At 65.2% G+C, this 56,362-nt stretch carries 50 protein-coding genes and 4 tRNA genes (1 of these 54 cut by a window edge); 21 read left to right on the forward strand and 33 right to left on the reverse strand.

Annotated features, from left to right (window positions below):
* The first annotated feature begins 5 nt into the window (after positions 1-5).
* From A4F85_RS01245 to A4F85_RS01255, 3 genes are all read left to right on the forward strand, one after another.
* Positions 6-503: a C40 family peptidase gene (locus tag A4F85_RS01245; RefSeq protein ID WP_082848115.1), complete on the forward strand. Its 498-nt coding sequence runs from the start codon at positions 6-8 to the stop codon at positions 501-503.
* A 162-nt stretch (positions 504-665) separates the two neighbouring features.
* Positions 666-923 carry a GlsB/YeaQ/YmgE family stress response membrane protein gene (locus A4F85_RS01250; protein WP_063325921.1) on the forward strand — a complete coding sequence of 86 codons (258 nt, stop codon included), beginning with the start codon at positions 666-668 and terminating at the stop codon, positions 921-923.
* A gap of 76 nt (positions 924-999) precedes the next feature.
* Positions 1,000-1,695: a hypothetical protein gene (locus tag A4F85_RS01255; protein WP_063325410.1), complete on the forward strand. Its 696-nt coding sequence runs from the start codon at positions 1,000-1,002 to the stop codon at positions 1,693-1,695.
* 7 nt (positions 1,696-1,702) lie between these two features.
* On the opposite strand, the gene yghU is transcribed toward A4F85_RS01255, so the two are convergent.
* Positions 1,703-2,542 carry a glutathione-dependent disulfide-bond oxidoreductase gene (yghU, locus tag A4F85_RS01260; protein ID WP_063325411.1) on the reverse strand — a complete coding sequence of 280 codons (840 nt, stop codon included), beginning with the start codon at positions 2,540-2,542 and terminating at the stop codon, positions 1,703-1,705.
* Between the two features lie 129 nt (positions 2,543-2,671).
* Here yghU and A4F85_RS01265 point away from each other — a divergent pair, with 129 nt between their 5' ends.
* Together A4F85_RS01265 and A4F85_RS01270 are read left to right on the forward strand one after the other, a co-directional pair.
* Complete coding sequence (locus tag A4F85_RS01265; protein WP_063325412.1) at positions 2,672-3,160, forward strand: EVE domain-containing protein; 489 nt, start codon at positions 2,672-2,674, stop codon at positions 3,158-3,160.
* Positions 3,161-3,353: 193 nt separating this feature from the next.
* Complete coding sequence (locus A4F85_RS01270; protein WP_013802229.1) at positions 3,354-4,379, forward strand: FUSC family protein; 1,026 nt, start codon at positions 3,354-3,356, stop codon at positions 4,377-4,379.
* Position 4,380: 1 nt separating this feature from the next.
* Here A4F85_RS01270 and A4F85_RS01275 read toward each other — a convergent pair whose 3' ends face one another.
* Positions 4,381-5,646, reverse strand: a complete 1,266-nt coding sequence (locus A4F85_RS01275; protein ID WP_197485435.1) for an MFS transporter — start codon at positions 5,644-5,646, stop codon at positions 4,381-4,383.
* Between the two features lie 133 nt (positions 5,647-5,779).
* Here A4F85_RS01275 and A4F85_RS01280 point away from each other — a divergent pair, with 133 nt between their 5' ends.
* On the forward strand, positions 5,780-6,466 hold the full coding sequence (locus tag A4F85_RS01280) for a hypothetical protein (protein ID WP_063325414.1): 687 nt from the start codon (positions 5,780-5,782) through the stop codon (positions 6,464-6,466).
* A gap of 188 nt (positions 6,467-6,654) precedes the next feature.
* On the opposite strand, the gene A4F85_RS01285 is transcribed toward A4F85_RS01280, so the two are convergent.
* Positions 6,655-7,272, reverse strand: coding sequence for a LysE family translocator (locus A4F85_RS01285; RefSeq protein ID WP_013802226.1), 618 nt, complete (start codon positions 7,270-7,272; stop codon positions 6,655-6,657).
* 65 nt (positions 7,273-7,337) lie between these two features.
* Between A4F85_RS01285 and A4F85_RS01290 the strand changes: the two genes are divergently transcribed.
* On the forward strand, positions 7,338-8,267 hold the full coding sequence (locus tag A4F85_RS01290) for a LysR family transcriptional regulator (RefSeq protein ID WP_063325415.1): 930 nt from the start codon (positions 7,338-7,340) through the stop codon (positions 8,265-8,267).
* A 141-nt stretch (positions 8,268-8,408) separates the two neighbouring features.
* On the opposite strand, the gene lpdA is transcribed toward A4F85_RS01290, so the two are convergent.
* The 3 genes from lpdA to aceE are packed head-to-tail and all read right to left on the reverse strand — an operon-like array spanning position 8,409 to position 14,682.
* Complete coding sequence (gene lpdA / locus A4F85_RS01295; RefSeq protein ID WP_034394189.1) at positions 8,409-10,253, reverse strand: dihydrolipoyl dehydrogenase; 1,845 nt, start codon at positions 10,251-10,253, stop codon at positions 8,409-8,411.
* A gap of 15 nt (positions 10,254-10,268) precedes the next feature.
* Complete coding sequence (gene aceF / locus A4F85_RS01300) at positions 10,269-11,945, reverse strand: dihydrolipoyllysine-residue acetyltransferase (RefSeq protein ID WP_063325416.1); 1,677 nt, start codon at positions 11,943-11,945, stop codon at positions 10,269-10,271.
* Between the two features lie 19 nt (positions 11,946-11,964).
* On the reverse strand, positions 11,965-14,682 hold the full coding sequence (gene aceE, locus A4F85_RS01305; protein ID WP_043820506.1) for a pyruvate dehydrogenase (acetyl-transferring), homodimeric type: 2,718 nt from the start codon (positions 14,680-14,682) through the stop codon (positions 11,965-11,967).
* A 320-nt stretch (positions 14,683-15,002) separates the two neighbouring features.
* Here aceE and A4F85_RS01310 point away from each other — a divergent pair, with 320 nt between their 5' ends.
* From A4F85_RS01310 to A4F85_RS01335, 6 genes are all read left to right on the forward strand, one after another.
* Positions 15,003-17,576, forward strand: a complete 2,574-nt coding sequence (locus A4F85_RS01310) for a PAS domain-containing sensor histidine kinase (RefSeq protein ID WP_012205806.1) — start codon at positions 15,003-15,005, stop codon at positions 17,574-17,576.
* Positions 17,573-18,223: a response regulator transcription factor gene (locus tag A4F85_RS01315; RefSeq protein WP_063325417.1), complete on the forward strand. Its 651-nt coding sequence runs from the start codon at positions 17,573-17,575 to the stop codon at positions 18,221-18,223. Before A4F85_RS01310 ends, A4F85_RS01315 begins: the two co-directional genes overlap by 4 nt.
* An 84-nt stretch (positions 18,224-18,307) precedes the next feature.
* On the forward strand, positions 18,308-19,162 hold the full coding sequence (gene folD, locus A4F85_RS01320) for a bifunctional methylenetetrahydrofolate dehydrogenase/methenyltetrahydrofolate cyclohydrolase FolD (protein ID WP_012205808.1): 855 nt from the start codon (positions 18,308-18,310) through the stop codon (positions 19,160-19,162).
* A gap of 74 nt (positions 19,163-19,236) precedes the next feature.
* Positions 19,237-21,285 carry a M3 family metallopeptidase gene (locus A4F85_RS01325; RefSeq protein WP_063325418.1) on the forward strand — a complete coding sequence of 683 codons (2,049 nt, stop codon included), beginning with the start codon at positions 19,237-19,239 and terminating at the stop codon, positions 21,283-21,285.
* Between the two features lie 207 nt (positions 21,286-21,492).
* Positions 21,493-22,182 (forward strand): glutaredoxin family protein, encoded by a 690-nt coding sequence (locus A4F85_RS01330; RefSeq protein ID WP_063325419.1) that lies wholly within the window; start codon positions 21,493-21,495, stop codon positions 22,180-22,182.
* Between the two features lie 39 nt (positions 22,183-22,221).
* A complete protein-coding gene (locus A4F85_RS01335; protein ID WP_231890415.1) occupies positions 22,222-22,596 on the forward strand; it encodes a hypothetical protein in 375 nt (124 codons plus the stop codon).
* A 21-nt stretch (positions 22,597-22,617) separates the two neighbouring features.
* On the opposite strand, the gene rpiA is transcribed toward A4F85_RS01335, so the two are convergent.
* Entirely contained in the window at positions 22,618-23,310 is a 693-nt protein-coding gene (rpiA, locus tag A4F85_RS01340; protein WP_063325421.1) for a ribose-5-phosphate isomerase RpiA, read from the reverse strand.
* A gap of 34 nt (positions 23,311-23,344) precedes the next feature.
* Here rpiA and A4F85_RS01345 point away from each other — a divergent pair, with 34 nt between their 5' ends.
* Positions 23,345-24,391 carry a quinone-dependent dihydroorotate dehydrogenase gene (locus tag A4F85_RS01345; RefSeq protein WP_013802216.1) on the forward strand — a complete coding sequence of 349 codons (1,047 nt, stop codon included), beginning with the start codon at positions 23,345-23,347 and terminating at the stop codon, positions 24,389-24,391.
* Positions 24,392-24,548: 157 nt separating this feature from the next.
* Here the strand turns inward: A4F85_RS01345 and A4F85_RS01350 are convergent, their stop codons facing one another.
* The 17 genes from A4F85_RS01350 to uvrB form a co-directional block, all read right to left on the reverse strand.
* Positions 24,549-24,920, reverse strand: coding sequence for a hypothetical protein (locus tag A4F85_RS01350; RefSeq protein WP_012205814.1), 372 nt, complete (start codon positions 24,918-24,920; stop codon positions 24,549-24,551).
* A gap of 2 nt (positions 24,921-24,922) precedes the next feature.
* The gene (locus A4F85_RS01355; protein ID WP_012205815.1) at positions 24,923-25,342 is read right to left on the reverse strand and encodes a phage holin family protein; all 420 of its coding nucleotides are present in this window, start codon (positions 25,340-25,342) and stop codon (positions 24,923-24,925) included.
* An 8-nt stretch (positions 25,343-25,350) separates the two neighbouring features.
* Complete coding sequence (locus A4F85_RS01360; protein WP_012205816.1) at positions 25,351-25,662, reverse strand: DUF883 domain-containing protein; 312 nt, start codon at positions 25,660-25,662, stop codon at positions 25,351-25,353.
* Between the two features lie 202 nt (positions 25,663-25,864).
* On the reverse strand, positions 25,865-26,965 hold the full coding sequence (locus A4F85_RS01365; protein ID WP_063325422.1) for an NAD(P)/FAD-dependent oxidoreductase: 1,101 nt from the start codon (positions 26,963-26,965) through the stop codon (positions 25,865-25,867).
* A 158-nt stretch (positions 26,966-27,123) separates the two neighbouring features.
* A tRNA-Val gene (locus A4F85_RS01370) sits at positions 27,124-27,198 on the reverse strand.
* A 37-nt stretch (positions 27,199-27,235) separates the two neighbouring features.
* Positions 27,236-27,310 (reverse strand) — tRNA-Val (locus A4F85_RS01375).
* 38 nt (positions 27,311-27,348) lie between these two features.
* A tRNA-Val gene (locus A4F85_RS01380) sits at positions 27,349-27,423 on the reverse strand.
* 37 nt (positions 27,424-27,460) lie between these two features.
* Positions 27,461-27,535: transfer RNA gene (locus A4F85_RS01385), tRNA-Val, on the reverse strand.
* Positions 27,536-27,577: 42 nt separating this feature from the next.
* A complete protein-coding gene (gene dnaQ / locus A4F85_RS01390; protein WP_034394212.1) occupies positions 27,578-28,294 on the reverse strand; it encodes a DNA polymerase III subunit epsilon in 717 nt (238 codons plus the stop codon).
* Between the two features lie 10 nt (positions 28,295-28,304).
* Positions 28,305-28,643, reverse strand: a complete 339-nt coding sequence (fdx, locus tag A4F85_RS01395) for an ISC system 2Fe-2S type ferredoxin (RefSeq protein WP_013802212.1) — start codon at positions 28,641-28,643, stop codon at positions 28,305-28,307.
* A 25-nt stretch (positions 28,644-28,668) separates the two neighbouring features.
* On the reverse strand, positions 28,669-30,537 hold the full coding sequence (gene hscA / locus A4F85_RS01400; RefSeq protein ID WP_063325423.1) for a Fe-S protein assembly chaperone HscA: 1,869 nt from the start codon (positions 30,535-30,537) through the stop codon (positions 28,669-28,671).
* Between the two features lie 84 nt (positions 30,538-30,621).
* Positions 30,622-31,140: a Fe-S protein assembly co-chaperone HscB gene (gene hscB, locus A4F85_RS01405; protein WP_063325424.1), complete on the reverse strand. Its 519-nt coding sequence runs from the start codon at positions 31,138-31,140 to the stop codon at positions 30,622-30,624.
* A 117-nt stretch (positions 31,141-31,257) separates the two neighbouring features.
* Complete coding sequence (gene iscA / locus A4F85_RS01410) at positions 31,258-31,581, reverse strand: iron-sulfur cluster assembly protein IscA (protein WP_012205822.1); 324 nt, start codon at positions 31,579-31,581, stop codon at positions 31,258-31,260.
* Between the two features lies 1 nt (position 31,582).
* Positions 31,583-31,981: a Fe-S cluster assembly scaffold IscU gene (iscU, locus tag A4F85_RS01415; RefSeq protein WP_012205823.1), complete on the reverse strand. Its 399-nt coding sequence runs from the start codon at positions 31,979-31,981 to the stop codon at positions 31,583-31,585.
* Positions 31,982-32,024: 43 nt separating this feature from the next.
* Positions 32,025-33,245, reverse strand: coding sequence for an IscS subfamily cysteine desulfurase (locus A4F85_RS01420; protein ID WP_012205824.1), 1,221 nt, complete (start codon positions 33,243-33,245; stop codon positions 32,025-32,027).
* Between the two features lie 135 nt (positions 33,246-33,380).
* Positions 33,381-33,917 (reverse strand): Fe-S cluster assembly transcriptional regulator IscR, encoded by a 537-nt coding sequence (iscR, locus tag A4F85_RS01425; RefSeq protein WP_012205825.1) that lies wholly within the window; start codon positions 33,915-33,917, stop codon positions 33,381-33,383.
* A gap of 225 nt (positions 33,918-34,142) precedes the next feature.
* Positions 34,143-36,230, reverse strand: coding sequence for an excinuclease ABC subunit UvrB (uvrB, locus tag A4F85_RS01430; RefSeq protein WP_043782068.1), 2,088 nt, complete (start codon positions 36,228-36,230; stop codon positions 34,143-34,145).
* A gap of 128 nt (positions 36,231-36,358) precedes the next feature.
* Between uvrB and A4F85_RS01435 the strand changes: the two genes are divergently transcribed.
* The 3 genes from A4F85_RS01435 (at position 36,359) to A4F85_RS01445 (ending at position 41,541) form a co-directional block, all read left to right on the forward strand.
* Positions 36,359-37,555 (forward strand): amino acid aminotransferase, encoded by a 1,197-nt coding sequence (locus A4F85_RS01435; RefSeq protein ID WP_012205827.1) that lies wholly within the window; start codon positions 36,359-36,361, stop codon positions 37,553-37,555.
* A 192-nt stretch (positions 37,556-37,747) separates the two neighbouring features.
* Positions 37,748-38,746 carry a CoA transferase gene (locus tag A4F85_RS01440; RefSeq protein WP_063325425.1) on the forward strand — a complete coding sequence of 333 codons (999 nt, stop codon included), beginning with the start codon at positions 37,748-37,750 and terminating at the stop codon, positions 38,744-38,746.
* Between the two features lie 332 nt (positions 38,747-39,078).
* Positions 39,079-41,541: an EAL domain-containing protein gene (locus A4F85_RS01445; RefSeq protein ID WP_063325426.1), complete on the forward strand. Its 2,463-nt coding sequence runs from the start codon at positions 39,079-39,081 to the stop codon at positions 41,539-41,541.
* Between the two features lie 13 nt (positions 41,542-41,554).
* Here the strand turns inward: A4F85_RS01445 and A4F85_RS01450 are convergent, their stop codons facing one another.
* The 6 genes from A4F85_RS01450 to A4F85_RS30800 all read right to left on the reverse strand — a co-directional run bounded on the left by A4F85_RS01450 (position 41,555) and on the right by A4F85_RS30800 (position 48,533).
* Positions 41,555-44,050, reverse strand: coding sequence for a YgiQ family radical SAM protein (locus A4F85_RS01450; protein ID WP_034394236.1), 2,496 nt, complete (start codon positions 44,048-44,050; stop codon positions 41,555-41,557).
* Between the two features lie 75 nt (positions 44,051-44,125).
* A complete protein-coding gene (locus A4F85_RS01455) occupies positions 44,126-45,118 on the reverse strand; it encodes an AraC family transcriptional regulator (protein WP_043822934.1) in 993 nt (330 codons plus the stop codon).
* Between the two features lie 67 nt (positions 45,119-45,185).
* Positions 45,186-45,425: a hypothetical protein gene (locus A4F85_RS01460; RefSeq protein WP_013802204.1), complete on the reverse strand. Its 240-nt coding sequence runs from the start codon at positions 45,423-45,425 to the stop codon at positions 45,186-45,188.
* Entirely contained in the window at positions 45,422-47,158 is a 1,737-nt protein-coding gene (locus A4F85_RS01465) for an FAD-dependent monooxygenase (RefSeq protein ID WP_063325427.1), read from the reverse strand. The genes A4F85_RS01460 and A4F85_RS01465 overlap by 4 nt, the downstream gene beginning before the upstream one ends.
* A 101-nt stretch (positions 47,159-47,259) precedes the next feature.
* Positions 47,260-48,126 (reverse strand): helix-turn-helix transcriptional regulator, encoded by an 867-nt coding sequence (locus A4F85_RS01470; protein ID WP_063325428.1) that lies wholly within the window; start codon positions 48,124-48,126, stop codon positions 47,260-47,262.
* A gap of 236 nt (positions 48,127-48,362) precedes the next feature.
* Complete coding sequence (locus tag A4F85_RS30800; RefSeq protein WP_012205835.1) at positions 48,363-48,533, reverse strand: hypothetical protein; 171 nt, start codon at positions 48,531-48,533, stop codon at positions 48,363-48,365.
* Between the two features lie 196 nt (positions 48,534-48,729).
* Between A4F85_RS30800 and A4F85_RS01475 the strand changes: the two genes are divergently transcribed.
* Complete coding sequence (locus tag A4F85_RS01475; protein ID WP_063325429.1) at positions 48,730-49,329, forward strand: IMPACT family protein; 600 nt, start codon at positions 48,730-48,732, stop codon at positions 49,327-49,329.
* A gap of 21 nt (positions 49,330-49,350) precedes the next feature.
* Here A4F85_RS01475 and A4F85_RS01480 read toward each other — a convergent pair whose 3' ends face one another.
* Both A4F85_RS01480 and A4F85_RS01485 read right to left on the reverse strand, forming a co-directional pair.
* The gene (locus tag A4F85_RS01480; RefSeq protein WP_063325922.1) at positions 49,351-50,529 is read right to left on the reverse strand and encodes a M20 aminoacylase family protein; all 1,179 of its coding nucleotides are present in this window, start codon (positions 50,527-50,529) and stop codon (positions 49,351-49,353) included.
* Positions 50,530-50,539: 10 nt separating this feature from the next.
* On the reverse strand, positions 50,540-51,523 hold the full coding sequence (locus A4F85_RS01485) for a tripartite tricarboxylate transporter substrate binding protein (protein ID WP_063325430.1): 984 nt from the start codon (positions 51,521-51,523) through the stop codon (positions 50,540-50,542).
* A 134-nt stretch (positions 51,524-51,657) separates the two neighbouring features.
* Here A4F85_RS01485 and A4F85_RS01490 point away from each other — a divergent pair, with 134 nt between their 5' ends.
* Positions 51,658-52,608: a LysR family transcriptional regulator gene (locus A4F85_RS01490; RefSeq protein WP_063325431.1), complete on the forward strand. Its 951-nt coding sequence runs from the start codon at positions 51,658-51,660 to the stop codon at positions 52,606-52,608.
* A gap of 856 nt (positions 52,609-53,464) precedes the next feature.
* Here A4F85_RS01490 and A4F85_RS01495 read toward each other — a convergent pair.
* Complete coding sequence (locus tag A4F85_RS01495; RefSeq protein ID WP_063325923.1) at positions 53,465-54,679, reverse strand: hypothetical protein; 1,215 nt, start codon at positions 54,677-54,679, stop codon at positions 53,465-53,467.
* A gap of 293 nt (positions 54,680-54,972) precedes the next feature.
* On the opposite strand from A4F85_RS01495, the gene A4F85_RS01500 reads away from it, so the two are divergent.
* Both A4F85_RS01500 and A4F85_RS01505 read left to right on the forward strand, forming a co-directional pair.
* A complete protein-coding gene (locus tag A4F85_RS01500; protein WP_063325432.1) occupies positions 54,973-55,467 on the forward strand; it encodes a hypothetical protein in 495 nt (164 codons plus the stop codon).
* A gap of 237 nt (positions 55,468-55,704) precedes the next feature.
* Positions 55,705-56,362: the start of a dihydrolipoyl dehydrogenase gene (locus A4F85_RS01505; protein ID WP_063325433.1), read on the forward strand. It continues 767 nt past the right edge of the window; only the first 658 of its 1,425 coding nucleotides appear in the window; it begins with the start codon at positions 55,705-55,707; the stop codon falls past the right edge of the window.

The following is a 56,362-nucleotide window of genomic DNA, read 5'->3' on the forward strand; positions in this document are numbered from 1 at the left end:
ACCACATGGCGGAACGCACTTCCGACTTCGTCAAGGAAGCACGACAAAGCGTCGCCGAAAAGACCTCCGATCTGGTCGTGACCGCCATGGGCTTCATCGGCGTTCCCTACCGCCGCGGCGGCAACAGTGCCGAGACCGGCTTCGACTGCAGCGGCTTCGTCCGCGCCATCTACTCCGAAACCCTGGGCAAGGTCCTGCCGCGCCGCGCTGACCAGCAGGCACAGGCCACGGAAAAAATCGACAAGAACGAACTCAAGCCCGGTGATCTGGTGTTCTTCAACACCATGCGCCGCACCTTCAGCCATGTCGGCATCTATGTCGGCGACGGCAACTTCATCCATGCACCGCGCACCGGTGCGCAGGTTCGCGTGGAAAGCATGCAAAGCGCGTACTGGGCTCGCCGCTTCGATGGAGCCCGCCGCGTGCAGGACGCCGACGGCCTGGGCCTTGACGCCAGCAAGGCCGCTCTGGCCCTGCAGATGCAGGCAAGCCAGCTGCAGTGATCGCAGCGTCTTTTGCGCCAATCCACAAACGCCTGCACATGCAGGCGTTTTGTTTTTCAGGGCCCTGCTCTGGCTTCGTCCCAGGTTGAGATGCTGTCCGACAGGGCCACCCGGTGCCGGGCCCTAGAGTCGCGGCATGGAAGCTTCAGTTCGGAGAAAAGCATGATGTCCTTGATTGGTACCCTCATCGTTGGCCTGGTCGTTGGCTTGCTGGCGCGGGCACTCAAACCCGGCGATGACAGCCTTGGCTGGATCATGACCATCCTGCTCGGCGTGGCAGGATCGTTTCTTGCCAGCTACGTCGGTGTCGCCATGGGCTGGTACGAGGCCGGGCAACCCGCCGGCTGGATCGCCTCCATCGTGGGCGCCGTCGTCATCCTCTTCATCTACAGTCTGGTGCGCAGCAAGAGCGCACGCTGACCACCCTGCGCGCCAGCCGCATCCGCCGGCTGGCGCATTTTCCTGATCGACATCTGCCCCGTCTTCACTGGCACGCATGATCTTTCGCACATCGGACAAAACCCCTCCCCCTCCACCACCGCGCCAAGATGTGGCGCAAGCGGCCGAGAGCGCGCGCAAGTTGCTGCACCGGCGTGCACTGGTCGGCGCAGCAGCCAGCAGCCTGCCCATTCCGGGCCTGGACTGGCTGGTGGATGCGGCCCTGCTGGCGCGGCTGCTGCCACGCATCAACCGCGAATTCGGCCTCACGCCCGAACAGTTGGACAAGCTGGAACCCGGCAAGCGCGAGCAGGTGCAAAAGGCCGTGGCCATGGTGGGCTCGGTGCTGATCGGCAAGCTGATCACGCGCGACATGGTGGTGCGCCTGGCGCGCGCGGCCGGCATGCGCATGACGGCCACGCAGGCCGCCAAGTACGTGCCGCTGGCAGGCCAGGCCGCAGCGGCAGCGCTGGGCTATGCCACGCTGCGCTATCTGGGCGAGCGCCATATCCAGGACTGCATTCGTGTGGTCGAGCACGCAGAACTCGACATTCCCTCGCGGCTGGATCGCACGGCGCGCAAGGTCGAGCAGACAGGTCAGCAATTGGAAAAGGCCAACAAGGCCGACAAGGTTGGCAAGGCCGACAGGACAGACAAGGACGGGCGCGAGGCCGAGCCCACCCCCGAGCCTTCCGGCAAGCGCTCGCGCTTCTGGCGCCAGCCCGATCGCGGCCCCTGGGGCCGCTCCCAGTAGACGGCTATCAGCCCAGGTCCGACGCCTGGTGGCGCTCGGGCACCTGGGTGGCTTCATCTCCCCAGGTACGATTCACGCGGCGGCCGCGCAGCACGGCCGGCCTTTGGGCAATTTCCATGGCCCAGCGCATGACATGCGTGTATTCATGGGCTGACAGGAACTCGGCCGCGCCATACACCTCGTTGAGCACCAGAGCCCCATACCAGGGCCAGATGGCGATATCGGCAATGCTGTAGTTCGCCCCTGCAATGAACGGGTGCAGGGCCAGCTGGCGATCAAGCACATCGAGCTGACGCTTGGTCTCCATGGTGAAGCGGTTGATGGGGTACTCGAACTTCTCGGGCGCATAGGCATAGAAATGCCCGAAACCGCCGCCAAGGTAAGGTGCCGACCCCATCTGCCAGAACAGCCAGTTCAGCGTCTCGGTGCGCGCAGCGGGCTCGGCAGGCAGCAGCGCACCAAACTTCTCGGCCAGGTACAGCAGGATGGAGCCTGACTCGAACACGCGCACCGGCGGCTCGACGCTGCGGTCCACCAGCGCCGGGATCTTGGAATTGGGATTGACCTCGACAAAGCCGCTGGAGAACTGGTCGCCTTCGCCGATGCGGATCAGCCACGCGTCGTACTCCGCGCCGGCATGGCCCAGCGCCAGCAGCTCCTCCAGCATGATGGTGACCTTCACGCCGTTGGGCGTGGCCAGCGAATACAGCTGCAGCGGCTGCTGCCCCACCGGCAATGCCTTGTCATGGGTGGGACCGGCGACCGGGCGGTTGATGTTGGCAAAGGTGCCGCCCGAAGGCGCTGGCTGCCATACGGCAGGCGGGACATAGGTGGAGCTGTCGGTCATGCAGGGTTCCTGTGGTTCGCGGGCTGGGGAGAGGTGCCCGGCTGAAGGCGATTGTCCCGTCACCGGCGCGCTCTTGCCGGCGTGCACGGAACGCCGCCACGGCGCCCGGGGATTTGCCACAATCGCGGCATGACTGCCGCCCCCACCTCCGCCCGCCAGTTCTGGCTCATGAAGAACGAGCCCGACGAATTCTCCATAGACCACGCGCTGGCCGCGCCGCAGGCCACCATCGCCTGGGACGGTGTGCGCAACTACCAGGCGCGCAACTTCATACGCGATGCCATGCAGGTGGGCGATGGGGTGCTGTATTGGCACTCCAGTTGCGCCGAGCCCGGCATCTACGGCATCGCCCGCATTGCAGGCAACCTGCGCGTCGATGCCTCGCAGTTCGACCCGCGCAGTCCCTACTACGACCCCAAGTCCTCGCCCGACAAGCCACGCTGGCTCACGCTGGACGTGCAGGCGCTGCGCAAGACACGCACGCTGCAGATCGCCGAGCTGCGCGAGCATCCCGAGCTTGCCGACATGCGTGTACTGCAAAAGGGCAACCGCCTGTCGATCACGCCGGTCACGCCCGAGGAATGGGCCTTCATCGAAGGCCTGCTCCAACCCGCCTGACCTGCCGACCCGCCCCGCCCCGCCGCGGGCTGCTTTCTTACAAGCAAGAAGCTTCTCTCCTGCACGCCGGACATGCACCGGCCGCTATGCTTTTGGGCATTTGCGAACCTGGATTTCGCATGCTGGAGGGAGAATCTTCGTGCGTTGGCGAAAAGCAAAAGCAAAAACACCCCCTGGAACTCCCAAGAGCGGCATGGCCGCTGCGCCCGGTCGCCTGCGTCTGGCGCTGCGCGACGCCATCGCCGCCTCCCTGGGTGCGATGCTGGCCTGGGAGCTGTCCCACTATCTGCTCGGCCACCCCAAACCCGTCTTTGCCGCCGTCACCGCCCTGGTCTGCCTGGCGCCCGGCCTGCCCAGCCACCTCAAGCAGACCTGGGGCCTGGTGCTGGGCTGCGCCATCGGCATCATCGTCGGCGAACTGGCCTGGCTGCTGCCCGACACCATTCCGCTGCTGCGGCTGAGTCTGGCCTCGCTGGTCGCCCTGTCTCTGGCCGCCATGCTCGGGCAGCCGCCGGTCGTCCCGATACAGGCGGGCGTCTCCGTCGTGCTGGTGCTGAGCATGGGGCCGAGCGCCGCGGGCGAGACGCGGCTGGTTGACGTACTGGTGGGCGCCGGTGTCGGCCTGATGTTCAGCCAGGTGATCTTCACGGCCAATCCGCTGCGCGCCGTGTCGCGCTCGGCAAGCGCCTTGCTGGGCCAGCTGGCCGAGGGGCTGGAAGCCACCCTGCGCGCCACCGCCACCCACGACACGCCCGATGCCACCGTCGCGCTGGGCCAGCTCACGCGCAGCAGCGATGCGCTGAGCGCACTGCGCGCAGCCATGGTGGAGGCGCAAAGCGCCAGCCGCTGGTCCCTGCGCGGCCGCCTGGGTGGCGCGGGGCTGCAGACCATCACCGGGCGCTATGACCGCCACGCCGTGCGCCTGTATGCCAGCGCACTGCTGCTGGGCGAAAGCCTGGTGCGCGGCATGTCGCATGACAGTGGCCTCATGCCGCGCGCCATCGTGCTGCACTGTGAATGGCTGGTCGATGCCTGCCGCCAGCTGTCCGCCAACGGCAACGTGGTGGCCCTGCAGCCCGATGACGCCCTGGCCGAACTGGCCGCCTCCGCTCCCCAGGCACCCGCCCAGCCGGTACCCCAGGCCTGGCTGCCCGCGCTGGACCATGCGCAGCAGATGGAAGAGGCCCTGAAGGCGTTGATAGGCTCGCGCGACGCGTGATTCAGACTGCAGCGCGCCCGCGCGGCGCTGCATCCGCACCGCTGATGCGCCCGATCGCGCCGGCCAGCCACCAGCCGATGGCGCACATGGCCGCCGTCACCACCCAGGTCCACTGCCATCCGCCCGCCTGCACGGCCACGGCCGCCACCAGAGGCGGGCCTGCAAACTGCCCCACGCTGGACCATTGCTGCATGAAACCCACCGTGGTCGATACCGTGGACTCATCGGGGGCCAGCCGCACCGCCATGGAAAACAGCGTGCCCGGAATCAGCCCGCCCGCCGCCGAAAACAACACCACCGCCACAAAGCGCAGCCACAACGGCGCCAGCGGTTGCCCCTGCCATTGCAGATAGGCCAGCAGCGCACACGCCGCCATGCAGCCAAAGCCCAGGCGCAAGGCGCGCGTGGCGCTCCAGCCGCCTTGGAGCAAACGGCCCGAGGCCACGTTGCCCACCATGTTGGCCAGCGCCACCACGGCCGTCAGCGTCCCCGACAATGCGGCGCCCAGGCCCGCCTCGGCGTAGACCGTGGGGAGAAAGCCGATGACGGCCATCCACTGCCCTGAATACACGGCAAAGGCCACAGCCACGCACCAGGGTCCGGGGCTGCGCAGGGTCAACGCCAGGCGAGGACGCCAGCCACCGCCCGCCACCGACGCGCCAAGGGGCACCGGCCTGTCTGCCGGCACGCCACACCAGACGGCGACCCATGCGAGTGCCGAGATCAGCCCCAACAGCAACCACCATGCGGGCCAGGATGCCCAGGCCATCACCCACGGCCCCAGCAGCAAGCCGATGGCACTGCCCAGCGGCATATAGGTGCCCCACCAGCCCATGCGCGCGCTCAGATCGCTTGGCGCCACGCAGCGCCGGATCAGACCCGGCCCCGGCATGGCCACCAGCAAAAAGCCCAACCCCTCCACGGCACGCAAGGCCAGCAGCGCTGCAAACCCCGTAGCGGTGGCGCCCAGGGCGCTGGCACCCGCCATCAGCAGCAGGCCTGCCAGCATGCTGCGCCGCAGCCCCCAGCGGTCTGCACCCAGACCCACCACCAGGCCCAGCACCATGCCGGCCACCTGCACGGTGGAAAGCAGAAAGCCGGCCTGCAGCAGGGACAGGCCCAATTGCTGCTGCAGCACGGGCACAGCCGGCGGCAGCTTGCCTACATGCAGAGCCGCGCTGACGCCGGCCGCCACGACGATCCATGAGGGATGCACCCCCTGCTTCGTTGTTTTCACTGGATGCTGTCTCCCGGGGGCGCATGCCATGCGCCCTGTCGCTGATGTGTGAAGTATCGAAAGCATAGGCCAAGCGGCGCCTGCAAACAGCACTCTTCTTACCCGCCGACCCGTCTGTATGGAGGCACACTGAAGGCTTGGATCAACTCCCGAGGCCTTGCGCATGCGCTCATCACTAGATTTCAGCTCCTGGTCTTCGCTGCTGTCCACGGTGTTGGGCCTGCTGCTGGTCACCTGCCTGATGATGGGCATTCGCCTGCTGTTCATGCAGACCGTGCAAAAGCGGCGCGAGCGTGAGAACCGCCAGATCAATGAACGCCTGAAGTCGCTTATCGCCGCCTACAAGACGCTGGGCGGCTCTTTCACGGGCACGCTGCATGTGAATCCCCTGCACCTGCGCGATCTGCGCAGGCCCGCCGCCGACGACGCCGATGCCGCTGCACCACCGGCTTTTGGCAGCGAGCGCCAACGGCGCATTCGCGATGCGGTCGAAGCCGCGCTGTCCGATGTCATCTTGCTCGGGACGCAAGACCAGGTGCGCATGGCCGCCCAAGCGGCCCAGGACATGGTGGCAGGCCAGCCTGTCGAGACTGCGGCACTCGTCACTTCGCTGCGCGCCTTCATCCGCGAAGCGCTGGATCTGGAGCCGATCCCCGACAGCCTGCGCGTTCCCAACCAGGGCCCCACGCGTCCGGGCGGGGCGCGCAAAGGTGGCGCGGAATCCGGCGCTTCAAGCAAGGGCGGTGGCGGCGGCGCAGGAATGGGCGCCGCAGGCATGGGCGGCCTGGGCATGGGAGCAGGCCTTGGCGTCGGCGTTCACCATGGAGACGATGGCACGCCCCCACCATGAACCCCTGCCGTACCGGGTCGAACCGCAAGCCACTGGGACGCCGGCCCGCTTGCCGGGCAAACCTGACACTCGCCAGAAACAGCCAAGCCTGCGAGGTACCAGATGGCACCTCGCAGGCCTCGCATGCCGGGCAGCAGCCGCCTGCTTGCCCGTCCTCCCCCACCAATTCCTGTCAGACCATCACCACGTCACAGCCGCAGCTTGGCCGTTGCCAGCAGCAAACCAAACCCAACCAACATGCCGCCAAAGGCCCTGTCTATCCAATGCCGCACGGCCAGCAGCCGCGCACGCACCCGCTGGGCAGAAAAGCACAGCGCCACAATGCAGAACCACGCCACATGGGCCAGCGAGATGAATCCGCCATATGCCAGCTGCGTGGCCAGCGGCGTGTCCTGTCCCACGATCTGCAGGAACAGGCTGACCACGAACACCGTGGTCTTGGGATTGAGCGCATTCGTCAGAAAGCCCGTGCGCAGTGCCGCCATGTCGGAGAGCGCGGCCACGGGCTGACTGGGCAAATCGCCCTCCGGGCGGCTGCGCAGCATGGTCACGCCCAGATAGATCAGATAGGCTGCACCCAGCAGCTTGACCACGTCGAACAACCAGGTGGACTGCTGCATGAGCAGTCCGACCCCGAGCAAGGTATAGCCGACATGGACCAGCACCCCCAGGCCAATGCCCAGCGCCGTGAGCAGGCCCGCGCGGCGCGAGCGCAGCAGGCTGTTGCGTGTGACCATGGCGAAATCCGCCCCTGGGCTGATGACGGCCAGCAAGGTAATGGTGACTACAGCTATCCATTCGGTCATCGGTTATCCATTCGATTCAATGCAACGCGCCGGATAGTATTGGCCTTCCATGAAAATTCATAACGATGTTTTCTGACACAGTTGGTGAACTCAACTCACATACCCCGAGCAAGCGACTGCCGTCGCTGCAGGCCTTGCGTTGCTTCGAAGCGGCCGCCCGGCGGGAGAACTTCAGCAAGGCGGCAGAAGAGTTGCACCTGACCCATGGCGCCATCAGCCGGGCCGTGCGCCTGCTGGAGGACGATCTGGGCGTGACCCTGTTTGACCGCCGCAGTCGCCGCGTCTTCCTGACCGAGGCGGGCCGCCACCTGGCCCAGGCCGTGCACGAAGGCCTGGAGCGCATGCGCCAGGCCACGCAGGAGTTGCGCTCGCGCGCGCAGCAGGCGCGCCGCTGGGTGCTGTCCTGCGAGCCCACCTTGCTCATGCGCTGGCTGATCCCGCGCTGGCCGCAGTTCCAGGAACAACACCCGGAGTTGCAGCTGCACCTGATGGCGGGCGGCGGGCCTTTCTCTTTCGCGGACGGCATCGATCTGGCCATACGACGCGATGACTTCTCTCCGCCAGCGGGCTGTCATGCGGAGACCCTGTTTGCCGAGCGCATAGGCCCGGTCTGCCGGCCCGAGCGGCTGGCGCAGTGGTGCACGCGCTCCGACGAGGGGCATGCCACCGGGCTGCGCCCGGAGGCACCCTTGCTGCAAAGCCGCACCCGCCCCGGGGCCTGGTCCACCTGGGCAGAGCACAGCGGCCAGCCGCCGCCGTCGGGATCCCAGCTGCAGTTCGACCATTTCTATTTCAGCCTGCAGGCCGCCGTGGCAGGCATGGGACTGGCCATCGGACCCTGGCAACTGGTGCGCGACGACATCGCCAACGGCGTGCTGGCAGCGCCCATGGGCTTTGTCGAGGACGGTTCGCGCTACTGCCTGCTGTCCCCCGCTCCGCCCACGCCAGATGGCGTGCACGACCAATTGCTGCAGTGGCTGCGCGCCCAGGCCTGAACAGGTCTGCCACCTTTGCCGTGCCTGTGTCTGGACCGGTGTCTGGGCTGATGCCTGTGTCCTTATCTGCGTCTCACAAAGCAGAAAGGCAGCCGAAGCTGCCTTTCTGTTCTTGCCAGGCCTGAACGCCCGGCCTTGCGCTTACTTGCGCTGCGGCGGCAGGTCCGTGCAGGAGCCGTGCGCCACCTCGGCCGCCATGCCCAGGCTTTCGCCCAGCGTGGGGTGGGGATGGATGGTCTTGCCGATATCCACGGCGTCGGCACCCATTTCGATGGCCAGCGCAATCTCGCCGATCATGTCGCCCGCGTGTGTGCCGACGATGCCGCCACCCAGGATGCGGCCATGGCCGTGCGCCTCGGGGCTGTCATCGAACAGCAGCTTGGTGACGCCTTCGTCGCGACCATTGGCAATGGCGCGGCCCGAAGCCGTCCAGGGAAACACACCCTTTTTGACCTTGATGCCCTGGGCCTTGGCCTGGTCCTCGGTCAGACCCACCCACGCCACTTCCGGGTCGGTGTAGGCCACGCTGGGGATCACGCGGGCATTGAAGGCGCTGGCAGCCAGCTCCTTGTTGCCCTGCAGTTCACCGGCGATGACTTCGGCGGCCACATGGGCCTCGTGCACAGCCTTGTGCGCCAGCATGGGCTGGCCCACCACGTCGCCGATGGCGAAGATGTGGGGCACATTGGTGCGCATCTGGATATCGACTTCGATGAAACCGCGGTCCGTGACGGCCACGCCGGCCTTCTCGGCAGCGATCTTCTTGCCGTTGGGTGTGCGGCCCACGGCCTGCAGCACCAGGTCGTAGACCTGGGGCTCGGGCACGGTGATGCCGTCCTTGGCAGGCGCAAAGCTGACCTTGATGCCTTCGGGCGTGGCTTCGGCACCCACGGTCTTGGTGTTGACCATGATGTTGTCGAAGCGCGGCGCGTTCATCTTCTGCCAGACCTTGACCAGGTCGCGGTCGGCGCCCTGCATGAGGCCGTCCATCATCTCCACCACGTCCAGGCGTGCGCCCAGCGTGGAGTAGACGGTGCCCATTTCCAGGCCGATGATGCCGCCGCCCAGGATCAGCATGCGTTTGGGCACGCTGGCCAGGTCCAGCGCACCGGTGGAGTCCACCACGCGCGGGTCCTTGGGCATGAAGGGCAGGTGCACGGCCTGGCTGCCGGCGGCAATGATGGCGCGCTTGAACTGCACGATCTTCTTGCTGCCGGTCTTTTCCTGGCCATCGCCCGTGGTCTCTTCCACTTCCAGGTGGTTGGCGCCGACGAAATTGCCGTAGCCGCGCACCACGGTGACCTTGCGCATCTTGGCCATCTGGCCCAGGCCGCCGGTCAGCTTGCCGATGACTTTGTCCTTGTGCCCGCGCAGCTGGTCGATGTTGACCTCGGGCGCACCAAACTTGACGCCGGCCACCTCCAGGTGCTTGACCTCGTCCACCACGGCGGCCACGTGCAGCAGCGCCTTGGACGGGATGCAGCCCACGTTCAGGCAGACGCCGCCCAGGCTCTTGTAGCGCTCGACGATGACCACATTCAGGCCCAGATCGGCCGCACGGAAGGCTGCCGAGTAGCCGCCAGGACCGCCGCCGAGCACGACCACGTCGCAGTCGTAATCGGCCGCGCCACCGGCATAGCTGGCTGCGGCCGGAGCGGGAGCCGATGCTGCGGGCGCTGCAGCGGCAGGCGCCGGAGCCGCCGCTGCAGGGGCCGGTGCTGCCGCCTGGGGTGCGGCGGCCGCTTCGCCAGCGGCCTCCAGCGTCAGGATCAGGCCGCCTTCGGCGATCTTGTCGCCGATCTTGACCTTGAGTTCCTTGACCACGCCGGCATGGCTGGAGGGGATCTCCATGGAGGCCTTGTCGGACTCCACGGTGATCAGGGACTGGTCCTTGGCGACGGTGTCACCGGGCTGGACCAGCAGTTCGATCACGCCCACTTCGGCGAAGTCGCCGATGTCGGGCACCTTGATGTCGATGATTGCCATGTGTCGGGCCTCCGTTTACAGCAGGATGCGGCGGTAGTCCGCCAGCACTTGGCCCAGGAAGGCATTGAAGCGCGCGGCCGAGGCACCGTCGATGACACGGTGGTCATAGGACAGCGACAGCGGCAGCGTCAGGCGCGGCACGAATTGCTTGCCATCCCACACCGGCTTCATCTGGCCCTTGGACAGGCCGAGGATGGCCACTTCAGGGGCGTTGATGATGGGAGTGAAGTTCGTGCCACCGATGCCGCCCAGCGACGAGATCGAGAAGCAGCCACCCTGCATGTCGGCAGCGCCCAGCTTGCCGTCGCGGGCCTTCTTGGCCAGCTCGCCCATTTCCTGGCTGATCTGCAGGATGCCCTTCTTGTCGGCATCGCGCAGCACGGGGACCACCAGGCCGTTGGGCGTGTCGGCCGCAAAGCCGACGTGGAAGTACTGCTTGTAGACCAGGGTGTCGCCGTCCAGCGAGGCATTGAACTCGGGGAACTTCTTGAGGGCCGCAACCACCGCCTTGATCACGAAGGCCAGCATGGTCACCTTGACGCCGCTCTTCTCGTTCTCCTTGTTGGTGGAGACACGGAAGGCTTCCAGGTCGGTGATGTCGGCCTCGTCATTGTTGGTGACGTGCGGGATCATGACCCAGTTGCGCGACAGGTTGGCGCCGCTGATCTTCTTGATGCGCGACAGGTCCTTGCGCTCGACCGGGCCGAACTTGGCGAAGTCCACCTTGGGCCAAGGCAGCAGGTCCAGACCTGCGCCGCCGCCGGAGCCACCCTTGGGAGCGGTCGCGGCCTGGGCCTTGGTCTGCACGGCGCCCGCCATGACGGACTTGGTGAAAGCCTGGATGTCGTCGGCCGTGATGCGGCCCTTGTTGCCCGAGCCCTTGACCTCGTCCAGCGGCACACCCAGCTCGCGGGCGAACTTGCGTACCGAGGGCGACGCGTGGGGCAGCTTGCCCGTGGGCGCCACGGTGGGGTTGTGCGCAGGTGCAGCGGCGGGAGCCGATGCTGCAGCGGCAGCCACCGGAGCTGCAGCGGCCGGTGCAGGGGCTGCTGCAGCAGGTGCCGGGGCCGCAGCCTGGGCTGCAGGCGCGGCAGCGCCCTGCACGCTCATCTGGCCGACCACGTCGCCCACGTTGACCGTGTCACCGATCTTGAGCGTCAGCGCCGTGATGGTGCCGGCCGCTGGCGACGGGATTTCCATCGAGGCCTTGTCGGACTCGACGGTGAACAGCGATTGCTCGGCCGTCACGGTGTCACCGACCTTGACCAGCATCTCGATCACGGCCACGTCCTTGAAGTCGCCAATGTCGGGAATCTTGATGTCGATCTGCGTGGCGGCGCCCGAGGCCGCAGGCGCGGCAGCGGGAGCAGCGGCCGGTGCAGGCGCAGCCACCGGGGCCGGGGCTGCAGCGGCGGGGGCCGGTGCGGCGGCTGCAGGTGCCGGGGCAGCGGCTTCCGCCGACTCGACCACGGCAATGATGCTGCCCTGCTTGACCTTGTCGCCCATGTTGACGCGCAGCTCCTTGAGCACGCCAGCGTGGCTGGAGGGGATCTCCATGGAGGCCTTGTCGGACTCCACGGTGATCAGCGATTGCTCGGCCTTGATCTGATCGCCGGCCTTGACCAGCACTTCGATCACAGCAACTTCGTCGAAATCACCGATATCGGGGACTTGAATTTCTACCAATGCCATATGTGTCTCCCGTTCTTACTCAAGCGTGCAGCGGGTTGATCTTGTCGGCCTTGATGCCGTACTTGGCTATCGCTTCGGCCACGGTGGTGGCGTTGATCTTGCCTTCTTCGGCCAGCGCGCGCAGTGCGGCAACCACGATGTAGTGGCGATCCACTTCGAAGTGCTCGCGCAGCTTGCGGCGGAAGTCCGAACGGCCGAAGCCGTCGGTGCCCAGCACCTTGTAGGTGCGGCCCTTGGGCATGTAGGGGCGGATCTGCTCGGCGTAGGCCTTCATGTAGTCGGTGGACGCGATCACCGGGCCATTGTGCGACTGCAGCTGCTGCGTGACGAAGGGCACCTTCTGGGTGTCCAGCGGATGCAGCAGGTTCCAGCGGTCGGCGTCCTGGCCGTCGCGGGTGAGCTCGTTGAAGCTCGGGCAGCTCCACACGTCGGCGGCAATGCCCCAGTCGGCCAGCAGCAGTTCCTGGGCGAAGAAGGATTCGCGCAGGATGGTGCCCGAACCCAGCAGTTGCACGCGCAGGCCGCTTTCAGGCACCTTCTGGCCGGGCTTGCACAGGTACATGCCCTTGATGATCTGCTGCTCGGTGCCGGGCGTGAGGCCGGGCATGGCGTAGTTCTCGTTGAGCAGCGTGATGTAGTAGAAGACGTTTTCCTGGTTCTGCACCATGCGGCGCAGGCCGTCCTGCATGATCACGGCGACTTCGTGGGCGAAGGTCGGGTCGTAGCTCACGCAGTTGGGAATGGTGTTGGCCAGGATGTGGCTGTGGCCGTCTTCGTGCTGCAGGCCTTCGCCGTTCAGCGTGGTGCGGCCCGAAGTGCCGCCCAGCAGGAAACCGCGCGCCTGCATGTCTCCGGCCGCCCAGGCCAGGTCACCGATGCGCTGGAAGCCGAACATCGAGTAGTACACGTAGAACGGGATCATGATCCGGTTGCTCGTGCTGTAGCTCGTGGCTGCCGCGATCCAGCTGCTCATGCCGCCGGCTTCGTTGATGCCTTCCTGCAGGATCTGGCCGGCCTTGTCCTCGCGGTAGTACATCACCTGGTCCTTGTCGACCGGGGTGTACTGCTGTCCAGCAGGGTTGTAGATGCCGATCTGACGGAACAGGCCTTCCATGCCGAAGGTACGTGCCTCGTCCACCAGGATGGGCACGACGCGCGGGCCGATTTCCTTGTCGCGCAGCAGCTGCGTGAGGAAGCGCACATACGCCTGAGTGGTCGAGATCTCACGGCCTTCGGGCGTGGGTTCGAGGATGGCCTTGAAGGTATCCAGCGCCGGTGCCGTGAATTGCTCGCTGGCCTTCACGCGGCGGTGCGGCAGGTAGCCACCCAGGGCCTTGCGGCGCTCGTGCAGGTAGCGCATTTCCGGGGTGTCGTCGGCCGGCTTGTAGAAAGGCAGGTCGGCGATCTGGCTGTCGGGAATGGGAATGTTGAAACGGTCGCGGAAGGCCTTGATGTCCTCGTCGCCCAGCTTCTTGGTCTGGTGAACGGTGTTCTTGCCTTCACCGATCTTGCCCATGCCGAAGCCCTTGACGGTCTTGACCAGCAGCACGGTGGGCTGGCCCTTGTGCGAATTGGCAGCGTGGAAGGCAGCGTAGACCTTCTGCGAATCGTGGCCGCCACGGCGCAGGTTCCAGATCTCGTCGTCGCTCATGTGCTCGACCATCTTCAGCGCGCGCGGATCGCGGCCGAAGAAGTTCTTGCGTACGTAGGCGCCGTCATTGGCCTTGAACGACTGGTAGTCGCCGTCGTTGCACTCGGCCATGATCTTCTTGAGCACGCCGTCCTTGTCCTTGGCCAGCAGCTCGTCCCAGCCCTTGCCCCACAGCAGCTTGATGACGTTCCAGCCGGAGCCGCGGAACTCGCCTTCGAGTTCCTGGATGATCTTGCCGTTGCCGCGCACCGGGCCGTCCAGGCGCTGCAAATTGCAGTTGATCACGAAGATCAGGTTGTCCAGCTTTTCGCGCGCGGCCAGCGAGATCGCGCCCAGCGACTCGACCTCGTCCATTTCGCCGTCGCCGCAGAACACCCAGACCTTGCGGCTTTCGGTGTCGGCGATGCCACGGGCATGCAGGTACTTGAGGAAGCGTGCCTGGTAGATGGCCATCAGCGGGCCCAGGCCCATGGACACCGTGGGAAACTGCCAGAACTCGGGCATCAGCTTGGGGTGCGGGTAGCTGGACAGGCCCTTGCCGTCCACTTCCTGGCGGAAGTTCAGCAGCTGCTCTTCGGAAATGCGGCCTTCCAGGTAGGCGCGGGCATAGATGCCGGGAGATACGTGGCCCTGGATATACAGGCAGTCGCCGCCGTGGTTCTCGTTTTCGGCGTGCCAGAAATGGTTGAAGCCGGCCGCGAACATGTTGGCCAGCGAAGCGAAGGAGCCGATGTGGCCGCCCAGGTCACCGCCTTCGGGCGGGTGCAGGCGGTTGGCCTTGACCACCATGGCCATGGCGTTCCAGCGCATGTAGGCGCGCAGACGGCCTTCGATTTCCAGGTTGCCGGGACAGCGGGCTTCCTGCGAGGTCTCGATGGTGTTCACATAGCCGGTGTTGGCCGAGAAAGGCATGTCCACGCTGTTCTGGCGTGCGTGTTCGAGCAGGTCCTCGATCAGCTTGTGCGCGTATTCGGCGCCTTCACGGTCGATGACGGCCGACAGGGCGTCCATCCATTCGCGCGATTCTTGTTGGTCCAGGCCGGCGGGAACGCCTGCATTGCCTTGCGGGTCAGTCTGAGCTGTCATGGGAATGTCTCCTTGCAGAAGGTAGCGTCTTGGGGTCGAACCAGTGAGCGGCGCAGCGCGCCAACGCAGGCGGGTAGTTCACCACGCCTTGCGCGGCACAGACCCTGTCTGGCGAACTTGAAAATACCGATTCACTGCCTCAATGCTCGGCGAGTGTCGCATACTTTTTTCGAATTTCAAATGGTGCTTTTTGATTTCATAATTTGAAATTTTGCTGCAAACGCACATACAGTGAAGACCCCAAAGAACGTCGCCGAAGCGCCTCCGTGGCGACTCCAATACTCCTTAAAAACAGTCAGACTCTCCCCTACACTGGGCGCATGCAATCCTCCCCTTCCGAGCACGGCACGCACAGCCCTGCCCCCATGGCAGGCGTGGCCGCGCCAGTGCGCTGGTGGCGCAGCTGGTGGCGCAGTCTTTCCCCCACGCGCCAGGACCGCTTCGCGGCGCTCGCCCCCCTCGCGGCCGTACTGATGTTCATGGCGGCCATCGTGGCCTCCTTCTGGTACCTGCGCATGGAGGAGATCGACCGCGAGAAGGAAGCGCTGCATCGCGACGTGGAATATGCCCAGCAACGCGTGCGCCTGCGCCTGCTGGAGCGCCAGGAGCAACTGATGCGCATGGCGCGCGACATCGGCAACCACGACCTGGGCGAGTCCGACTTCGCCAGCCGCGCCGAAGCACTCATCAGCCAGTACCCGGAACTGCAGTCCATCACCTGGATCGATGCACAGCGGCGCATCCTGGCCAGCCAGTCCGCACCCACCGTGAGCAGCGAGCAGCTGCGCATCCCGCGTGAAGTGCTGCGCGCCGGAGACGCGCTGGAGGCCTACCAGCTCGCGCGCGAGATGCAGCAACCCATCTACGTGCAGGGACTGGCCCACAAGGGGGAAGCCGCGCCGCTGCTGCAACTGCATGTGCCGCTGGCACAGGACGGCCGCTACATCGGCGAGCTGCTGGGCGAGTACTCCATCGACAGCCTGCTGCGCTATGGAACGCCCACCGAAATCATGGCCCGCTACGCCATGACCATGCTCGACAGCCGGGGCCAGGTGCTGGCAGGCACGCCGCTGACACCGCGCAAGCAGACCGCCACCGAACTGCTGCGCTGGCGCACCGTTGCCAACGAGGACGAGGCCCCCGTCGCTCCCGTCGGCAACAGTCTGGTGCTGCGTGCCCAGGCCTATCGCACCTCGCTGGGCGTGGTCGGCAGCGGCCTGTTCTGGCTGGTGGGCACACTCAGTGCGATGACGGCATGGCTGCTGCTGGCCACCTGGCGCCACACGCGCCGCCGCCAGCGCGCCCAGGAGGCCCTGGTCGCGGAAACCAACTTCCGCCGCGCCATGGAAAACTCCGTACTCACCGGCATGCGCGCGCTGGACCTGCAAGGCCGTATCACCTATGTGAATGCAGCCTTCTGCCAGATGACGGGCTGGAGCGAATCAGAGCTGGTCGGCCAGATGCCGCCCTACTCCTACTGGCCCGACAACGACTACGACAACCTGCACTCCAAGCTGCGCGAAGAGCTTTCGGGCAAGACCATCGTCGGCGGCTTCCAGGTGCGCGTGCAGCGCAAGAACGGCACGCAGTTCGATGCGCGCCTGTATGTCTCGCCGCTGATCGACGCCCATGGCCAGCACACGGGCTGGATGTCGTCCATGACCGACATCACCGAGCCCAACCGCATCCGCGAGCAACTGTCCGCCTCCTATGAGCGCTTCACCATCGTGCTGGAGGCGTTGGACGCCTCGGTGTCCGTCGCCCCGCTGGGCAGCGCCGAGCTGCTGTTCGCCAACAAGCTGTACCGGCAATGGTTTGGCTCGCAGACCGATGGCCACCTGCAGCTCGTCGCCCAGGCCGGCGTGCTGCCCGTGCGCTCGCAGCCGCAAGGCATGGACGACGAGGACGGCCTCATGGGCCTGCCCACCGACTCGCTGACCAGCGCACGCAGCGAAAACGCCGAGATCTACCTGCCCGAACTGGGCAAGTGGCTGGAAGTGCGATCGCGCTACCTGAGCTGGGTGGACGGCCGCCTGGCCCAGATGGTGATCGCCACCGACATCACGCCGCGCCGCCTGGCCGAGGAGCAGGCCGATCGCCAGGCCGAGCACGCCCAGTCCGTCAGCCGCCTGATCACCATGGGCGAGATGGCCTCCAGCGTCGCCCATGAGCTCAACCAGCCGCTGACCGCCATCAGCAACTACTGCAGCGGCATGCTCACCCGGCTTGAAAAGGGCACGCTGACCGAAGAGCAGATGAAGTTCGCGCTGGAGAAAACCGCCCACCAGGCGCAGCGCGCGGGGCAGATCATTTTGCGCATACGCTCTTTCGTCAAGCGCAGCGAGCCCAACCGCACCCTGGCCCAGGTCACCGATATGGTCAGCGAGGCCGTGGAGCTGGCCGGGATCGAGCTGCGCCGCCGCAATGTGCAGCTGACCTACCACGTGGCCGAGCGCATGCCGGCCATCATGGCCGACACCATCCTCATCGAGCAGGTGCTGGTCAACCTCATGAAGAACGGCGCCGAATCCATCGAGCAGTCGGGCCGCCCCAGCCACCAGCGCAATGTGGAGCTGCGCGTGGTGCCGCGCACCATCGAGGACCAGCGCGTCATTGAATTCAACGTGCAGGACACCGGCAAGGGCCTGCCGCCCGAGGTGCTGGAACGCCTCTTCGAGGCCTTCTTCACCACCAAGAGCGAAGGCATGGGCATGGGGCTGAATCTGTGCCGCAGCATTGTCGAGTCCCACCAGGGCCGGATGCGTGCCGAGAACCTCTACAATGGTTCCGAGGTTGTCGGCTGCCGGTTTTCATTCTGGCTGCCGCTGGCCCCGCCGGGCGACGCGACAACGCCGGCAGCGACCATTGAACCCACAACAAGGACGATTGCATGAGCTTGATCCCGAAAAAAGGCACTGTGTACGTAGTTGATGACGACGAAGCGGTTCGTGATTCGTTGCAATGGTTGTTGGAGGGCAAGGACTATCGTGTGCGCTGCTTCGACTCGGCCGAGACCTTCCTCTCGCGCTACGACCCACGCGAGATCGCCTGCCTCATCGTCGACATCCGCATGGGCGGCATGACGGGCCTGGAACTGCAGGACCGCCTGATCGAACGCAAGTCCCCCCTTCCCATCGTCTTCATCACCGGCCACGGCGACGTGCCCATGGCGGTGAACACCATGAAGAAGGGCGCACTGGACTTCATCCAGAAGCCGTTCAACGAAGAGGAACTGCTGAACCTGGTCGAGCGCATGCTGGACCATGCCCGCGAAGCCTTTGCCGGCCACCAGCAGGCCGCCAGCCGCGACGCGCTGCTGGCCAAGCTGACCAGCCGTGAAGCCCAGGTGCTGGAGCGCATCGTCGCCGGCCGGCTGAACAAGCAGATCGCCGACGATCTTGGCATCAGCATCAAGACGGTGGAGGCGCACCGCGCCAACATCATGGAAAAGCTCAACGCCAACACCGTGGCCGATCTGCTCAAGATCGCCCTGGGCCAGGGCCAGACCGCTGCAGCGACCAAGGCAGCCGTCGCCGGATAAGCCAAGACACCACCGCTTTTTTTCAAAGAGCTGCTAGCGCTTGATCAACAAGCCCTAGCAGCATTTTTATTGGTATTCACTGCAATGACAGCCCAACTCATCGACGGCAACGCCCTCTCCCGCCAACTGCGTGCCGAAGTCGCTCAGCGCGCCACCGCCCTGAAGGCCCGCGGCACCACGCCCGGCCTGGCCGTGGTCCTGGTCGGAGACAACCCTGCCTCCCAGGTCTATGTGCGCAACAAGGTCAAGGCCTGCGAGGACGCAGGCTTTCATTCGGTGCTGGAGAAGTACGATGCCTCGATGACCGAGGCCGAACTGCTGGCCCGCGTCGAGGCGCTGAACAACGACCCCAGCATCCACGGCATCCTGGTCCAGCTGCCGCTGCCCGCACACATCGACGACCACAAGGTCATCGAGACCATTTCGCCGCTCAAGGACGTGGATGGCTTTCACGTGGCCAGTGCAGGCGCACTGATGGTGGGCGAGGTCGGCTTCAAGGCCTGCACCCCCTACGGCTGCATGAAGATGCTGGAATCCATCGGCATGAAGGACCTGCGCGGCAAGCATGCCGTGGTCATCGGCCGCTCCAACATCGTCGGCAAGCCCATGGCCATGATGCTGCTGGCCGCCAATGCCACCGTCACCATCTGCCACAGCGGCACGGCCGATCTCGCGGCCATGACGCGCCAGGCCGACATCGTGGTCGCCGCCGTCGGCAAGCGCAACGTGCTGACGGCCGACATGTGCAAGCCTGGCGCCGTGGTCATCGACGTGGGCATGAATCGCAACGACGAAGGCAAGCTCTGCGGCGACGTGGACTTTGACGGCGTCAAGGAAGTGGCCGGCTTCATCACGCCCGTACCCGGCGGTGTCGGCCCCATGACGATTACCATGCTGCTGGTCAACACCATGGAGGCGGCCGAGCGCGCCGCCGGCTGACCAGGAGCTGACAAGCATCGGGCGGCTCCCTGGGAGCCGCTTGATTTCAATGCACCCGACGGCATCTGACACGCATGAGCAATCCCCTCCTCGAATCCTCCGACCTGCCCCTCTTCGATCGCATACGCCCTGCCGATGTCGGCCCGGCCATCGATATCCTGCTGACCGGGGCCGCAGAGGCCCTGGAGACCGTCACGGCACCCGACTTTCCGGCGCGCTGGGATTCGATCTCGGCCGTGCTCGATGTCGCCACCGAGAAGCTGGGAACGGCCTGGGGCGCTGTCAGCCACCTCAACAGCGTGGCCGATACGCCGGAGCTGCGCGCCGCCTACAACGAGTCCCTGCCCAAGGTCACCGAATTCTGGACGCGTCTGGGTGCCGACGAGCGCCTGTACGCCAAGTACAAGGCCATTGACCCCGCCACGCTCAATGTCGAGCAGCGTGCGGCCTGGGACCATGCCATGCGCAACTTCGTGCTCTCCGGCGCCGAGCTGCGGGGCGAGGACAAGCTGCGCTTTGCCAAGATCCAGGAACGCTCGGCCGAACTGACGCAGAAGTTCAGCGAGAACGCGCTCGACGCCACCGATGCATTCGCCTACTACGCCACGGCCGAAGAGCTGGACGGCGTGCCGCAGGATGTGCGCCAGGCAGCCCGCTCCGCCGCCGAGGCCGAAGGCAAGCAAGGCTTCAAGCTCACGCTGAAGATGCCCTGCTATCTGCCCGTGATGCAGTTCGCGGCCAGCAGTGCGCTGCGCGAGAAGCTCTACCGCGCCTATGTGACACGCGCCTCCGACCAGGCCGAGGGCGATGCCATCCGCTTCGACAACACGGCCAACATCTCGGAGATCCTGGCCCTGCGCAAGGAAGAGGCGCAGTTGCTGGGTTACCGCAATTTCGGCGAGATTTCGCTGGTTCCCAAGATGGCGCATTCGCCACAGCAGGTGATCGACTTTCTGCGCGATCTCGCGCACCGGGCCCGCCCCTATGCCGAGAAGGATGTCGCCGACCTGCGCGCCTTCGCATGCGATGAACTGGGCCTGGCCGATCCCCAGCCCTGGGACTGGGCCTATGTCTCCGAAAAGCTCAAGGAGGCACGCTATGCCTTCAGCGAGCAGGAGGTCAAGCAGTACTTCCCTGCGCCCAAGGTGCTGGCCGGCCTGTTCAAGATCGTCGAGACGCTGTTCGACGTGGCCATCCGCCGCGACGCGGCGCCGGTCTGGAATCCCGCCGTCGAGTTCTACCGCATCGAGCGCAGCACGCCGCAAGGCCCCGAGCTGGTCGGCCAGTTCTACCTGGACCAGCCGGCGCGATCGGGCAAGCGTGGCGGCGCCTGGATGGACGATGTGCGTACCCGCTGGCTGCGCCCTGACAACCACAGGCTGCAGACGCCGGTCGCTCACCTGGTCTGCAACTTTGCCACCGGCGTCGATGGCAAGCCGGCCCTGCTCACGCACGATGACGTGATCACGCTGTTCCATGAAACGGGCCACGGCCTGCACCACATGCTGACCCAGGTCAACGAGCGCGACGTCTCAGGCATCGCGGGCGTGGAATGGGATGCCGTGGAGCTGCCAAGCCAGTTCATGGAGAACTTCTGCTGGGAATGGGAAGTGCTCAAGCACATGACCGCCCACGTGGACAGCGGCGAGCCGCTGCCGCGCGCCCTGTACGACAAGATGATCGCAGCCAAGAACTTTCAGTCGGGCATGCAGACGCTGCGCCAGATCGAGTTCTCGCTGTTCGACATGCTGCTGCATACCGAGCACGATCCGAAGGCAGACATCATGCCGCTGCTGGCCCGCGTGCGCGCCGAGGTGGCCGTGCTGCCGTCGCCCCCTTACAGCCGCTCGGCCCACACCTTCAGCCACATCTTTGCAGGCGGCTACGCAGCCGGCTACTACAGCTACAAGTGGGCTGAAGTCCTCTCGGCAGATGCCTATGCGGCCTTCGAGGAAACCATGCTGGCCGATGGAACCCCCAACCCCGAGACAGGCCGCCGCTACCGTGAGGCGATTCTGGAGGCCGGGGGGGCCCGCCCGGCCATGGAGTCGTTCAAGGCCTTCCGTGGCCGCGAACCCCAGCTGGATGCGCTGTTGCGCCACCAGGGCATGGCCCAGGCCTGAGAGCCCGGCCCCAGGTCTGCAGCGCCCCGACGGGGCGCTTTTTCCTGGCCCGGCCACCCCATCTGATGCGCGCAGCCACATCCTGTGGCTCCAGAAGATGGCCCAGGATGAATGGCACGCTATGCTTGCAGGCACTCCTGTGCGGGCATCCATCCGACGAGTGGTGGCCCCCGGCACGAAACCCTTCTTCCGAAACCGAGATCGTCCATGCAGTCTTCTCCCAGCCTTGGCCGCGGCGCCCTGCGCCACCTGATGCCATGCCTCGCCCTCGCCTGCCTTGCCGCCGCAATGCCGGCCGGTGCGCAGCAGGTGTACCGCATCGTCGGCCCCGATGGAAAAGTCACCTTCTCGGACCGCCCGGCCCAAAGCGCCCAGCAGCAGGCAGCGCCTGCCGCCCAGGCAGTTGCAAGCGCCTCGGACAGCAACGCCGGCCTGCCCTATGCGCTGCGCCAGATTGCTGACCGCTTTCCGGTGACGCTGTACTCCTCGTCCGATTGCGCGCCCTGCGATAGCGCGCGTCAGTTGCTGCAATCCAGAGGCATTCCCTATGCCGAGCGTCTGGTGCAGACCGAGGCGGACGCGGCAGCCCTGAACAAGCTCAGCGGGCAGACCGGACTGCCGTTTGCCACCGTCGGCAAGCAATTTCTTACCGGCTTCTCCTCCAGCGAATGGACGCAGTACCTGGATGCCGCAGGCTATCCCGCAAGCTCCCAACTGCCTGCCCAGTACAAGCGGCCACCAGCGCAGCCCCTGACCACACCCAAGCCTGCCGTACCGGCTGCATCAGCGCCCGCTGCGGCACCCACCGCCCAGGAACAGGGAAACAGACGCACCCCCATCCCCGCCCCTGCACCTGGTGCACGCACCAGCGACAACCCCGCAGGCTTGAGTTTCTAGGCAGACACTGCCGCAGTCAGGAGCCCGGCCGTGGATTCCATGCTGTCCGACATGGTCTGGACTTTGGCCAGGCTGGGCATTCTTGTCGGCCTGCCCGCGCTCATCGCGTGGACCCTGGTTGCAAGGCCTTCATGGCGCGAGCCTTTCAGGCTGGCCATCCTGGCGCTGGTGCCTTGCCTGATCACACTGTGGTTCATGCATGACGGAGGCCTGGGCAATGGCCTCAACCGTCTGGCTTACTACATGGCGACGGCTGCGTTCCTTGCCGCCTACACGGGGCTGGCGGCCATAGCCCTGCTCATGCAGCGCCACAAAAAACAGCGCGCGCAAGCTTCGTTGCGCGCGCTGTGCCTGGGTGCATTGGCCCTGCTCGCGTGGATCACAGGCGCCGTGGCGTTCGAGAGCCTCGGCTAGCCGAGGCCGGAGGGCCTTCGCTCAATAGTTGAGCGTCTGCACGCCCTCGGGCGTGCCCAGCAGGCAGACCGATGCCTTCTGGTGCGCAAACACTCCCACGGTCACCACGCCAGGCCATTGGTTGACGTCGGACTCGAAGGCCAGCGGCTCGGCGATTTTCAGGCCACGCACATCAAGAATGTGCTGGCCGTTGTCCGTCACCAGGGGCGCACCGTCCTTCATGCGGATCTCGGCGCGGCCACCCATGGCCTTGAAGCGGTTCGCAATCTGGGCAGCCGCCATGGGAATCACCTCCACAGGCAGCGGAAAGTCTCCGAGCACCTCGACGCGCTTGGAGGCATCGGCAATGCAGACAAAGCGCTCGGCCAGCGCAGCGACGATCTTCTCGCGCGTCAGTGCGGCGCCACCGCCCTTGACCATGTAGCCGCGGCCGTCGATCTCGTCGGCTCCGTCGATGTAGACCGACAGGCTGGCGACTTCGTTGGCATCCAGCACCTTGATGCCCAGCGCCTTCAGGCGCTCGGTGCTGGCCACGGAGCTGGACACGGCGCCCGGGATCTGGTCCTTGATGGTGGCCAGTGCATCGATGAACTTGTTGACCGTGGAGCCGGTACCAACGCCGACGATTTCGCCGGGCACCACATAGGCCAGAGCGGCTTGCCCGACCAGGGCTTTGAGTTCATCTTGGGAAAAAGAGGCAGCAGATGTCGTCATGAGGGAAAATCCAGGTAATCCTTTGATTATCCCCATGTCTCTGATCCCCTACGCCCTGACCCGTCCCTTTCTCTTCGGCATGGACCCCGAATCCGCCCACGATCTCACGATGAACCTGATGGCAAAGGGGCAGAACACGCTCCTGCAGCAGGCGTGGGCACAGCCCATGGTGAGTGACCCCGTCGAGCTTGCCGGCCTCAAGTTCCCCAACCGCGTGGGCATGGCAGCGGGTCTGGACAAGAATGCACGTTGCATCGACGCGCTGGCCGCCATGGGCTTCGGCTTCGTCGAGGTGGGCACCGTGACGCCCCGCCCGCAACCGGGCAATCCCAAGCCGCGCATGTTCCGCATTCCCGAACGCAATGCGCTGATCAACCGCCTGGGCTTCAACAACGAAGGCCTGGATGCCTTCCTGAGCAACGTCAAGCGCTCGCAGGCCCGCGCCCAGGGCAAACCCATGCTGCTGGGGCTGAACATCGGCAAGAACGCCACCACTCCCATCGAAGACGCCACCAGCGACTATCTCAAGGCGCTGGACGGCGTGTACCCGCATGCCGACTACGTGACGGTGAACATCAGCTCGCCCAACACCAAGAACCTGCGCGCCCTGCAAAGCGACGAAGCGCTGGACGCCCTGCTGGGTGCGATTGCCGAGCGCCGTGAGCAGCTGGCCACGCAGCATGGCAAGCGGGTGCCGGTGTTCGTGAAGATCGCACCCGACCTGGATGAAGAGCAGGTCGGCGTCATCGCCGCCACGCTGCAGCGCCATGGCATGGATGGCGTGATCGCCACCAACACCACGATCAGCCGGGAAGCCGTCAAGGGCCTGCCCCACGCGCAGGAAACGGGCGGCCTGTCCGGTGCGCCGGTGCTGGAGGCCAGCAACCAGGTCATCCGCCAGCTGCGTTCCGCCCTGGGCAGCCGCTACCCCATCATCGGCGTGGGCGGCATTCTCAGCGGCGAAGATGCCGTCAGCAAAATCCGCGCAGGCGCCGACGTGGTCCAGATCTACAGCGGCCTGATCTACCGAGGCCCTGCCCTGGTGCCCGAGACCGCACGCGCCATAGCCCAGCTGCGTTGAGGACCGTGCCAGACAGGTGGCTGCCTGGCCGTTCCGAGTCAAGGCAGCTGAGTCAAGACACCACACAGCCAGTGCTGGCGCACTGAACGCTGAACGCGAAAACGCCCGGCATGCCGGGCGTTTTCTTTCTTTGGGAGAGAAGCAGGCTTCTCGGCCCTCAACCCCTGCGCTGCTGCCAGCGCAGGATCAGGGGCATGACGGTGGTGCCGAATCGCAGCAGCTTGCGCGGACCCACCATCAGCGCGGCACCGGCCGCCACGGCCACGGCCACGGGATGCAGGCGCGCAAAGGTGATGGCACGCTCCACCAGCGGTGCATCGGGCTGCACCTGGGTGGCAGAGCGGCTCAATGCCCGGGCCTGGGCCACGGCCGCAGAGCGCGCCTTGAGGCGCTCGCGCTGCTGGGCAATGCGTTGCATCACCTGCTGCTGCTCAACGGTGGATGTGACCCAGAGCTCCGCATTGAGCCCCGTGGGCGCGGGCGGCGTGACAGCGTTGCGGGACGGGGAAGCGTTGGAAGCATCGACCATGGCTACAGCCTCTTCTTCAGCGCCTGCCAGTCCTGGCTCAGCTCGTTGCGGGTAAGGATGAAGGGGCGGGCCAGGCGGCGCACGGCAGCAAGCAATTGCCACAGGGCGATGGCCCAGACCGCCAGCCAGCCACCGCCCACCAGCCAGCCCACCAGCACGCGGTGCTCGGTGTCCCAGAACTGCACGAGCAAGGCCACCGACAGCGTGAGCATGACCACGACGCTGAGTCCAGCAAGCGCAATCAGCAGCACGACCACCGTCTGCATGCTGCGCTTGTGCTCGGCCCATTCAAGCCGCGCGAGGTCCGTGCGGTCTTCTGCGGCAATGGCCAGCTCGATCACGGAAGCGCGCCAGCGCGCCACCCAGGCATCCAAACCCAGAAGGGAAATCCAATTCACAGGCATCCTTTTCTGGTCAGGCATGCCGTTGATCAGCGACGACCCAGCAGGAAGCCCAGCAAGGCGCCCATGGCAAGGGCAGCACCTGCGACGCGCCACGGCTCATCGTGGGCGTAGCGATCGGCAGCGTAGGCAGCATCCTTGGCCTGGCGGGCCGCTTCCTGCGCCGCACGCACCGCGGACTCACGCACATTGGACATGCCATCATCGATACGCTGGCGCAGCATATGGATTTCCGGCACGGCATCCAGCTCCTTTGCGGACAGCAGACCACGCAGGTCGCCAACCAGTTTTTCAAGATCGGCTTGTGCGGTGGAGACGGTGTCAGTGATCGATTTCGTCATGATGAGCCTTTCTATTGAGGTGAAAACAAATACAGCGGGGAGCAGGCAATCATGTCGCCCGATACCTGTCACGCAACATGGGCAAGGCCCTTGTTACATGCAAGCATCTTATCCAATTGTTCCGGGGCTTCCGGGAAGCGAGAGGGCCTGAGCCTTGTCAGACAAGGCCTGCCGTGGCCGTGTGTCGTGAACCGGCAGATCCTCAGGCCAGCAATTGCGCCACGTGCGTGCCAATGGCCAGGCAGCTGGTCAATCCCGGTGACTCGATGCCCAGCAGCTGTACCACGCCCGCAACGCCGTGGGTCTGAGGCCCCTGAATCACGAAGTCTGCGGCGGCCTCGCCGGGGCCGCTGATCTTGGGGCGGATGCCGGCGTAGCCGGGCACCAGCGCGCCATCGGCCAGACCCGGCCAATACCGGCGGATCTCTGCGTAGAAGGCGTCGGCGCGCACGGGATCGACCTGCAGATCGCCTGGGCTCTCGACCCACTGCACATCGGGGCCGAACTTGGCCTGGCCACCCATGTCCAGCGTGAGATGCACGCCCAGGCCCGCCGCCTCGGGCACGGGATAGATCAGGCGCGAGAACGGTGCCCGCCCGGACAGCGTGAAATAGTTGCCCTTGGCATAGAAGGCCTGCGGAACAAACTGCTGCGGAAACCCCTGCAAACGGGCCGCCAGCAATGGCGCATGAAGACCTGCCGCATTGACCAGGGTGCGGGCCGTCAGTTCCGTCCCATCGGCCGTGCGCAGCCACACGCCGCCTGGAGTGAGGGCTGCCTCCTGCACCTCGGCATGGCAGACCACCATGCCGCCTGCGTTTTCGAGATCGCCCTGCAGAGCCAGCATCAGTGCGTGGCTGTCGATGATGCCGGTGCTGGGGGAGTGCAGTGCCGCCGCACAGTGCAGCGCGGGCTCCATGGCACGTGCCTCGGCGCCTTCAAGCCAACGCAGGTCGTGGACGCCATTGGCTTCGGCCTTGCGTGCAATGGTCTGGAGCTGTCCGCGCTGCGCCTCATCCGTTGCCACGATGAGCTTGCCGCATCGCTGATGGGCAATGCCGCGTTCACCGCAGTAGGCGTAGAGACGCTGCCGGCCTTCGACGCACAAACGGGCTTTCAAGGAACCTTCGGGATAGTAGATGCCGGCGTGGATGACCTCGCTGTTGCGCGAGCTGGTGCCCGTGCCAATGGCTTCAGCCGCCTCCAGCACCATGACCTCCCTGCCCTGCAACGCCAGCGCCCTGGCCACCGCCAGCCCCACCACGCCCGCACCCACCACCACGCAATCGACCTGTTCGCTCATCTTTCTGCCCTTTCGCCGTCCAGCAGCCGATTATCAGACGGCGTCAGACACGAATGCGCCACAGATCATCTGGACGCATTGGAATTTCCAGGGCCTGAAAACCATGCACCGAGCGGAAATGAAAAAGCCCTCCTGAACAGATTTCAGGAGGGCTTGATTGGTGGGTGATACATGGATCGAACATGTGACCCCTGCCGTGTGAAGGCAGTGCTCTACCGCTGAGCTAATCACCCGCGAAGCTGGCTGCTAGGCCAACCTCTTTGGAAAAAATGGTGGGTGATACATGGATCGAACATGTGACCCCTGCCGTGTGAAGGCAGTGCTCTACCGCTGAGCTAATCACCCGCGAAGCCGGCTGCTAGGCCAACTTCTTTGGAAAAAACTGGTGGGTGATACATGGATCGAACATGTGACCCCTGCCGTGTGAAGGCAGTGCTCTACCGCTGAGCTAATCACCCGCGAAGCTGGCTGCTAGGCCAACCTCTTTGGAAAAAATGGTGGGTGATACATGGATCGAACATGTGACCCCTGCCGTGTGAAGGCAGTGCTCTACCGCTGAGCTAATCACCCATATGTCGTTACTGCGACAAGACTTAGATTATGTCATAACTTCTAGGACTGATTTTCGAAGCCGCGCCAAATTGTCTTGCCGCCGCTCGATTTGTCCATCTGCACCATCACATCCTCGTGTGCGGCCAGCTCCTGATCATTGGCGTGCACCACGCGCAGCTTGAAGCTGGCCAGATCCACCTGCGCCACGACCAGCCCACCCTCGGACTGGACAGGCTCTTCCGCCATCAACAAGGCCTCCTGGCCCCGCGTGAGGTTGATGTAGACATCGGCCAGCAGCTCCGCATCCAGCAAGGCGCCGTGCAGCGTGCGCCCGGAGTTGTCCACCTCCAGGCGATCGCACAGCGAATCGAGCGAGTTGCGCTTGCCAGGGAACATCTCCTTGGCCATGACCAGGGTGTCGATGACCCCGCTCACGCACTGGCGGATCGGCGGGCGGTTGGCGAGCTCCAGCTCCTTGTTCAGGAACCCCAGGTCAAAGGGCGCGTTGTGGATGATGAGCTCGGCGCCCTGCAGGTACTCCCAGATCTCCTCGACCTTGTGCTCGAAGCGCGGCTTGTCCTTGAGGAATTCGGTGGTGATGCCGTGCACGCGCAGCGCGTCCGGATGGCTGTCGCGCCCCGCATTGAAATACAGATGCAGGTTGTTGCCGGTCAGCTTGCGGTTGACCATCTCCACGCAGCCCAGCTCGATGAGCCGGTCGCCGTTGTCGGCTGACAGGCCAGTGGTTTCAGTGTCGAGAATGATTTGACGCGACATGCGCTGGCCCTCAGTGGTTTTCCTTGGCGTGATTGAGCGAGTACTTGGGAATCTCGATGGTCACGTCCTCGCGTGCCAGGATGGCCTGGCAGGACAGGCGGGACTGTGGCTGCAGGCCCCAGGCGCGGTCCAGCAGGTCTTCCTCCTCTTCCTCGGCCTCGTTCAGCGAGTTGTAGCCCGCCTTGACCACCACATGGCAGGTGGTGCATGCGCAGCTCATGTCGCAGGCATGTTCGATCTTGATGTTGTTGTCCAGCAGGGCCTCGCAGATCGAGGTTCCGGCGGGCGCCTCGATTTCGGCTCCCTGGGGACAGTATTCGGCGTGGGGAAGTATTTTGATAACGGGCATGACGGATCTGCTGTCGGATCAGAAATCAGGAAAGGGATTGCACGCTCTTGCCGGCCAGGGCCTGCTGGATGCTGCGGTTCATGCGCTCGGCGGCGAAGGACTCCGTGCCCTTGGCCAGCGCTTGTGTCGCGGCCTCGATGACGGCGGCATCCTCGGAGCCCACGCTGGCGCGCAGGGCGTCGATCAGCGCATCGATGGCTGCGCGCTGGTCCGCGGCGAGCACATCGCCATCGGCCTGCAGAGCGCTCTCGGTGGCCATCAGCATGCGATCGGCGTCGACACGTGCCTCCACCAGTGCGCGGGCCTGCATGTCCTGCTGGGCCGTGGCAAAGCCGTCCTGCAGCATGCGGGCAACCTCGTCGTCAGACAGGCCGTACGAAGGCTTGACATGGATATGGGCCTCGACGCCACTGGTCTGCTCCTTGGCGCCTACCGACAGCAGGCCGTCGGCATCCACGGTGAAGGTCACACGGATGCGGGCCGCGCCGGCCGCCATGGGCGGGATGCCGCGCAGCTCGAAACGCGCCAGGCTGCGGCAGTCCGCCACCAGGTCGCGCTCGCCCTGCACCACATGGACGGCCAGGGCCGTCTGACCATCCTTGTAGGTGGTGAAGTCCTGGGCACGGGCTGTAGGAATGGTCTCGTTGCGGCTGATGATTCGCTCGACAAGGCCGCCCATGGTCTCCACGCCCAGGGACAGAGGAATCACGTCGAGCAGCAGCATGTCGCCGCTGGAGCTGTTGCCAGCGAGCTGGTTGGCCTGGATGGCGGCCCCCAGCGCGACGACTTCGTCGGGGTTGAGATTGATGAGAGGATCGCGGCCAAAGAACTCGGCCACGGCCTCGCGCACCTGGGGCATGCGGGTGGAACCGCCGACCAGCACCACGCCCTGCACTTCGTCGCGCGCCAGCCCTGCGTCCTTGAGCGCGCGGCGCACGGCCGCCAGCGAACGTGCCGTCAGATGGGCCGTGCTCGCATCGAAATCGCTGCGCTTTACATCGAAATGCACAGCGCCGGTAGACAGCTCGGCCGTGAGCGTTGCGACCTGTGCATCCGTCAATGCCTGCTTGCAAAGGCGTGCCGCCATGCGCCAGCGGGCCTTGTCCTCGGCCGTCTGGGGAACCACGCCGGTCTGCTGGGCCACCCACTCGGCCAAAGCCGCATCGTAGTCGTCACCCCCCAGGGCCGAATCGCCGCCAGTGGAGACGACTTCGAACACACCCTGGGACAGGCGCAGGATAGAAATATCGAAAGTGCCGCCACCCAGGTCGTAGACGGCGTAGACGCCTTCGGAGCCGTTGTCCAGGCCGTAGGCAATGGCTGCAGCCGTGGGCTCGTTGATCAGGCGCAGCAGGTTGATGCCGGCGAGCTTTGCAGCATCCTTGGTGGCCTGGCGTTGTGCATCGTCAAAGTAGGCGGGCACGGTGATGACGGCGCCATGGATGTCATCATTGAAGGTGTCTTCGGCACGGAAACGCAGCGTGGCCAGGATCTCGGCGCTGACCTCCACGGCTGTCTTGGTGCCATCGACGGTCTCGATCCCGATCACGCCACGGCCGGCCTCCTGCTCCGCAAAGCGGTAAGGCAGCTTTTCCGGCGAATCGATGTCAGCCAGCGTGCGGCCCATGAAGCGCTTGGCCGAGGCAATGGTGTTGCCCGCATCGGTAGACAGTGCAGCCTGGGCGGCGTGGCCGATCTCGCGGCGGCCCTGGGGCAGATAGCGCACGACAGAAGGCAGCAGCACTCGGCCCTGGTCATCCGGCAGGCATTCGGCCACGCCATTGCGGACAGCGGCGACCAGCGAATGCGTGGTGCCCAGGTCGATGCCCACGGCAATGCGCCGCTGGTGGGGATCGGGGGACTGACCGGGTTCGGAAATCTGCAAAAGCGCCATGAAAATACTCGGGGAAATTGCAGGTCCGGGCCGGCCGGCCTGCCTTGTGAATGAGGGTCTCTCGTGGGAGGTGCGGATCGCGGGTTATTGTCCCAGTTGATCGCGGCGACGCTCTATGTCCTGCGCAAATCGCGCAACAAACATGAGGGCTCTGACCTGCTGCACAGCCGCCTGCGCATCGTGCAGTTTGTCCAGCTGACGACCGCATTCAGCCAGCATGCTCTTTCTCGCCTGCAGCACCTCGTCGTCCAGCGCATCCAGGGCAGCCTCGTCCTGCGCCTCTTCCAACGCCTCGCGCCACTCCATTTGCTGCATCAGAAAGGCGGTGGGCATGGACGTGTTGTCCTCGGCACGCACGGGTGCACCCAGCAATTCGCAGAGATACGCTGCGCGCCTGAGTGGCTCTTTCAACCGCTGATAGGCCTCGTTGATGCGCACCGACCATTGCATGGCCACGCGCTGCGCGGCGGCTCCCTGCGAAGCAAAGCGGTCAGGGTGGGCCTCGCGCTGCAACTCCTTCCAGCGCGCGTCAATGGTGCTGCGCTCCTGCGCAAATTGGCGCGGCAGCGCAAACAGCTCGAAATCGTCCGATTGCAGGTTCATGTCGATAAAAAGCCGCCAGCACCGAAGCGAAGGCGGCCTCTTGAGGGAGTAGAAGAAATCAGGGCCTGCCGGGCATGCCTCCAGGCCACAAAGGCCCGGCCACCCGGCAGATGCCGGTCAGATGCGAAAGCTCTCGCCGCAACCGCAGCGATCACGCTCGTTGGGGTTGTGGAACTTGAAGCCTTCGTTCAAGCCCTCACGCACGAAATCCAGCTCCGTGCCGTCGATATAGGCCAGGCTCTTGGGATCGACCAGCACCTTGATGCCGTGGTCCTCGAAGATCACGTCCTCGGGCAATTGCTCGTCCACATACTCCAGCTTGTAGGCCAGGCCAGAGCAGCCCGTGGTCTTGACCCCGAGGCGCACGCCGATACCCTTGCCGCGGCGCGACAGGTAGCGGCTCACGTGGCGTGCCGCAGAATCGGTCAGCGAGATCGCCATATCAGGCGGCCACCACCGCAGTGCGCTTGGCACGGTAGTCATCGACCGCTGCCTTGATGGCGTCTTCGGCCAGGATGGAGCAGTGCACCTTGACGGGAGGCAGAGCCAGCTCTTCGGCGATCTGGCTGTTCTTCAGCGCAGCCGCCTCATCCAGCGTCTTGCCCTTGACCCACTCGGTCACCAGCGAAGACGAGGCAATCGCGGAACCGCAGCCATAGGTCTTGAAACGCGCATCCTCGATGACGCCGGTTTCGGGGTTGACCTTGATCTGCAGCTTCATCACGTCGCCGCAGGCAGGAGCGCCGACCATGCCGGTGCCCACCGATTCGTCGTTCTTGTCGAACGAGCCCACGTTGCGGGGATTTTCGTAGTGGTCTACCACTTTGTCGGAATAAGCCATGATGTCTACCTCTTCAATACTTGATTCGCGTGCCGGCCAATGCTCAGTGAGCCGCCCATTGGATGGTGCTGAGATCGATGCCGTCCTTGAACATCTCCCACAGCGGGCTGAGTTCGCGCAGCTTGACCACATTGGTGCGGATGGTGCTGATCGCGTAGTCGATTTCCTCTTCGGTCGTGAAGCGGCCGATCGTCATGCGCAGGCTGCTGTGCGCCAGTTCGTCGCTGCGGCCAAGTGCACGCAGCACATAGCTGGGCTCCAGGCTGGCCGACGTGCAGGCCGATCCCGAGGACACCGCCAGACCCTTGATGCCCATGATGAGCGACTCGCCTTCGACGAAGTTGAAGCTCATGTTCAGGTTCTGCGGCACACGGTGCTCCATGCTGCCGTTGATGAAGACCTGCTCCAGATCCTTCAAGCCGTTGAGCAGACGCTGCTGCAGCGCGTAGGCCTTGGCGTTGCTTTCAGCCATTTCTTCCTTGGCAATGCGGAAGGCCTCGCCCATGCCGACGATCTGGTGCGTAGGCAGCGTGCCCGAGCGCATGCCGCGCTCATGGCCACCACCGTGGATCTGCGCTTCCAGACGCACACGTGGCTTGCGGCGCACATACAGGGCACCCACGCCCTTGGGGCCATAGGTCTTGTGTGCGGTCATGCTCATCAGGTCCACCGGCAGCTTGGACATGTCGATCTCCACGCGGCCCGTTGCCTGCGCGGCATCCACATGGAACAAGATGCCCTTCTCACGGCACAGCGCGCCGATGGTGGGAATGTCTTGGATGACGCCGATTTCGTTGTTCACGAAGAGCACGCTGACCAGAATGGTGTCGGGGCGCAGCGCGGCCTTGAATGCCTCGATGTCGAGCAGGCCATCAGGCTGCACGTCCATGTAGGTCACCTCAAAGCCCTGGCGCTCGAGTTCACGCATGGTGTCGAGCACGGCCTTGTGCTCGGTCTTGAGCGTGATCAGGTGCTTGCCCTTGCCCTGGTAGAAATGCGCCGCGCCCTTGATGGCCAGGTTGATGGACTCGGTGGCACCGCTGGTCCAGACAATCTCACGGGGATCCGCGCCGATCAGGTCTGCGACCTGGCCGCGGGCCTTCTCGATGGCCTCCTCGGCTTCCCAACCCCAGGCATGACTGCGCGATGCGGCGTTGCCGAAATGCTCACGCAGCCAAGGAATCATGGCGTCCACCACGCGAGGGTCCACAGGGGTGGTCGCGCCATAGTCGAGATAGATGGGGAAATGCGGGGTCATGTCCATGACTGGCTCTTATCAAGGTTCAGGCTGGCAAAAAAACGGGAAGGCGATGAACTCCGGTGAATCCATCCAGGCGGACAACACCGCGCCACACAGCCATGCGCGGCGGTGCCCTGCCCTCAGGGTGTCAAAAGTCGATCAGGACTTGGCGAAGGCATTGCCCAGCGCGAATACCGAGTTCGGGGCATTCACACGGATGGGCTTGACCACGGGCGCCGTGGAAATCGCGCGACGCACCACGGGCTTGTCCTCGATCTGGATGCCCTTGGCCAGTTGTTCGTCCACAAGCTTTTGCAGCGTCACGGAATCGAGGAACTCGACCATGCGCTGGTTCAGTGCGGCCCACAGCTCATGCGTCATGCAGCGGCCGGCTTCGCCCAGGCAATTTTCCTTGCCGCCACACTGGGTGGCGTCAATGGGTTCGTCCACGGAGACGATGATGTCGGCCACGGTGATGTCGCCAGCCTTGCGGGCGAGCGTGTAGCCGCCACCGGGTCCACGGGTGGACTCGACGAGTTCATGGCGGCGCAGCTTGCCGAACAGCTGTTCCAGATACGACAGGGAAATCTGTTGCCGCTGGCTGATGGCTGCCAGCGTGACAGGGCCATTGTTCTGGCGCAGGGCCAGATCGATCATGGCAGTGACCGCAAAACGGCCTTTGGTGGTGAGACGCATTACGAGCTCCTTCAGTCAGGCTTGTACGTTACAGAAACACCCGCTCCAGCGATTTGACTGGAGTTGGGCACAGTCTCCGCCCTTACTCCGTCCTGTTCAAAAGGTTCAGAGCCCTTCTTTTCATCGAAGTTTTTGTTGTTGTTGAGTGTTGACCCTTAGTGTACCACATTCCCCATCAATTTTGTCGGGTAACAGGAGCTAACGGGCTTCAGACCAGGCGCCGCCTCAGGAAACCTGCACGGATGAGCCTCCGAACAGTTGCTCCTTGAGCAGCGCCAGCTGATCGCGCACCCGCGCAGCCTGTTCGAACTCCAGGCTGCGCGCATGTTCGAGCATCTGCTTCTCCAGACGCTTGATTTCCTTGGCCACATCTTTTTCGGACATGTCCTCGACACGCGCTCTTTCGAGCTGATTGGCCTGCAGGCGTTCCGCTTCCTTGCCACTTTTTTCGCTGTAGACACCATCAATCAGGTCTTTCACCCGCTTGACAATCTGCTTGGGTTCGATTCCGTTTTCCTCGTTGAAGCTTATTTGCTTGGCACGGCGGCGCTCGGTCTCGCCGATGGCCTTCTTCATGGACTCCGTGACACGGTCCGCATAGAGGATGGCCTTGCCATGCAGGTTGCGCGCGGCGCGGCCGATGGTCTGGATGAGACTGCGTTCGGCGCGAAGAAAGCCTTCCTTGTCGGCATCGAGGATGGCGACCAGCGAGACTTCGGGGATGTCCAGCCCCTCGCGCAACAGGTTGATGCCCACGAGCACGTCAAAGACACCCAGACGCAGGTCGCGAATGATCTCCACACGCTCCACCGTTTCCACGTCGGAGTGCAGATAGCGCACCTTGACGCCGTTTTCACTTAGGTAGTCGGTGAGTTGCTCGGCCATGCGCTTGGTCAGCGTGGTGATGAGAACACGCTCCGTGCGTTCGACGCGCAGGCGGATTTCCTGCAGCACGTCGTCCACCTGATTGGTGGCCGGGCGCACTTCGATTTCAGGATCAATGAGGCCTGTGGGGCGAACGACCTGGTCCACGACCTGGCCCGAGTGGGTCTTCTCGTAGTCTGCAGGCGTGGCGGAGACAAAGATGACCTGGCGCATGCGCTGCTCGAATTCCTCGAATTTGAGCGGCCGATTGTCCAGCGCCGAAGGCAACCGAAAGCCGTATTCCACCAGCGTGGTCTTGCGCGAGCGGTCGCCGCTGTACATGGCGTTGAGCTGGCCGATCATCTGGTGACTCTCGTCCAGGAACATGAGGGCGTCGCCGGGCAGGTAGTCGGTCAGGGTGCTGGGCGGCTCGCCGGGTGCGGCGCCTGAGAGGTGGCGGGTGTAGTTCTCGATGCCCTTGCAGTGGCCGACCTCGGTGAGCATCTCCAGGTCGAAGCGCGTGCGCTGCTCCAGGCGCTGGGCCTCGACCAGCTTGCCGTCTCCCACCAGTTGCTTGAGCCGCTCGGCCAGCTCCAGCTTGATGGTTTCCACGGCGGCCAGGACCTTGTCGCGCGGCGTGACGTAGTGGCTGCTGGGGTAGACGGTGAAGCGCGGAATGCTCTGGCGCACGCGGCCCGTGAGCGGGTCGAACAATTGCAGGCTTTCGACCTCGTCGTCGAAGAGTTCGATGCGGATGGCCAGTTCGGAATGCTCGGCGGGGAAGACGTCGATGGTGTCGCCGCGCACGCGGAACTTGCCCCGGCTGAAGTCCTGGTCGTTGCGCTGGTACTGCATGCGGATCAGTTGCGCGATGACGTCGCGCTGGTTGATGCGGTCGCCGGTGCGCAGCGTCATGATCATGCGGTGGTAGCTTTCAGGCTCGCCGATGCCGTAGATGGCCGAGACCGTGGCGACGATGACCACGTCGCGCCGCTCCATCAGGCTTTTGGTGCACGACAGCCGCATCTGCTCGATGTGCTCGTTGATGGCGCTGTCCTTTTCGATGAACAGGTCGCGCTGTGGCACATAGGCCTCGGGCTGGTAGTAGTCGTAGTAGCTGACGAAGTATTCGACGGAGTTCTTGGGAAAGAACTCGCGGAATTCGCTGTACAGCTGCGCTGCCAGCGTCTTGTTGGGCGCGAAGACAATGGCCGGGCGGCCCAGGCGGGCGATCACGTTGGCCATGGTGAAGGTCTTGCCCGAGCCCGTCACGCCCAGCAAGGTCTGGAAGGATTCGCCGTCCTGGATGCCTTCGACCAGCTTTTCAATGGCGGCGGGCTGGTCGCCGGCCGGCGGATAGGGCTGGAACAGCTCGAAGGGGGAGTCCGCGAAATGCACGAACTGGCCGGAGGCCTCAGGTGCTGGAGAGGAATCAGAGACTTCGTGCATGACGTGGGTTCGCAAAAGTGAGTATCGGCCGGCGAGATCGCTAGAATTCATGGGTTAACCCGAAAGCCTACCGTAGCTTGGGGCTAGCCGCGTTTTTTCCACCTCCCAAGACATCCCAAGGACGCTTCATGTCTCTGTTTACCGCCGTCGAAATGGCCCCCCGCGACCCCATCCTGGGTCTGAACGAGCAGTTCGCTGCCGACACCAACCCCAGCAAGGTGAATCTGGGCGTGGGCGTGTACTTCGACGACAACGGCAAGTTGCCCCTGCTCGAATGCGTGCAGGCCGCCGAGAAGGCGATGATGGACAAGCCCACGGCCCGCGGCTACCTGCCCATCGACGGCATCGCTGCCTATGATGCCGCAGTCAAGGGCCTGGTGTTCGGCGCCGAGTCCGACGTCGTCAAGTCCGGCCGCGTGTCCACGGTGCAGGCCATCGGCGGCACCGGCGGCCTGAAGATCGGCGCCGACTTCCTCAAGAAGATCAGCCCCGCCGCCAAGGTGCTGATCTCCGACCCGAGCTGGGAAAACCACAAGGCCATCTTCACCAACGCAGGCTTCGAAGTGGGCACCTATGCCTACTACGACGCGGTCAACCGCAAGGTGAACTTCGAAGGCATGCTGGCCGACCTGAACGCGGCCGCCGCCGGCACCATCGTGGTGCTGCACGCCTGCTGCCACAACCCGACCGGCTATGACATCACGGCCGAGCAGTGGGACCAGGTGATCGCTGCCGTCAAGGCCAAGGGTCTGGTGGCCTTCCTCGACATGGCCTACCAGGGCTTTGGCCACGGCATTGCCGAAGACGGCGCCGTGATCGGCAAGTTCGTGGCCGCCGGCCTGAACATCTTCGTCTCGACCTCGTTCTCCAAGAGCTTCAGCCTGTACGGCGAGCGCGTGGGCGCGCTGTCGGTGGTGGCCAACGACAAGGAAGAAGCGGCCCGCGTGCTGAGCCAGCTCAAGATCGTCATCCGCACCAACTACTCCAACCCGCCCACCCATGGTGGTGCCGTGGTGGCCGCCGTGCTGAACAACCCCGAGCTGCGCGCACTGTGGGAAAAGGAACTGGGCGAGATGCGCGTGCGCATCAAGGCCATGCGCCAGAAGCTGGTTGACGGCCTGAAGGCTGCCGGTGTCCAGCAGGACATGGGCTTCATCACCACCCAGATCGGCATGTTCAGCTACTCCGGCCTGAGCAAGGACCAGATGGTGCGCCTGCGCACCGAGTTCGGCGTCTACGGCACGGATACGGGCCGCATGTGCGTGGCCGCGCTCAACAGCAAGAACATCGACTACGTCTGCCAGTCGATCGCCAAGGTGGTCTGACCCCCACCCCGGCTGCCCGGCCATGTGCCGGGTTTGCAGACATGCCGCCAACGGTGCATTGCCCTGGCGGCATTTTCTTTTTCCGGGCGGCTTTTGCATCCTCACCGTCCGGTATGCGCCAGGCCCTGGGAGGCATGGATGCGATCATGCGTGCAGTTGAAAACCGAATGCACAACGAGACGCCCCATTCCCATGCCCGATCACGCGCCTGCTGAACCCATTGCGCTACACGCACCCCTCTCCTCTTCCCCCACCAACGGGCTGCCGTTGTCGGGCGTGCGCATCCTGAGCCTGGCCCTGAATCTGCCCGGCCCCGCCGCCCTGATGCGCTGTGCCGCCATGGGCGCGCAGTGCAGCAAGCTGGAGCCTCCGTCTGCACAGCCCGCCGCGGCCGGTGCGGCCGGTGCAGCCGGTGTGGCCGGTGCAGACCCGATGGCGCACTACAGCCCGCAAGCCTATGCCGATATGCACCAGGGCATTGCGGTCTGGCAGGCACAGCTCAAAAGCGAGGAAGGACAGGCGGCGCTGCACGATGCGCTGGATGCGGCCGACATCCTGCTCACCTCGTTCCGCCCCGCCGCACTGGCCAAGCTGGGGCTGGACTGGACGTCGCTGCAGCAGCGCCATCCGCAGCTGTCGCTGGTGCGCATCGTCGGCAGCGCGGGAGCCCTGGCCGATGTGCCGGGCCATGACCTGACCTATCAGGCCGAGGCGGGGCTGGTACAGGGCGGTGCCATGCCACCCAGCCTGTTTGCCGACATGGCCGGTGCGCTGATGGCCAGCGAAGCCGTGCTCAAGGCCTGGCTGCTGCGCCAGCGCAGCGGCCACGGCAGTCTCCAGGAAACAGGCCTGGCCCAGGCCGCGCAGTGGCTGGCTTTGCCCTGGCATTGGGGCCTGACCCGGCCCGATGGCGATGTGGGCGGCGCGCACGCAGGCTATCGCGTCTACGCCTGCGCCGATGGATCGGTGGCCGTGGCGGCCCTGGAGCCGCATTTCGCGGCCCGCCTGTGCGCCGTGGCGTCGGTGAATGGCGATGGCAGCATCGCCAGCATGCGCAGCCCCGCCATGCATGCAGCTCTGCAAGCCTTCCTGGCCCCCTTGTCCTGCGCCGAGCTGGCAGACCTGGCCGAGCAGCACGATCTGCCCCTGCACCCTCTGCCCGCCCCACCCCAGGCACAGCCTCGCTTGTAGGCGGACACCTAAAAGCACCACCTGCCCGCAACCTACAAGCCGCGCAGGTCATGGCTGGCCGCAGCATGCGGGCATGCTGCGGCCAATGACCCTCTTTACCGTAATAGCCCGCTCCTCTTAAATCGGAGTTGCGCATACAACCGGACAACCCGAACACATCTGGAAACACCCATAATCGGCTTATCTGGAGGCAGCCCCATGGTTCGAGAACATCCATCAACCGCCCGGATATCCGGGACGCGTCAGCCACCCAGCCATACGGCGCCAGTTCTGCGGCGCATTGGCGCCAGCGCCTGAGCCGCCCACACGGCCAACCCTCCCCTGCTCCGCCCATGCAAAGCCAGCCCCCAGCCCATGTGCCGGTACTGCAGCTGGTGCAGCGCATCTGGCCCCTGGTGCTGGTGGTCGTGGTGCTGGTGGTCATGGCCAGCGGCAGCCTGTACCTGGTTTCTGCGGTGCGGGCCTTTGTGGCCGGGGAAAGCCTGTGGTCCAAGGCACAGAAGGACGCCATCTACGCCCTGAGCCGCTATGTGGACAGCGGCTCGGCGCGCGATCTGGCGCGCTTCGAGCAGGCCATGGCCATTCCCGCAGGCGACTGGCAGGCGCGCATGGCGCTGGACGATGTGCCAGCCAGGGTCAAGGATGCGCGTGCCGGCATTCTTCTGGGAGGCAACCACCCTGAAGATGCCGAGGCGCTGATCTGGCTCATGCAGACCTTCCGCCATGTCGAGCTTCTGGAAGAGCCTTATCGCTACTGGAAACAAGGCGATCAGTACCTGCAGCAGCTCGACAGGCTGGCCCAGGAGATAGAGCAGCGCCACGCCGTGGGCAGCGTCAGCGCCGAGGACGCCATCACCTGGAAACGCGAGATCGAGCAGATCAACGCCGGCGTCACACCGGCCACCCAGCAGTTCAGCGCCTCGCTGGGCCGCAGTTCACGGCAGATGGTGATGTGGCTGCAGGGCATCCATCTGGTGCTGGGTGTGGCGCTGATCCTGGTGGCGCTCTGGCATACGCGGCGCATGCTGCAGCAGCGCCAGCAGGTGCAAAACGACCTGCTGACGGAAAAGGAAAGGGCCCAGACCACGCTGGCCTCGCTGGGCGACGCCGTGATCACCACGGACGCCCAGGGCGTGGTGGACTATGCCAACCCCGCCGCGCTGGGCCTGCTGGGCAGCAGCGAGCAGCAGCTCAAGGGCCAGCACCTGGCCAAGGGCCTGCATTTCAACAGCATCGACACCACCCAGACCGCGGAAAGCCTGCTGGCCCATTTGCTGTCGGGCCAGCAATTGCGCGAGGAGCACACGCGCTGGCTGCGGCGCCATGACCGCAGCATCGTGCCGGTCAAGCTCATGGGGTCGGCCATCAGCGGCGGCGGAGAGCGCCCAGCCGGTGCGGTGATCGTGCTCAGGGATGTCTCGCGCGAGCAGCAATATCTGGACCAACTGTCTTGGCATGCCAGCCACGACGGGCTGACCGGGCTGGAGAACCGCGTCGAGTTCGAGCGCCGCCTGCAGCGCCTGCTCAACCAGGGCCAGCACAGGCTGCGGCCCTCGGCCGTGCTGTACATGGACCTGGACCAGTTCAAGCTCATCAACGAGACCTGCGGCCACCCGGCGGGCGACGAGATGCTGTGCGAGGTCAGCCGCCTGCTGCTGCACAACCTGCGCGAGACCGACACCCTCGCGCGGCTGGGCGGAGATGAATTCGGCGTTCTTCTGGAGAACTGCCCGCCCGAGCCCGCCCTGCGCATTGCCGAGAAGCTGCGCCAGGCGACCGAGGCCCTGCACGTGCACTGGGGCAAGCAGGTGCTGCGCACGGGGCTGAGCATCGGCCTGGTGCACATCGGCGGCGAGGTCCAGTCGGCCCAGGACCTGCTGCGCATGGCCGACATGGCCTGCTACCGCGCCAAGGAGCGCGGCCGCAACCGCATCTACGTCTACCGCAGCGACGATGGCGAGTACACCCGCCACGTCAGCGAGATGGAATGGGTGACACGCATACGCATGGCGCTGGAGCAGGAGCGCTTTTGCCTGTACGCCCAAAGCATTGCACCGCTGCAGCCCGACGGCCAGCGGGGCCTGCATTTCGAGGTGCTGCTGCGGCTGCGCGACGAGCAGGGCCAGATCATCTCGCCGGCCACCTTCATTCCCGCGGCCGAGCGCTACGGCATCATGCCCACGGTGGACCGGTGGGTGATCGCCAGAACGCTGGCCACGCTGGCCCAGCATCCGGCCGCACTGCGCCACATCGACACCTGCGCCATCAACCTGTCAGGCCCCAGCCTGGATGACGACGGGCTGCTGGACTTCGTGCAGGAACAGCTGAGCACGCATGGCATTGCGCCGCAGCTGCTGTGCTTCGAGATCACGGAGACCAGCGCCATCGCCAGCCTGTCCAGTGCCACCAGGCTGATCCAGGCCCTGCGCACCCTGGGCTGCCGCTTTGCGCTGGACGACTTTGGCGTGGGCATGTCCTCGCTGACCTATCTGAAGCAACTGCCCGTGGACTATCTGAAGATCGACGGCGGCTTTGTGCGCGACATGCTCCAGGACCCCAGCAACCACGCCATGGTGGAGATGATCAACCGCATAGGCCACATTCTGGGCAAGCGCACCGTGGCCGAGTATGTGGAAACCCGCGAGATCGCCCAGGCCCTTCAGGCCGTGGGCGTGGACTATGCACAGGGCTTTGCCCTGGCACGGCCCGTGCCGCTGGACACGCATTACTTTGAAAGCGGAGCCCAGGCCGCCCGCCGCGAATGGCAGGGCACGCTGGCGCCGGCCGCCAGCTAGAGGCAAAGGCGCGTCAGCGCGGCTTGCGACCGCCCGGCGCCGCCTTGCGGCCCGAACCGGCAGCGCCCGCAGAACGGGAAGGACCGCCCACACCGGGGCGCGGCGGCAGGCCCGTGTGCTGGGTCAGCATGCGGCCCGGCTGGGGCTGGCTGGAACGGAAACGCACATCGCCCGCAGGCTCGCGCGACTCTGCCAGCACCTTGCCCGGCCCGGCATTCTTGCCGCCGGCCTTGTTGAGGGCGTAGGCCTTGCCTTGCTGGGATACCACGGCACGTGCGGCCACGCCCGTGCCCTGCGTGCTGTTCTTGCGGCGCGCGCTCTGGTAGCCGCCATCGACCAGGGGCTGGAAGGTGGGGATCAGGTGCTGCTTGCCGTTGCCGATGAGGTCGGCACGGCCCATGGCCTTGAGGGCCTCGCGCAGCAGCGGCCAGTTGTTCGGGTCGTGGTAGCGCAGAAACGCCTTGTGCAGGCGCCGGCGCTTTTCACCGCGCACGATGTCCACCGACTCCTCGTTCACGTCGCGCATCTCGCGGCGCACCTTGGTCAGCGTGTTGCGGCCAGAGTGGTACATGGCCGTGGCCGTGGCCATGGGGCTGGGATAGAAGGTCTGCACCTGGTCGGCGCGAAAGCCGTTCTTCTTCAGCCAGATGGCGAGGTTCATCATGTCCTCGTCGCTGGTGCCCGGGTGGGCCGCGATGAAGTACGGAATCAGGTACTGCTTCTTGCCCGCTTCCTCGCTGAACTGCTCGAACATCTGCTTGAAGCGGTCATAGCTGCCGATGCCCGGCTTCATCATCTTGGTCAGCGGCCCGGACTCGGTGTGCTCAGGCGCGATCTTCAGATAGCCGCCCACATGGTGCTGCACCAGCTCCTTGACGTACTCGGGCGACTTCACGGCCAGGTCGTAGCGCAGGCCCGAGCCGATCAGGATCTTCTTGATGCCCGGCAGATTGCGCGCGCGGCGGTAGATCTTGACCAGCGGAGCGTGGTCGGTGTGCAGGTTCTGGCAGATGCCGGGGAACACGCAGCTGGGCTTGCGGCAGGCGGCCTCGATCTCGGGGCTCTTGCAGCCCAGGCGGTACATGTTGGCCGTGGGGCCGCCCAGGTCGGAGATGGTGCCGGTGAAGCCCTTGACCTTGTCGCGGATGTCCTCGACCTCCTGGATGATGGACTCCTCGGAACGGCTCTGGATGATGCGGCCCTCATGCTCGGTGATGGAGCAGAAGGTGCAGCCGCCGAAGCAGCCGCGCATGATGTTGACCGAGGTGCGGATCATCTCCCAGGCCGGGATCTTGGTCTCGCCTTCATGGCTGCCGCTGGCGTCGGCATAGCTGGGATGGGGGCTGCGCGCATAGGGCAGGCCGAAGACCCAGTCCATCTCGGCCGTGGTCAGCGGAATGGGGGGCGGGTTCAGCCACACATCGCGCGCGGTCACGCCCTCGCCGTGGGCCTGGACCAGGGCGCGGGCGTTGCCGGGGTTGGTCTCCAGGTGCAGGACGCGGTTGGCGTGTGCGTAGAGGATGGGGTCGGCCTTGACCTGCTCGTAGCTGGGCAGGCGCAGCACGGTCTTGTCGCGCGGCGGCTGCTTGCCCTTGCCGCGCAGCGACGGGTTGGGCACGAACTGGATGGTCTGAACGGCGGCGACCGAGGCACCGTCCGGCTTCGCGGCGGCATCACCCTCTTCCTTGGAGCAGGTCTGGCCCTGGGCCTCGGCCTGCTCGCTGGTGGTCATGTAGGGGTTGATGTGGGGCTCGACCACACCGGGCTCGTCCACCACGGAGGAGTCCAGCTCGAACCAGCCCGCTTCCGACTCGCGGCGGAAGAAGGCCGTGCCGCGCACATCGGTAATGCTTTCCACGGGCTCGCGCGCGGCCAGGCGGTGGGCCACCTCGACCAGGGCGCGTTCGGCGTTGCCGTACAGCAGGATGTCGCACTTGCTGTCCACCACGATGGAGCGGCGCACCTTGTCGCTCCAATAGTCGTAGTGGGCGATGCGGCGCAAGCTGCCCTCGATGCCGCCGAGCACGATGGGCACGTCCTTGTATGCCTCACGGCAGCGCTGGCTGTAGACAATGGCCGCGCGGTCGGGGCGCTTGCCGCCCACGTCGCCCGGCGTGTAGGCATCGTCGGAGCGGATCTTGCGATCGGCCGTGTAGCGGTTGATCATCGAATCCATGTTGCCCGCCGTCACGCCCCAGAACAGGTTGGGACGGCCCAGGGCCTTGAAGGCCTCGGCGCTCTGCCAGTCGGGCTGGGCGATGATGCCCACGCGAAAGCCCTGCGCCTCCAGCACCCGGCCGATCACCGACATGCCGAAGCTGGGGTGATCCACATAGGCATCGCCCGTCACCAGGATCACGTCGCAGCTGTCCCAGCCAAGCTGGTCCATCTCGGCCCGGCTCATCGGCAGGAACGGGGCCGTGCCGAAGCGCTTGGCCCAGTACGGTCGGTAGCTGGTCAGCGGCTTGGCAGCGCGATGGAAAAAGGAAACGTCAACGGGGGCGTTCATGATGGGCGGTTCGGCTTCTGGGAGCCTGTGCGGAAGGAACCGGCCAGTGTACGTTTCGGCACTCAACCCTGCTGGCTAAGGGTCTTGCTCCAGCCCCCTGATACGGCCTTCCTGCTGCTGCCAGCCCGACCTCTTTGCGGCCTCCTGCGCCAGATAGGCCTTGGGCGTATGCCCGGACCAGCGGCGGAAGGCCCGCGCAAACACCTTGGGAGAGTCGTAGCCCGCGTTCTCTGCGATGCGGGCCGATGACAGCCCGCCGGCCTCCATCTGCTGTGCGGCCAGCGCCATGCGGTGCGCCGTCAGGTAGCCGATGGGCGTGGCGCCCACCAGCTGCTTGAAACGCATGCTGAAGCGGGTGCGCGACATGCCGGCCTCGGCCGCCAGCGTCTCCACGCTCCAGCTGCGCTGCGGCTCCCGGTGCATGCAGACGATGGCGCGGGCAATGCAGGCATCGCCCAGGCCCCGCAGCCAGCCTTCACCCACGGCGGCCTCGCGCGCCAGGTGCTCGCGCAGGATGTTGACCAGCAAAAGCTCGCCCATGCGCGCGGCCGACAGGCGCCAGCCAGGGCGCCGCGCCAGCGTCTCCAGCGTGAGCGACTGCATGGTGGCGGCCAGGCAATCGGCCAGCGGCAGATCGCTTGCACGGATGTGGATGAGCGGCGGCAGGATGCGGAACACCGAATGCCGGCAATAGGCCGAAAACCACAGCAGGGCCGAAAACATGTCGGTCGCCTCGCCCCCGCCGCCATGGCTGAAGACCAGCGGATTCTCGTCCTGCGGGCCTTCGGCATGTCGGGAGATCAGCCGCGAGAACAGCTCGCAGGCCATGCCCAGATCCGAGGCCACCACATGTGCCGCGCCCATGGGCAGCATGACCAGGTCGCCCGGCTCGACCCGCAGCGGCTGCATGCCCTCCACCTGTATCCAGTAAGGCGCGCCGCGCGCCATGCGGATCATGGCGCCCGTGACGCCCGTTGACTTCAGGCTCCACGGCGCGGTCAGCGCAAAACGCGCCGTCACGGCGCGCTCTGACCGGCAAATATCGAGAACTTCGCTCAGCACATCCATGGGGTCGTGGCATCCTTGATTCCGGGCCGATGTTAGCCAGCGCCGGCCACGCAACCACCCGGCAGGGCTAGCTGTTTACCCTAGGCTGAAGATCCTGCTGCGCCGCCTGCACCAGCTCGGAGAACTGCCGGGCGCTGCCCAGCCGCTCGGCAGCCAGCAGCGCCAGCTTGACCAGAAACAGCTCGGACTGCTGCGGGCCTGCCGCGTCAATGGCCGTGGCCAGTTGGTCGTAGACGGCCTCAAGACCGGCGATATCCAGGGTGCCGGGCGATTCAAGCGTGTCGGGCGATGTGTGTGCTTGGCTCATGCCTGGGCTCCTTGCGTGCAGGTGGCGTTGTCGAGTGCGGATTGCAGGCGCCGCGCATCCAGCGCCAGCCAGCGTGCGCAGACATGCTGGTCGGGCCGCAGCAGGTAGGCGGCGCCAGAAGGTGGATCGGCGGGCACGCCATGGCGTTCGCGGCAGCGGCCCTGACTATCGGAAAGGGTCAGGTCAGCGCCCTGAACTGGCTGCGGCTGCGCCTGGCTGGAGATGGCCACGATGCGCAGGCCCACGCCGCGGCCGCGCACCACGCGGGCAACCTCGCTCAACGCGGGCGGCACGGCCGAGCCATCGGTGAAATACAGCAGGTCGAATCCGCCGCCCAGGTGGTCCAGCAGATAGTCGTCCGGCGCCAGGCACACGTTCTGCGGCGGCGCGCCATGGGCGGGGCCGCCCTTGAACAAATGGTTGTCGTCGTCCCTGCTGTTGAGGGGCGAGCGGGCGTACTCATGGGGGCGTGATGTGCGCCAGTGGTACAGCGGGCGCACGAAGGCCTGGGTGAGCGACAGCGACAGCACGGCATCGCGCAGCAGCCGGAAGCCGCGCGAAGGCGGCGCCATGAAGCGCGTGCTCTTGCCGGCCTCTTCGACAATCTCGCGCGCCGCGCCCACGCGCTCGCTGCTGTAGCTGTCCAGCAAGCGGGCCGGCGCCACGCCGCGCGCCACCAGGGCCAGGCGCCAGGCCAGGGCCTGGGCGTCCTGGAAACCGGTGTTGGCGCCGCGGACCCCGAAGATGGGCAGCAGGTGGGCCGCATCGCCCGTGAAGACCACGCGGCCATGCACGTAGTCCGGCAAGGTCAGCGCGCGCGCCGAGTAGACCGAGCTCCAGTCCATCTCCCAGGGCGTGCCGCCAAAGCCGATCATCTCCAGTTGCGCGTCGATGCGCGCCTTGAGCGATTCGGGCTGCAGTGCCTGCTGCGGATCTTCGCCCGCAGGCAACTGGTAGTCCACGCGCCAGATGCCGTGCGGCTCGCGGTGCATGAGGATGGTATTGCCGGGGTTCCACACCGGATCGAAGAAGGCCAGTCGCTCGGTGGGCAGCGGCAGGTCGATGCGGATGTCGGCAATCACGAAGCGGCCTTCGTATGACGCCCCTTCCATGACCAGGCCCATGGCCGTGCGTATGCCCGAGCGTGCGCCATCGGCTGCGACCAGCCAGTCGGCTTCCAGCGCATACGGCCCTTCGGGCGTGTCCACCTGCAGCCGCGCTTTTGCAGCCGCGCCTTCGCCAGCCTGCTCCACCCGCTCCACGCGGTTGCCCCAGCGCAACTCGATCAGCGGATGGGCCAGCACGGCATCGACCAGGTACTCCTCCAGGTACTGCTGCTGCAGGTTGGTCATGGGGAAGAAGCGGTCGTCCTCGCTGTGCGGTGCTTCCATGCGAAACACGCGCTGGCCCCGGTAGAAGGAGTTGCCAAAGCGCCATGGCAGCCCGCTCCCGCTGACCCGCCCGGCCACGCCCACCTGCTGGAGGATCTCCATGGAGCGGCGCGTGAAGACGATGGCGCGGCTGCCTTCGGATACCTGCAGCTCGGACTCCAGCAGCACGCATCGCTGCCCGTGGCGCGCCAGCTCCAGTGCCGTGGTCAGGCCTACCGGCCCCGTTCCGACGATGACGACGGGGTGCCGCTGCGCCCCCGGATGCTCCGATGGCAGCCAGGGCCGATGCACCTGGTAGCGGTAGTAGATGGACTGCCTGGGCTGGGCATGGGGCTGGTGCATGGGGGTCTCCGTCGTGCGTCTTGTTCAGGGCGCAGTGTAGGCAGCGCCGGCCCTGACGATGTCCCCAGATGGGGACAGACTGCGGCGCCCGCCTCCGGGGCTCAGGACAGCGCCTCGGGCGCCATCAACAAGGCAAACAGCTCACGCTGCCCCTGCACGCCCAGTTTGGCGCAGACCCGCTTGAGATAGGTTCGCGCGCTGGACACGGTGATGCCCAGGCGCTGCGCCAGCCGCTCGGCATCAAGCCCCTCGATCACGCAGCGCACCACGTCCAGATCGCGCTGCGTGAGATGGGCAAAGCGCCCGGCCAGGCGCGCCAGCACCAGCCCCGCCAGATCGTCCTGCAGCGCCTGGCCCGCATAGTGCAGGCGCATGGCCTGCATGACCAGGGGCGCAAAGGCTTCGATGCGTGCGATGGACTGCGCATCAAGGCAGCCGTGCTCCTCGCCCCGGTACAGGTTCACCGCCAGCCACCGTGCGCCAGGCTGCAGGGTCAGCAGCGAGAGCCGCTCCACCAGGCGCGGCAACCCATAGCAGACATGGCGGTACTCGGGATGGCTGACATCGCAGGGGCGCTGGCGGTGCAGCCAGACGCGCGCGGGAGCCTGGGGGTCACGCTGCTGCCGCGCAAGTTCCGCCTGCATCACGCGCTGTGCACCGTCGAGCGGATAGAAGCGCTCGCTGTAGTCCTGCGAAATCATGGGCAGCGCCCCCGTGCGCGCCCTGTCGCCAAAACCCACGATGCGCGGCCGCGATCGGCCCTGGAACGAGAAGATGGTGCACTGCGCCAGCGGCACGTGCCGGCCCAGCAAATGCAGCAACTGCCCGGCCACCTCGTCGCTGCTGGCGCTGGAGCGGCCCACCTGCTCCAGCAGCGCCGTCACATCGCCCAGGGGCACGGGCAGGCTGGCGTCGCTGGCGGAGGCAGGCGCCAGCAGCCAATGGCTGCGGGCTGTGTCAGTGCTCATGGTTCCTGCAGGAATGCAAAAAGGCCGGCGCTTCGCGCAGCCGGCCTGGGTGGGTAGGTACGTGGAAATTGGAAACTGGAAATGATAAATCCAGCGCAGCGAGGCAAGAGCCTGCTGCGCCTGGTTCGCGGTCTGTTCGCTTGAGGGTCACCGCCTGTCGGCGGGCCGCTGCACGGTCCAGCCGGACCTGACAGCACTGATGCCGCTGCAGGCACTTGGCCAGGCGGCACCTGCCATCACCATTCGCCGACGTTGCGGATGCGCTGGTCCAGATCCAGAGGAATGCCGCCGCCAGCGGCTTCATGGTCCTGACCAGCTTGCTCCAGCGCCATGGGCGGGGGACTGAAATGATCGCGGCCAAAGGTGTGTTCGGTGAGAACGGGATCGCGGGAAGGTGGGGTGTTCATGGTTGCGCCTCCTTGACAGAAAGCTTACTGCGAATCTTTCACGATTTCTGTAGGACAAACCTGGATGCAACCCTCTGAAGCTGAAATAACACAAGGTACGCATGCTCACAAATGTGTAGCGCTTCGTAATAAAGGCGTAATGAATCCATGCGCCAAACACCTGGCCAGGGACGATCGGGTAAGCTTGCCGCCCTCCATGCCACAGACACTCCGCGCGCCCGCGCACAGCGAACTCATCATCAAGAAAAGCCGCTTCATCGGTTGCGTGCAGCCGATGGCCGACCGCGCAAGCGCCCAGGCGGTGGTCGATGCGCTATGGCGCGAGCACCCCGGCGCCGCCCATGTCTGCTGGGCGCTGCTGGCAGGCGGCCAGTCGGCAGCCGTCGATGACGGCGAGCCCAGCGGCACGGCAGGCCGCCCCATGCTGGACGTGCTGCGCCACCAGGATCTGGAAGGCGTGCTGGCCACCGTGGTGCGCTACTTCGGCGGCGTCAAGCTGGGCGCAGGCGGCCTGGTGCGCGCCTACACCGATGCCGTGGCCCAGGCCTTGCTGACCGCTGAGAAAGTGACACTGCAGCGCATGCAATCGCTGCGCTGCGCCGTGCCCTATGCGCTGGAAGGCCTGGTGCGCCGCGAGATCGATGCAGCAGGCGCCGAGCTGCTCCAGGTCGAGCATGGCTCCCTGGTGCAGTTCGATCTGCGCCTGCCGCAGTCGCAGGCTGAAGGCTTTGTGGGCCGCCTCAACGAGAGCGGTCAAGGACGCGTGGGCTGGATGGAAGTCCACCCCGGCGAATGAGATGCGCCGGGCTCAAGCAGTTCAACCGGCCACCAGAAACCGCTGCGCCAGCAGCACCCAATAGGCGGCGCCCACGGCGATGTTGTCGTCGTTGAAGTCATAGCCCGGGTTGTGCACCATGCAGGCGCCTTGCTCGCTTCCCTCGCCATTGCCAATCAGCAGATAGCTGCCTGGCACGCGCTGCAGCATGAAGGCGAAGTCTTCGCTGCCCGGCAAGGGCGGCGCCTGCAGCGTGACATGTTCCGGGCCCAGCAGCTCCAGCGCGATCTGGCGCGCGAAGTCCGTCTCCTTGGGCGTGTTGACCAGCACCGCGTAGCCGGGTCGCCACTCGAGTTGCGCCTGCACGCCGAAGCTCTCGGCCTGCGCACTCACCAGTTCGCGAATGCGCTGCTCCAGCAGCCTGCGCACATCGGCATCCAACGCACGCACGCTCAACTCCAGCACAGCGCTGTGGGCAATCACGTTGTTGGCCTTGCCTGCGTGGATGGCTCCCACGGTCACCACCGCCATCTGCAGCGGATCGATGTTGCGTGAGACGATGGTCTGCAAGGCCATGATGATGCTGGCGGCCGCAACGATGGGGTCGGCCGCGCGGTGCGGCATGGCACCATGCCCGCCCACCCCGGTGAGGGTGAGCGTGGCGTAGTCGGAGGACGCCATGGCTGCGCCCTCGCGCAGCGCCAGCCGCCCCTGAGGCAAGCCCGGCATGTTGTGCATGGCGAAGATGGCGTCGCAGGGGTGGCGCTCGAACAGCCCATCGTCCATCATGCGCAGGGCACCGCCGCCGCCCTCCTCCGCAGGCTGGAAGATCAGCGTGAGCGTTCCGTCGAAGCCGCCGTGCTCGGCCAGATGCCGGGCCGCTGCCAGCAGCATGGCGGTATGGCCGTCATGCCCGCAGGCATGCATCACGCCGGCATGCGTGCTGGCATGGGCGAATTCATTGGCCTCGGCGATGGGCAGCGCATCCATGTCGGCGCGAAGGCCCAGGCGCCGGCTGCCGCTGCCGCGCACCAGCCGCCCCACCACGCCCGTGCCGCCCAGGCCGCGTTCCACCTCGTATCCCCATTGCTCCAGTTGCTGCGCGACAAGGGCGCTGGTACGGTGCTCCTCGAAGCCCAGTTCGGGGTGCCTGTGGATGTCGCGGCGCACATCGACGAAGGCTGCGGCCGAGCCGCGCAAAGTGTCCAGAAGGGTGTTCATGTGCGGCATCTCACTGAGGTTGCAGGCGGATGGAGCGGGCAATGCTGCGGTAGCGGGCGGTCTCGGCCTCATAGAACTGCGCGGCCTCAGCCAGCGACATGGGCGCCGCGGCCAGCTGCGTCTGCAGGGCCAGTTGCTCGCGCACGCCCGGGTCCTTGAGCATGGCGCCTATCGCCTGGTGCAGCCTTTGCACCACCTCCTGCGGCGTGTCCTTGCGCACCAGAAAGCTGGTCCAGGTCTTGTAGGCGAAGTTTTTCAGCTCCCGGCCCTCACGCACCGTGGGCACATTCTTGAGCAGCTCCGATCGCTGCTCCCCCAGCTGGCCCAGGATCTTGAGCCGGCCCTGCTCGGCCAGCGCGCCCATGGCTGCGCTGTAGACGAGCACAGCGAAATCGACCTGCCCGCTGCCTATGTCCTGCAGCAGCGGCGCGTTGCCCTTGTAGGGCGCATGCATGAGTTGTATGCCAGCGTCCTGCTGCACCTTCTCCAGAATCAGGTGGTAGAGCGAGCCAATCCCGACGCTGCCGTACGACAGCGGCCGGCTGGCGCTTTTGCGGGCCAGCGCGATCAGCTCGTCCACATTGCCGGCCTCCAGGTCCTTGCGGGCGACAAACACCATCACGGCCTCGGCCACGGGATGGACCAGGCGGAAATCCTCCGCCTTGAGCCGCACGGCCGCATTGGCCAGCGGCGACAGGATCACCTCGTTGGGCGAGCCCTGGAAGACGTAGTGCCCGTCAGGCGGAGCGGCCAGCACTTTCTGCGCGGCCATGGCGCCGCTGACGCCGCCCAGGTTCTCCACGATGACCTGCTGGCCCAGTGCCTTGGACAGGGGCACGCTGAAGATGCGGGCAATGGCGTCCGAAGGGCCGCCGGCCGAATAGGGAACCATCAGGCTCACGGGCCTGGAGGACGGGCTCTGCGCACAGGCCAGGCCCGCGCTCAGCAGCAGGCCGGCGCCCGTCAGCCAAACGCGCTGGAACAAAAATCTCATCATGTCTCCTTGGTGGATGGCTCCGGCTCGGTCGGCCGGATACGCGGCATCCTAGGAGCCGGGTCATCGAACGTCCAATGCATTGTTGGCTGCATTAGCATGAGTTTCATGCAGACTTCAGAGCGCGAAAAATCATGACACTGGTGCAGCTCAGGCATCTCATATCGGTGGCGCAGACCGGCTCCTTCAGCCGCTCGGCCGAGGCCATGCATCTGACACAGCCGGCCCTCAGCCGCAGCGTGCGCGCGCTGGAGCAGGAGCTGGGCATACCCTTGTTCGACCGCATCGGCCGCCACAGCGAACTCACAGCCTTCGGCCGCGAGATGCTGGGACGGGCGCGCGCCCTGGTGGCCGAGGCCGACGCGCTGCGTGACAGGGGGCGCCAATTGCGCGAGGGTGCGGCCGGCACCGTGCGTGTGGGCCTGGGATCGGGCCCCGGCGCAATATTGATGACGCCGTTCCTGCAGCACATGACCGTGCACCATCCCGGCGTGCGAACCGAGGTGGCGCGCGGCAGCACCGATCTGCTGGTGCACTCGCTACGCGAGCGCCTGCTCGACGCCCTGGTCGTGGACCTGCGCGCGCTGAGGCCCGCACCCGACCTTGCGCTGGACGTCGTGCACGAAATGCGCGCCGCCTTCATGTGCCGCACCGACCATCCACTGGCCCGCCTGCAGCGGGATCTGCGCTTCGAGGAGGTGCAGCGCTACCCCGTCGCCTCCACCCCGTTGAGCGACCAGGTGGCCTGGCTGCTGGTGGAGACCTATGGCGCCACGGCCCACCCGACGCGGTTCGTCACACTGCAGTGCGAGGAGCTGCCCAGCCTCGTGGACGTTGCGCGCAACAGCGACACCGTGCTGCTGGCCGTGCGCGCCGTCGCCCCGGACCTGGCCGAATTGCCCATGGACCCGCCCATGTGCAGCACCGCCCGCTTCGGGTTGGTCACGCTGCGTCAGCGCAGCGAGGCGCCAACGCTGGCAATCCTGCGAGGCCTGATGGGGAAGTTGATGGCCGACGATGCCCCTGCGCCGGAACGGGCGCCCAGCCATGGCGGAAGGCTGGGCCGCATGGCATTGCCAGACTGATTTGATGCTGGTGATCACCCATCGAATACCCTCAATGCAAAATCGCAAGCCGGGACAACGAGTCACGTGAAATCAAATAGTTAGCACAGCCTGTTCTCAAGGTCCGATTAATGAAATTTCTTAAAGGAATGCCACAGGCAATAACCAACTTCCAGCTCGTCATTTTTCAATAGCAAAACAGCTTTACAATAATATTGGGAGACAGCTCTAACGAAACCACCATCCGCATGCAGGCTGCTATTTTCCAAATTTACTAGACCATCTTCCGAAAAATAAATATTATTCGCATGCGCCGCAGATGAGGACATTAAAACACCAAATACCACCATAATGGACAATGATTTTTCATATCGAAATCTCATTTCAACCCCTTTATCTCATCGTTTTTGAATTGATACTGACGACCAGGGAGTGCACAGGTTCTGCAAAAATGCATGCGTTGCCTATGGGCGCCTGGAGCGAAAGCTCTCATCGGCCAGTTCGCTGTGGCAAGCCACCATTGCGATATCGCCCCTGTTTCCCACAGGTGCATTCATATCGCAAGTATGCTCATACTCCTTTCGCTATCATTAGAAGTGGTAGCAACTCTATATCCAAAGCCATCATGCGACGAAGCAGCTCCTTCGAGTTCGACGAATCGCCCGTTCCCCTGCCCATGATCGGAGACATCATGGAAGTTGAGCCTCCAAAAGCCTGCACTGTATTGGAGGAGGAAAAATTCTCGAATGAAATGCCGTTCGCTTGCACAGCAGGGACCCAGAGCCCGCACACAACAATTGCCAGTGTGGTTGCAAGTCTTGGATATCGCATCTTCATGGTATTTCCTTTATGCACGGTGCGAGATGAGGCTGCGCCTTCATGGCGTGCACAGGTTCTGCACGAAGGCATGCGTGGCCAATTGCGCGACTTCGCTCCTTCCTGTCATGTAGCAGCCATCCTGGCTCAGTGCCGAGGCCGCACTGTTCTCGCCGCCTGCGAGGGTTCCCTGGTCCACGGTGCCGCCCAAGGGGGTCCAGGTGATCGCGTGCGAACTTCCGTCGGCCAGTTCGCTGTGGCCTGCCACTGTTCCGTTGTCACCGATATCCACCACACGTGCATTCATGCCGCCAGGCAGCGGAGGAATATCTCGGATGACACCGGTCTGGCTGTTCCAGTAATAGGGCATGCTGCGCCCGTCTGCCAACTGGTAGTGCCCAATCACCTCGCCGAGGATGTTGAGATCGACGCCGCTGTTTCGCGCGGGCGGGGACGATATGGACAGCACCTGCGGACTGGAGGACGAGTTGAGCCAGACGACGGTGCGTCCACCTTGGGCACCGAAATCGCAGTAGCCCATGATGCGGGTATTGACGACGGTCTTTGCGCGGCAGAAGACGGCATTGAGAGGCAGGTTCAGGGCCGTGGCCATATAGCCGCCCAGGACTGCGGCAGACCAATAGACAGGACGCGGATGCCCGCTGTTGTCGGGACAGTTGCCCACGATGCCCGGCATGTTGCCGCCCACCACGAAATTGTCCACATCGGACGGCACGCAGTTGGTGCTGTTCAGGCCCAGCAGGCCCGCCGGCAGCGCGCGTGCCGTGGTTTCATTGTTGCGCCACATGACAGGGCGGGCCGTGTTGCTGCCGCTCAGGCTGACGCCTGCCACATAGCCGCCTTGGTTGAATGCCGTGGGCATGCTGCGCACATCGAGCGTCAGCGGCTGCAGTGTCTGCACCGTGGCCGGCGTGGCCGCATTCCAGAACACGCCCACGGACACCGAATTGCCGTCCAGGCAGCTGCCCACCACCTGGCCGCTGTTGGTGATGGCCGCCGCGTTGCAGTTGCGCCCCGGCGACAGGCGCACAAGGTCTGCCGCACTGCCCGGCGCCAGTGACACGAAGCCTGCGGACGAGCCGTCGCTCTCTGCACAGGCGCCCACGACATGGCCACTGTTGTTGATGTCCAGGCCCACGCACTGCGGGCCTGCCGACGTGCCCACGTCCTGCATGGGCAGGGCCTGCGCGGCCGGCAGTGCCAGCAACGCAAGGCACGCAACGGAAAAATTCAAATGCTTTGGCTGAAGGCGCATGAAGGGTTCTCCTGAAAAAGCAAAGAAGTCGTTCATGGAAATCGGGCGCCGAACAGGAAATCCGCATGGGGCTTGCATATGCCCGCCGGTGCAGACGCTATTTCCGTGATCCGCATCCCGGCCCCACGATAGGCATCGCGGTATGGAGCCGTCCATCCGAGCAGCAATCAAAACAACAAAAACAATCAACAAAATCAAAAGCTTGCACGAGAATCCCCCATCAATAATTGTCTCATCGGCATCCGGGATTCAGGCCATGCCACAGCGCAGCGCCATATGAATGGGAGCTTTCCATGGCAATCAAACACTGCCTGACATCCGACAGCGCATGGCTGAATGGCGCAATTCGCCGCCGCTGGAGTCCCGCAGAACTGCTTGCACTCGAACGCTGGGCCGGCGTCCTGCCCGTGCAGGTGATCTGCCGCCGGCTGGACCGCAGCGAGCGCTCCGTTCGCTGCCAGATGCACAGGCGCGGCCTGAGCACCCGGGTCCGCGAGGGCGTCGGGCTGAGGCAGGTCTGCGAGGACCTGCAGTTGTCCGCCCGGACGGTGAAGGCCTTCATCCTCGATGGCCGCCTGCGCCTGCATAGCGCACAGGTGCACGGCGGGGTGGTGGCGCAGCTTGATTGGTCCCTGCGCCGCTGGCTGCAGACGGCGCAAAGCCGCTTGTGCCGTGTCAGCCATTTGAGGGTTACCGAGACATCTCTCAGGCGCTTTGCGCGGGAAGCGGATGTCGGCGCATCAGGCAGCCGCACGGACGCGGCATGGCAACACTGGGCATCCGGCTAGCCCCTGCGCGGCACGGGCCGGGCCCTGAATGTCCAGCAGCGGTTTCGGCCCTTCGCCTACGACTGCCGCGAGCGCCAGCATGCAGACTGGCACGCATGTCCCATGGCAGGCGAGGCAGTCATCTCGACCATCTGTCGGCACTTCAGTCGGCACTCCCGTCGGCACACCTTTCGGCACATCCACCGGCAGCGGAGACCTCCACGGGACCTGGTGCCACAGTCAAAGGAATCAGACAGCATGAAAAACCCACCCACCACCGCCCTCGACGTAATCATCGTCGGTGCCGGCTCGGCCGGACTGTCGGCGCTGCGCGAGGTGCGCAAGCACACGGAGCATTTCGCCATCGTCAACGACGGGCCCTGGGGAACGACCTGTGCACGGGTGGGATGCATGCCGTCCAAGTTGCTGATCGAGGCGGCCAACGCCTTCCATGCACGCCATCACTTCGATGCCTTCGGCATACGCGGCGCGAGCGGGCTGCAGCTGGACCTGCCCGCCGTTTTGCGCCGCGTGCGCAAGCTGCGCGACGAGTTCGTGGCAAGCACGATCAAGGCCACGGAGGGCCTGGGCTGGCGGGCCATCGACGGGCGTGCCAGGCTGCTGGCAGCCAATCGGATCGAGGTCAACGGCAAGGTGCTGGCTGCGCGCAAGCTCATCCTCGCTCCGGGCTCCAGCCCCGTGGTGCCGGAGGAATGGAAGCGCTTTGGCAAGCGCATCCTGACCACGGACACCTTGTTCGAACGCAAGACGCTGGGCCCGCGCGTGGCCGTCGTCGGCCTGGGTCCGCTGGGCGTGGAGATTGCACAGGCGCTGGCACGGCTGGGACTGGAGGTCACCGCACTGGGACGCGGCCCGAAGCTTGCCGGCCTGTCCGACCCGAATGTCACCGACGCAT

Source organism: Delftia sp. GW456-R20, assembly GCF_001622915.1.
In the GTDB taxonomy this organism is placed as follows: domain Bacteria; phylum Pseudomonadota; class Gammaproteobacteria; order Burkholderiales; family Burkholderiaceae_C; genus Comamonas; species Comamonas acidovorans.

Excerpts from the sequence above, each read along its gene's own strand:
- A4F85_RS01245 (WP_082848115.1), top strand. The coding sequence starts at position 6 with ATGGCGGAACGCACTTCCGACTTCGTCAAGGAAGCACGACAAAGCGTC.
- A4F85_RS01250 (WP_063325921.1), top strand. The coding sequence starts at position 666 with ATGATGTCCTTGATTGGTACCCTCATCGTTGGCCTGGTCGTTGGCTTG.
- A4F85_RS01255 (WP_063325410.1), top strand. The coding sequence starts at position 1,000 with ATGATCTTTCGCACATCGGACAAAACCCCTCCCCCTCCACCACCGCGC.
- yghU (WP_063325411.1), bottom strand. The coding sequence starts at position 2,542 with ATGACCGACAGCTCCACCTATGTCCCGCCTGCCGTATGGCAGCCAGCG.
- A4F85_RS01265 (WP_063325412.1), top strand. The coding sequence starts at position 2,672 with ATGACTGCCGCCCCCACCTCCGCCCGCCAGTTCTGGCTCATGAAGAAC.
- A4F85_RS01270 (WP_013802229.1), top strand. The coding sequence starts at position 3,354 with ATGGCCGCTGCGCCCGGTCGCCTGCGTCTGGCGCTGCGCGACGCCATC.
- A4F85_RS01275 (WP_197485435.1), bottom strand. The coding sequence starts at position 5,646 with ATGGCATGCGCCCCCGGGAGACAGCATCCAGTGAAAACAACGAAGCAG.
- A4F85_RS01280 (WP_063325414.1), top strand. The coding sequence starts at position 5,780 with ATGCGCTCATCACTAGATTTCAGCTCCTGGTCTTCGCTGCTGTCCACG.
- A4F85_RS01285 (WP_013802226.1), bottom strand. The coding sequence starts at position 7,272 with ATGACCGAATGGATAGCTGTAGTCACCATTACCTTGCTGGCCGTCATC.
- A4F85_RS01290 (WP_063325415.1), top strand. The coding sequence starts at position 7,338 with ATGTTTTCTGACACAGTTGGTGAACTCAACTCACATACCCCGAGCAAG.
- lpdA (WP_034394189.1), bottom strand. The coding sequence starts at position 10,253 with ATGGCAATCATCGACATCAAGGTGCCCGACATCGGCGACTTCGCCGAA.
- aceF (WP_063325416.1), bottom strand. The coding sequence starts at position 11,945 with ATGGCATTGGTAGAAATTCAAGTCCCCGATATCGGTGATTTCGACGAA.
- aceE (WP_043820506.1), bottom strand. The coding sequence starts at position 14,682 with ATGACAGCTCAGACTGACCCGCAAGGCAATGCAGGCGTTCCCGCCGGC.
- A4F85_RS01310 (WP_012205806.1), top strand. The coding sequence starts at position 15,003 with ATGCAATCCTCCCCTTCCGAGCACGGCACGCACAGCCCTGCCCCCATG.
- A4F85_RS01315 (WP_063325417.1), top strand. The coding sequence starts at position 17,573 with ATGAGCTTGATCCCGAAAAAAGGCACTGTGTACGTAGTTGATGACGAC.
- folD (WP_012205808.1), top strand. The coding sequence starts at position 18,308 with ATGACAGCCCAACTCATCGACGGCAACGCCCTCTCCCGCCAACTGCGT.
- A4F85_RS01325 (WP_063325418.1), top strand. The coding sequence starts at position 19,237 with ATGAGCAATCCCCTCCTCGAATCCTCCGACCTGCCCCTCTTCGATCGC.
- A4F85_RS01330 (WP_063325419.1), top strand. The coding sequence starts at position 21,493 with ATGCAGTCTTCTCCCAGCCTTGGCCGCGGCGCCCTGCGCCACCTGATG.
- A4F85_RS01335 (WP_231890415.1), top strand. The coding sequence starts at position 22,222 with ATGCTGTCCGACATGGTCTGGACTTTGGCCAGGCTGGGCATTCTTGTC.
- rpiA (WP_063325421.1), bottom strand. The coding sequence starts at position 23,310 with ATGACGACATCTGCTGCCTCTTTTTCCCAAGATGAACTCAAAGCCCTG.
- A4F85_RS01345 (WP_013802216.1), top strand. The coding sequence starts at position 23,345 with ATGTCTCTGATCCCCTACGCCCTGACCCGTCCCTTTCTCTTCGGCATG.
- A4F85_RS01350 (WP_012205814.1), bottom strand. The coding sequence starts at position 24,920 with ATGGTCGATGCTTCCAACGCTTCCCCGTCCCGCAACGCTGTCACGCCG.
- A4F85_RS01355 (WP_012205815.1), bottom strand. The coding sequence starts at position 25,342 with ATGCCTGACCAGAAAAGGATGCCTGTGAATTGGATTTCCCTTCTGGGT.
- A4F85_RS01360 (WP_012205816.1), bottom strand. The coding sequence starts at position 25,662 with ATGACGAAATCGATCACTGACACCGTCTCCACCGCACAAGCCGATCTT.
- A4F85_RS01365 (WP_063325422.1), bottom strand. The coding sequence starts at position 26,965 with ATGAGCGAACAGGTCGATTGCGTGGTGGTGGGTGCGGGCGTGGTGGGG.
- dnaQ (WP_034394212.1), bottom strand. The coding sequence starts at position 28,294 with ATGTCGCGTCAAATCATTCTCGACACTGAAACCACTGGCCTGTCAGCC.
- fdx (WP_013802212.1), bottom strand. The coding sequence starts at position 28,643 with ATGCCCGTTATCAAAATACTTCCCCACGCCGAATACTGTCCCCAGGGA.
- hscA (WP_063325423.1), bottom strand. The coding sequence starts at position 30,537 with ATGGCGCTTTTGCAGATTTCCGAACCCGGTCAGTCCCCCGATCCCCAC.
- hscB (WP_063325424.1), bottom strand. The coding sequence starts at position 31,140 with ATGAACCTGCAATCGGACGATTTCGAGCTGTTTGCGCTGCCGCGCCAA.
- iscA (WP_012205822.1), bottom strand. The coding sequence starts at position 31,581 with ATGGCGATCTCGCTGACCGATTCTGCGGCACGCCACGTGAGCCGCTAC.
- iscU (WP_012205823.1), bottom strand. The coding sequence starts at position 31,981 with ATGGCTTATTCCGACAAAGTGGTAGACCACTACGAAAATCCCCGCAAC.
- A4F85_RS01420 (WP_012205824.1), bottom strand. The coding sequence starts at position 33,245 with ATGGACATGACCCCGCATTTCCCCATCTATCTCGACTATGGCGCGACC.
- iscR (WP_012205825.1), bottom strand. The coding sequence starts at position 33,917 with ATGCGTCTCACCACCAAAGGCCGTTTTGCGGTCACTGCCATGATCGAT.
- uvrB (WP_043782068.1), bottom strand. The coding sequence starts at position 36,230 with ATGCACGAAGTCTCTGATTCCTCTCCAGCACCTGAGGCCTCCGGCCAG.
- A4F85_RS01435 (WP_012205827.1), top strand. The coding sequence starts at position 36,359 with ATGTCTCTGTTTACCGCCGTCGAAATGGCCCCCCGCGACCCCATCCTG.
- A4F85_RS01440 (WP_063325425.1), top strand. The coding sequence starts at position 37,748 with ATGCCCGATCACGCGCCTGCTGAACCCATTGCGCTACACGCACCCCTC.
- A4F85_RS01445 (WP_063325426.1), top strand. The coding sequence starts at position 39,079 with ATGCAAAGCCAGCCCCCAGCCCATGTGCCGGTACTGCAGCTGGTGCAG.
- A4F85_RS01450 (WP_034394236.1), bottom strand. The coding sequence starts at position 44,050 with ATGAACGCCCCCGTTGACGTTTCCTTTTTCCATCGCGCTGCCAAGCCG.
- A4F85_RS01455 (WP_043822934.1), bottom strand. The coding sequence starts at position 45,118 with ATGGATGTGCTGAGCGAAGTTCTCGATATTTGCCGGTCAGAGCGCGCC.
- A4F85_RS01460 (WP_013802204.1), bottom strand. The coding sequence starts at position 45,425 with ATGAGCCAAGCACACACATCGCCCGACACGCTTGAATCGCCCGGCACC.
- A4F85_RS01465 (WP_063325427.1), bottom strand. The coding sequence starts at position 47,158 with ATGCACCAGCCCCATGCCCAGCCCAGGCAGTCCATCTACTACCGCTAC.
- A4F85_RS01470 (WP_063325428.1), bottom strand. The coding sequence starts at position 48,126 with ATGAGCACTGACACAGCCCGCAGCCATTGGCTGCTGGCGCCTGCCTCC.
- A4F85_RS30800 (WP_012205835.1), bottom strand. The coding sequence starts at position 48,533 with ATGAACACCCCACCTTCCCGCGATCCCGTTCTCACCGAACACACCTTT.
- A4F85_RS01475 (WP_063325429.1), top strand. The coding sequence starts at position 48,730 with ATGCCACAGACACTCCGCGCGCCCGCGCACAGCGAACTCATCATCAAG.
- A4F85_RS01480 (WP_063325922.1), bottom strand. The coding sequence starts at position 50,529 with ATGAACACCCTTCTGGACACTTTGCGCGGCTCGGCCGCAGCCTTCGTC.
- A4F85_RS01485 (WP_063325430.1), bottom strand. The coding sequence starts at position 51,523 with ATGAGATTTTTGTTCCAGCGCGTTTGGCTGACGGGCGCCGGCCTGCTG.
- A4F85_RS01490 (WP_063325431.1), top strand. The coding sequence starts at position 51,658 with ATGACACTGGTGCAGCTCAGGCATCTCATATCGGTGGCGCAGACCGGC.
- A4F85_RS01495 (WP_063325923.1), bottom strand. The coding sequence starts at position 54,679 with ATGCGCCTTCAGCCAAAGCATTTGAATTTTTCCGTTGCGTGCCTTGCG.
- A4F85_RS01500 (WP_063325432.1), top strand. The coding sequence starts at position 54,973 with ATGGCAATCAAACACTGCCTGACATCCGACAGCGCATGGCTGAATGGC.